The 56,134-nt window shown below is 72.7% G+C and carries 53 protein-coding genes and 1 riboswitch (2 of these 54 cut by a window edge); of the genes, 33 read left to right on the top strand and 20 right to left on the bottom strand.

Translation table 11 applies throughout. The features are described from left to right. On the bottom strand, positions 1 to 102 hold the 5' end (the start) of the coding sequence (gene epsC / locus ACZ7L7_RS17285; protein ID WP_285513414.1) for a serine O-acetyltransferase EpsC. The gene continues 501 nt to the left of window position 1, outside the view; 102 of the gene's 603 nt are visible here — the first part of the coding sequence; it begins with the start codon at positions 100 to 102; the stop codon falls past the left edge of the window. 688 nt (positions 103 to 790) lie between these two features. On the opposite strand from epsC, the gene ACZ7L7_RS17280 reads away from it, so the two are divergent. From ACZ7L7_RS17280 to ACZ7L7_RS17260, 5 genes are all read left to right on the top strand, one after another. Continuing rightward, positions 791 to 1,366: a hemerythrin domain-containing protein gene (locus ACZ7L7_RS17280; protein ID WP_472076330.1), complete on the top strand. Its 576-nt coding sequence runs from the start codon at positions 791 to 793 to the stop codon at positions 1,364 to 1,366. 56 nt (positions 1,367 to 1,422) lie between these two features. Further along, positions 1,423 to 2,109, top strand: coding sequence for a helix-turn-helix transcriptional regulator (locus ACZ7L7_RS17275; RefSeq protein WP_472076328.1), 687 nt, complete (start codon positions 1,423 to 1,425; stop codon positions 2,107 to 2,109). Continuing rightward, the gene (locus ACZ7L7_RS17270) at positions 2,106 to 3,236 is read left to right on the top strand and encodes a hypothetical protein (protein ID WP_472076326.1); all 1,131 of its coding nucleotides are present in this window, start codon (positions 2,106 to 2,108) and stop codon (positions 3,234 to 3,236) included. Before ACZ7L7_RS17275 ends, ACZ7L7_RS17270 begins: the two co-directional genes overlap by 4 nt. Continuing rightward, positions 3,233 to 5,971 carry a multicopper oxidase domain-containing protein gene (locus ACZ7L7_RS17265; protein WP_472076324.1) on the top strand — a complete coding sequence of 913 codons (2,739 nt, stop codon included), beginning with the start codon at positions 3,233 to 3,235 and terminating at the stop codon, positions 5,969 to 5,971. The genes ACZ7L7_RS17270 and ACZ7L7_RS17265 overlap by 4 nt, the downstream gene beginning before the upstream one ends. A gap of 98 nt (positions 5,972 to 6,069) precedes the next feature. Beyond that, positions 6,070 to 6,459, top strand: coding sequence for a putative zinc-binding protein (locus ACZ7L7_RS17260; RefSeq protein WP_285513419.1), 390 nt, complete (start codon positions 6,070 to 6,072; stop codon positions 6,457 to 6,459). 2 nt (positions 6,460 to 6,461) lie between these two features. On the opposite strand, the gene ACZ7L7_RS17255 is transcribed toward ACZ7L7_RS17260, so the two are convergent. From ACZ7L7_RS17255 to ACZ7L7_RS17220, 8 genes are all read right to left on the bottom strand, one after another. After that, a complete protein-coding gene (locus tag ACZ7L7_RS17255; protein ID WP_285513420.1) occupies positions 6,462 to 7,115 on the bottom strand; it encodes a hypothetical protein in 654 nt (217 codons plus the stop codon). A 148-nt stretch (positions 7,116 to 7,263) separates the two neighbouring features. Beyond that, complete coding sequence (locus ACZ7L7_RS17250; RefSeq protein WP_472076322.1) at positions 7,264 to 7,824, bottom strand: DUF7676 family protein; 561 nt, start codon at positions 7,822 to 7,824, stop codon at positions 7,264 to 7,266. Next, positions 7,821 to 8,528 carry a (2Fe-2S)-binding protein gene (locus ACZ7L7_RS17245; RefSeq protein ID WP_472076320.1) on the bottom strand — a complete coding sequence of 236 codons (708 nt, stop codon included), beginning with the start codon at positions 8,526 to 8,528 and terminating at the stop codon, positions 7,821 to 7,823. Before ACZ7L7_RS17245 ends, ACZ7L7_RS17250 begins: the two co-directional genes overlap by 4 nt. Beyond that, positions 8,522 to 9,568: an ABC transporter ATP-binding protein gene (locus tag ACZ7L7_RS17240; protein ID WP_472076318.1), complete on the bottom strand. Its 1,047-nt coding sequence runs from the start codon at positions 9,566 to 9,568 to the stop codon at positions 8,522 to 8,524. Before ACZ7L7_RS17240 ends, ACZ7L7_RS17245 begins: the two co-directional genes overlap by 7 nt. Continuing rightward, positions 9,565 to 10,656, bottom strand: a complete 1,092-nt coding sequence (locus tag ACZ7L7_RS17235) for a FecCD family ABC transporter permease (RefSeq protein ID WP_453602450.1) — start codon at positions 10,654 to 10,656, stop codon at positions 9,565 to 9,567. Before ACZ7L7_RS17235 ends, ACZ7L7_RS17240 begins: the two co-directional genes overlap by 4 nt. Further along, a complete protein-coding gene (locus tag ACZ7L7_RS17230) occupies positions 10,653 to 11,870 on the bottom strand; it encodes an ABC transporter substrate-binding protein (RefSeq protein WP_472076316.1) in 1,218 nt (405 codons plus the stop codon). Before ACZ7L7_RS17230 ends, ACZ7L7_RS17235 begins: the two co-directional genes overlap by 4 nt. Before the next feature lie 248 nt (positions 11,871 to 12,118). Further along, positions 12,119 to 12,303, bottom strand: a riboswitch (cobalamin riboswitch). A gap of 183 nt (positions 12,304 to 12,486) precedes the next feature. Further along, positions 12,487 to 14,130, bottom strand: coding sequence for an MFS transporter (locus ACZ7L7_RS17225; RefSeq protein WP_472076314.1), 1,644 nt, complete (start codon positions 14,128 to 14,130; stop codon positions 12,487 to 12,489). Positions 14,131 to 14,351: 221 nt separating this feature from the next. Further along, positions 14,352 to 15,110 carry an IclR family transcriptional regulator gene (locus ACZ7L7_RS17220; RefSeq protein ID WP_471592102.1) on the bottom strand — a complete coding sequence of 253 codons (759 nt, stop codon included), beginning with the start codon at positions 15,108 to 15,110 and terminating at the stop codon, positions 14,352 to 14,354. Positions 15,111 to 15,280: 170 nt separating this feature from the next. Between ACZ7L7_RS17220 and ACZ7L7_RS17215 the strand changes: the two genes are divergently transcribed. The 8 genes from ACZ7L7_RS17215 (at position 15,281) to ACZ7L7_RS17180 (ending at position 22,447) form a co-directional block, all read left to right on the top strand. Then, the gene (locus ACZ7L7_RS17215) at positions 15,281 to 16,441 is read left to right on the top strand and encodes a cupin domain-containing protein (protein WP_472076311.1); all 1,161 of its coding nucleotides are present in this window, start codon (positions 15,281 to 15,283) and stop codon (positions 16,439 to 16,441) included. Between the two features lie 2 nt (positions 16,442 to 16,443). Then, entirely contained in the window at positions 16,444 to 17,271 is an 828-nt protein-coding gene (locus ACZ7L7_RS17210; protein WP_285513429.1) for a fumarylacetoacetate hydrolase family protein, read from the top strand. Positions 17,272 to 17,294: 23 nt separating this feature from the next. Further along, positions 17,295 to 17,930, top strand: coding sequence for a maleylpyruvate isomerase N-terminal domain-containing protein (locus tag ACZ7L7_RS17205; protein ID WP_472076309.1), 636 nt, complete (start codon positions 17,295 to 17,297; stop codon positions 17,928 to 17,930). A gap of 27 nt (positions 17,931 to 17,957) precedes the next feature. Further along, positions 17,958 to 19,211, top strand: coding sequence for an FAD-dependent oxidoreductase (locus tag ACZ7L7_RS17200; RefSeq protein ID WP_472076394.1), 1,254 nt, complete (start codon positions 17,958 to 17,960; stop codon positions 19,209 to 19,211). Continuing rightward, positions 19,208 to 20,401 (top strand): thiolase family protein, encoded by a 1,194-nt coding sequence (locus tag ACZ7L7_RS17195; protein WP_472076307.1) that lies wholly within the window; start codon positions 19,208 to 19,210, stop codon positions 20,399 to 20,401. The genes ACZ7L7_RS17200 and ACZ7L7_RS17195 overlap by 4 nt, the downstream gene beginning before the upstream one ends. Beyond that, positions 20,398 to 21,090, top strand: coding sequence for a 3-oxoacid CoA-transferase subunit A (locus ACZ7L7_RS17190; protein WP_471592104.1), 693 nt, complete (start codon positions 20,398 to 20,400; stop codon positions 21,088 to 21,090). Before ACZ7L7_RS17195 ends, ACZ7L7_RS17190 begins: the two co-directional genes overlap by 4 nt. Next, the gene (locus ACZ7L7_RS17185; RefSeq protein WP_285513433.1) at positions 21,090 to 21,767 is read left to right on the top strand and encodes a 3-oxoacid CoA-transferase subunit B; all 678 of its coding nucleotides are present in this window, start codon (positions 21,090 to 21,092) and stop codon (positions 21,765 to 21,767) included. The genes ACZ7L7_RS17190 and ACZ7L7_RS17185 overlap by 1 nt, the downstream gene beginning before the upstream one ends. Before the next feature lie 71 nt (positions 21,768 to 21,838). Beyond that, the gene (locus tag ACZ7L7_RS17180; RefSeq protein ID WP_285513434.1) at positions 21,839 to 22,447 is read left to right on the top strand and encodes a TetR/AcrR family transcriptional regulator; all 609 of its coding nucleotides are present in this window, start codon (positions 21,839 to 21,841) and stop codon (positions 22,445 to 22,447) included. A 40-nt stretch (positions 22,448 to 22,487) separates the two neighbouring features. Here ACZ7L7_RS17180 and ACZ7L7_RS17175 read toward each other — a convergent pair whose 3' ends face one another. From ACZ7L7_RS17175 to ACZ7L7_RS17160, 4 genes are read right to left on the bottom strand one after another with little or no spacing between them, the layout of a single operon-like run. Then, complete coding sequence (locus ACZ7L7_RS17175; protein ID WP_471429553.1) at positions 22,488 to 23,420, bottom strand: LysR family transcriptional regulator; 933 nt, start codon at positions 23,418 to 23,420, stop codon at positions 22,488 to 22,490. 26 nt (positions 23,421 to 23,446) lie between these two features. Beyond that, positions 23,447 to 24,595, bottom strand: a complete 1,149-nt coding sequence (locus tag ACZ7L7_RS17170) for an NAD(P)/FAD-dependent oxidoreductase (RefSeq protein WP_472076304.1) — start codon at positions 24,593 to 24,595, stop codon at positions 23,447 to 23,449. Then, entirely contained in the window at positions 24,592 to 24,780 is a 189-nt protein-coding gene (locus tag ACZ7L7_RS17165; RefSeq protein WP_453602420.1) for a ferredoxin, read from the bottom strand. Before ACZ7L7_RS17165 ends, ACZ7L7_RS17170 begins: the two co-directional genes overlap by 4 nt. Continuing rightward, positions 24,777 to 25,949 carry a cytochrome P450 gene (locus ACZ7L7_RS17160; protein WP_472076302.1) on the bottom strand — a complete coding sequence of 391 codons (1,173 nt, stop codon included), beginning with the start codon at positions 25,947 to 25,949 and terminating at the stop codon, positions 24,777 to 24,779. The genes ACZ7L7_RS17165 and ACZ7L7_RS17160 overlap by 4 nt, the downstream gene beginning before the upstream one ends. Before the next feature lie 244 nt (positions 25,950 to 26,193). Here ACZ7L7_RS17160 and ACZ7L7_RS17155 point away from each other — a divergent pair, with 244 nt between their 5' ends. From ACZ7L7_RS17155 to ACZ7L7_RS17130, 6 genes are all read left to right on the top strand, one after another. Further along, complete coding sequence (locus ACZ7L7_RS17155) at positions 26,194 to 27,168, top strand: phosphotriesterase family protein (protein ID WP_285513439.1); 975 nt, start codon at positions 26,194 to 26,196, stop codon at positions 27,166 to 27,168. Positions 27,169 to 27,261: 93 nt separating this feature from the next. Next, on the top strand, positions 27,262 to 28,218 hold the full coding sequence (locus tag ACZ7L7_RS17150) for a phosphotriesterase family protein (protein ID WP_285513440.1): 957 nt from the start codon (positions 27,262 to 27,264) through the stop codon (positions 28,216 to 28,218). A 256-nt stretch (positions 28,219 to 28,474) separates the two neighbouring features. Continuing rightward, on the top strand, positions 28,475 to 29,593 hold the full coding sequence (locus ACZ7L7_RS17145; protein ID WP_472076299.1) for an FAD-dependent oxidoreductase: 1,119 nt from the start codon (positions 28,475 to 28,477) through the stop codon (positions 29,591 to 29,593). A 7-nt stretch (positions 29,594 to 29,600) separates the two neighbouring features. Next, on the top strand, positions 29,601 to 30,524 hold the full coding sequence (locus tag ACZ7L7_RS17140; protein ID WP_285513442.1) for an alpha/beta hydrolase: 924 nt from the start codon (positions 29,601 to 29,603) through the stop codon (positions 30,522 to 30,524). A gap of 30 nt (positions 30,525 to 30,554) precedes the next feature. Continuing rightward, positions 30,555 to 31,493: an MBL fold metallo-hydrolase gene (locus ACZ7L7_RS17135; protein ID WP_453602408.1), complete on the top strand. Its 939-nt coding sequence runs from the start codon at positions 30,555 to 30,557 to the stop codon at positions 31,491 to 31,493. Between the two features lie 18 nt (positions 31,494 to 31,511). Next, positions 31,512 to 33,239, top strand: a complete 1,728-nt coding sequence (locus ACZ7L7_RS17130; protein ID WP_453602405.1) for a CocE/NonD family hydrolase — start codon at positions 31,512 to 31,514, stop codon at positions 33,237 to 33,239. Between the two features lie 60 nt (positions 33,240 to 33,299). On the opposite strand, the gene ACZ7L7_RS17125 is transcribed toward ACZ7L7_RS17130, so the two are convergent. Continuing rightward, positions 33,300 to 33,494: a hypothetical protein gene (locus tag ACZ7L7_RS17125; protein WP_285513446.1), complete on the bottom strand. Its 195-nt coding sequence runs from the start codon at positions 33,492 to 33,494 to the stop codon at positions 33,300 to 33,302. Positions 33,495 to 33,984: 490 nt separating this feature from the next. Between ACZ7L7_RS17125 and ACZ7L7_RS17120 the strand changes: the two genes are divergently transcribed. The 5 genes from ACZ7L7_RS17120 (at position 33,985) to ACZ7L7_RS17100 (ending at position 41,360) form a co-directional block, all read left to right on the top strand. Beyond that, positions 33,985 to 36,171, top strand: coding sequence for an MMPL family transporter (locus ACZ7L7_RS17120; RefSeq protein WP_285513447.1), 2,187 nt, complete (start codon positions 33,985 to 33,987; stop codon positions 36,169 to 36,171). A gap of 20 nt (positions 36,172 to 36,191) precedes the next feature. Beyond that, positions 36,192 to 37,541: a streptophobe family protein gene (locus tag ACZ7L7_RS17115; RefSeq protein ID WP_472076295.1), complete on the top strand. Its 1,350-nt coding sequence runs from the start codon at positions 36,192 to 36,194 to the stop codon at positions 37,539 to 37,541. A 5-nt stretch (positions 37,542 to 37,546) separates the two neighbouring features. Then, on the top strand, positions 37,547 to 38,278 hold the full coding sequence (locus tag ACZ7L7_RS17110) for a response regulator transcription factor (RefSeq protein ID WP_285513449.1): 732 nt from the start codon (positions 37,547 to 37,549) through the stop codon (positions 38,276 to 38,278). Continuing rightward, positions 38,275 to 39,777 (top strand): sensor histidine kinase, encoded by a 1,503-nt coding sequence (locus tag ACZ7L7_RS17105; protein ID WP_285513450.1) that lies wholly within the window; start codon positions 38,275 to 38,277, stop codon positions 39,775 to 39,777. Before ACZ7L7_RS17110 ends, ACZ7L7_RS17105 begins: the two co-directional genes overlap by 4 nt. A 116-nt stretch (positions 39,778 to 39,893) precedes the next feature. Then, the gene (locus ACZ7L7_RS17100) at positions 39,894 to 41,360 is read left to right on the top strand and encodes a WGR domain-containing protein (RefSeq protein ID WP_453608608.1); all 1,467 of its coding nucleotides are present in this window, start codon (positions 39,894 to 39,896) and stop codon (positions 41,358 to 41,360) included. Between the two features lie 15 nt (positions 41,361 to 41,375). On the opposite strand, the gene ACZ7L7_RS17095 is transcribed toward ACZ7L7_RS17100, so the two are convergent. Next, positions 41,376 to 42,320 carry an aromatase/cyclase gene (locus ACZ7L7_RS17095; protein WP_285513452.1) on the bottom strand — a complete coding sequence of 315 codons (945 nt, stop codon included), beginning with the start codon at positions 42,318 to 42,320 and terminating at the stop codon, positions 41,376 to 41,378. 35 nt (positions 42,321 to 42,355) lie between these two features. Beyond that, entirely contained in the window at positions 42,356 to 43,141 is a 786-nt protein-coding gene (locus ACZ7L7_RS17090) for a 3-oxoacyl-ACP reductase (RefSeq protein WP_285513453.1), read from the bottom strand. A 148-nt stretch (positions 43,142 to 43,289) separates the two neighbouring features. On the opposite strand from ACZ7L7_RS17090, the gene ACZ7L7_RS17085 reads away from it, so the two are divergent. Next, complete coding sequence (locus tag ACZ7L7_RS17085; RefSeq protein WP_472076292.1) at positions 43,290 to 43,703, top strand: nuclear transport factor 2 family protein; 414 nt, start codon at positions 43,290 to 43,292, stop codon at positions 43,701 to 43,703. A gap of 26 nt (positions 43,704 to 43,729) precedes the next feature. After that, positions 43,730 to 44,458 (top strand): SDR family NAD(P)-dependent oxidoreductase, encoded by a 729-nt coding sequence (locus ACZ7L7_RS17080; RefSeq protein WP_453608601.1) that lies wholly within the window; start codon positions 43,730 to 43,732, stop codon positions 44,456 to 44,458. Positions 44,459 to 44,597: 139 nt separating this feature from the next. On the opposite strand, the gene ACZ7L7_RS17075 is transcribed toward ACZ7L7_RS17080, so the two are convergent. After that, positions 44,598 to 45,692, bottom strand: a complete 1,095-nt coding sequence (locus tag ACZ7L7_RS17075) for an acyl-CoA dehydrogenase family protein (RefSeq protein ID WP_453608598.1) — start codon at positions 45,690 to 45,692, stop codon at positions 44,598 to 44,600. Positions 45,693 to 46,151: 459 nt separating this feature from the next. On the opposite strand from ACZ7L7_RS17075, the gene ACZ7L7_RS17070 reads away from it, so the two are divergent. From ACZ7L7_RS17070 to ACZ7L7_RS17040, 7 genes are all read left to right on the top strand, one after another. After that, positions 46,152 to 47,864 (top strand): fatty acyl-AMP ligase, encoded by a 1,713-nt coding sequence (locus tag ACZ7L7_RS17070; RefSeq protein WP_285513457.1) that lies wholly within the window; start codon positions 46,152 to 46,154, stop codon positions 47,862 to 47,864. A 109-nt stretch (positions 47,865 to 47,973) separates the two neighbouring features. Next, a complete protein-coding gene (locus ACZ7L7_RS17065; protein ID WP_453608592.1) occupies positions 47,974 to 48,804 on the top strand; it encodes an AfsR/SARP family transcriptional regulator in 831 nt (276 codons plus the stop codon). A gap of 6 nt (positions 48,805 to 48,810) precedes the next feature. Further along, positions 48,811 to 49,818, top strand: a complete 1,008-nt coding sequence (locus ACZ7L7_RS17060; RefSeq protein WP_285513458.1) for an acyltransferase domain-containing protein — start codon at positions 48,811 to 48,813, stop codon at positions 49,816 to 49,818. A gap of 959 nt (positions 49,819 to 50,777) precedes the next feature. After that, entirely contained in the window at positions 50,778 to 52,454 is a 1,677-nt protein-coding gene (locus ACZ7L7_RS17055) for an acyl-CoA dehydrogenase family protein (protein WP_453607488.1), read from the top strand. Between the two features lie 4 nt (positions 52,455 to 52,458). Next, positions 52,459 to 52,755, top strand: coding sequence for an acyl carrier protein (locus tag ACZ7L7_RS17050; protein ID WP_285513460.1), 297 nt, complete (start codon positions 52,459 to 52,461; stop codon positions 52,753 to 52,755). Then, positions 52,755 to 53,573: a 4'-phosphopantetheinyl transferase family protein gene (locus ACZ7L7_RS17045; RefSeq protein WP_472076288.1), complete on the top strand. Its 819-nt coding sequence runs from the start codon at positions 52,755 to 52,757 to the stop codon at positions 53,571 to 53,573. The genes ACZ7L7_RS17050 and ACZ7L7_RS17045 overlap by 1 nt, the downstream gene beginning before the upstream one ends. Positions 53,574 to 53,641: 68 nt before the next feature. Next, positions 53,642 to 53,917, top strand: coding sequence for an acyl carrier protein (locus tag ACZ7L7_RS17040; RefSeq protein ID WP_285513462.1), 276 nt, complete (start codon positions 53,642 to 53,644; stop codon positions 53,915 to 53,917). Positions 53,918 to 54,046: 129 nt separating this feature from the next. On the opposite strand, the gene ACZ7L7_RS17035 is transcribed toward ACZ7L7_RS17040, so the two are convergent. The 3 genes from ACZ7L7_RS17035 to ACZ7L7_RS17025 all read right to left on the bottom strand — a co-directional run. Continuing rightward, positions 54,047 to 55,390, bottom strand: coding sequence for an NAD(P)/FAD-dependent oxidoreductase (locus ACZ7L7_RS17035; protein ID WP_453607492.1), 1,344 nt, complete (start codon positions 55,388 to 55,390; stop codon positions 54,047 to 54,049). Between the two features lie 25 nt (positions 55,391 to 55,415). Continuing rightward, positions 55,416 to 55,691 (bottom strand): hypothetical protein, encoded by a 276-nt coding sequence (locus tag ACZ7L7_RS17030; RefSeq protein ID WP_093719755.1) that lies wholly within the window; start codon positions 55,689 to 55,691, stop codon positions 55,416 to 55,418. A 79-nt stretch (positions 55,692 to 55,770) separates the two neighbouring features. Next, positions 55,771 to 56,134, bottom strand: the 3' portion of a protein-coding gene (locus ACZ7L7_RS17025) for a thioesterase II family protein (protein WP_285513464.1). Its footprint extends 398 nt past the window's final position; 364 of the gene's 762 nt are visible here — the last part of the coding sequence; its start codon lies off the right edge, out of view; the stop codon is at positions 55,771 to 55,773.

Raw genomic sequence — 56,134 nt, 5'->3', positions numbered from 1 at the left:
CCAGATCGCCCACAGCCCCGGGTAGAGCAGGACCTCGACGGTGTGCACGCCGTGCAGCGCCGGGTCCTTGCGGCAGGCCGTGCGGAGGTCTTCGAGGATCATGGCGCGTCTTTCGTGAGGCGTGGCCGGCGGGGCGGACCGGAGCGGGGAGGGGCGGCTGTGCGCGCGCCACGGTTCGCGCCCCGAGCGGGCGTTCGCCGTACCGGACGACGGGGGGAAGACGTGGCTCACGCCTCGTGGCCCGTCAGCACGCCTGACATCGACGCACCGGCCGTCCGGCGGGGGCCGGGCGGTTGTGCCGGGTGCGGAGGTGCGCGTGGTCCGAGTGCGGGCCGTTGTCCATGAGGCCGGACGGTAGACGGGTGAGGGCCTGCGCCGAGTGGGCCGGTCTTCCTCTTCCGGTACGGCCGTTCGGCCCTGTTCGGCGCGCGGAAGAGCACCAGGCGGGCCCGATCGGTGGACCGTCCGGCCCAGGTGCCGGAGGCAGCGGCGCGTGAATGCTGGACCGCGACCGGTCGGGAGCTCCACGGACCGTCGAAACCCACGGCAGTGTCACGGCCTCGTGTGATCCACCGGCGCTGTGGTGGGCGCGACGCGCTCCCGGTCCGGTCGCCATCCGGTCGTCCCATGTCTTCCCGCCGGATGGTCGGCTGTCCGCCATGTCCCGGCGCCGGAGCCCCGCTTAAAAGCTGGCGGGCGGTGCGCCGACGCGTACGGGACGTGGCGGACGAGTCGGCTCCTGCCCGCTCCGGTCGGTCCGACCGGCCGTGAACCGCTGGAGGCACCCCGCATGAGCGCTGTCACTTCCGCGTCGGCCCCCGAGGACGCCGCCGCCCTCGAAGCCGCCGAGGCGCACCTGGTCCGGCTGGCCGGGGACATGGCCCGGCACGTGGCGGCGCTGCTCGACGCGGCGGAGCGGGACCCCGGGGCCGCGGAGGGGATCCGCGCCGGGCTCGTCGCCTTCTGCGAGCGCGAGATCCTGCCGTACGCGGCGGCCGAGGAGGCCGTGGTCTACCCGGCGGCGCGCCGGCTGCCCGACAGCCGTCTGCTGATCGAGAGCCTGGTCGCCGAGCACAGCAGTCTGACGGCGCTCGTCGACGCCCTGGCCGCCGCTCCCACACTGCTCGGCGCGGTGGCCGAGGCGCGGGCGCTGCAGGTGCTGTTCGAGGAGCACGTGGCCAAGGAGAACGGGCTGGTACTGCCGCTGCTCGCGCTGGCGCCGGGGATCCGGCCGGCGGAGCTGTTCGCCCAGGTCCGCGAGCGGGCCGGGCACCAGGCGTCCTGCGTGTCCGAGCGGGCCGGACATCAGGCGTCCTGCGTGGGCGAGGGTGCCGGGCACCAGGCGTCCTACGTCTGCGAGTGGTGACCGCCGTGAGACGGGCGAGGCCGGGAGCGCTGCGGTGTCGGCGATATAGTACGGGCATGTCCGTGGAAATTAACGGCCCGCTTCCCGGCACCGGCTCGAACCGGCTGCCCCTGTCCCGGCAGCGGCGCGGCGTGCTCCAGCACCTGCGCGGCCAGGCCGCCCCGGTGAGCGCCTCGGTGCTCGCCCAGGTGTGCGCCCTGCACGTCAACACCGTCCGCGAGCACCTGGACGCCCTGGTGGTCGACGGGCTCGCCGCGCGGGAGCGGTCCGCTCCGTCGGGACGCGGCCGTCCCGCCTGGCGCTACCGGGCGCGTGCGCCGCAGGAGTCCCCGGCACGGGAGTACGCGGGCCTCGCCGCCGTACTCGCCGCCCAGATCGCCCGCTCCAGCGGCGACCCGCGCGCGGACGCGCTGGCCGCGGGCGAGAGTTGGGGACGCGTGCTGACCGCCGGACAGGAGCGGGCGGCGGACCCGAGGGCGGCGCGGACCCGGCTGCTGGACCTGCTCGCCGAGATCGGCTTCGCGCCCGAGGCGGAGGACGACCGGGCGCTGCGGGTACGGCTGCGGCGGTGCCCCTTCGTGGAGACGGCCCGTGAGTACCCCGGTGTCGTCTGCGGTGTGCACGAAGGGCTCGCCCGAGCCGCGCTCGGCGCCCTCAGCGAGGCGGAACAGGACGTGGAGCTGCTGCCGTTCGCGGAGCCCGACGCCTGCCGGCTCCACCTGTCCACGGCGGCCGAACCGTGACCGCCGCCGCCCGCCGGGCCGGTGCCCGAAGAGCACCCCTGATGCTGGCCGCGGGCCTCTGTCTGCTCGCCGGCCTCGATGCCGCGCTCGTCCTCCTCGAACTCCCCGCCCCCGTCACCGCCGACCGGCTGCCCAAGGTCCACGGCATCCTGCTGGTCCTCGGCTTCGCGGGCACACTGGTCGCCCTGGAACGGGCCGTGGCCCTGGGCGGCCGCCTGCCGTACGCCGCCCCCGCCTGCCTGGGCGCCGGGGGCCTGCTCCTGCTCGCACCGGTCGACCCGGTCGTGCCCCGCCTGCTGCTCGTCGCCGGGTGCACCGCCCTCTGCCTCCTGTACGTCCGCTTCTGGCGGCGGCAGCCGGGCGCGGCGCTGCTCGCCCAGGGCGCCGGTGCGGTGTGTGCCGTGGGCGCGGCACTGCTGTGGCTCGGCGGTCTGGACGTGCCGCGCCTGCTGCCGTGGCTGGCGGCGTTCCTCGTGCTGACGATCGCGGGGGAGCGGCTGGAGCTGGCGCGGGTGGGGGCGTTGGCGCCGTCGGCGGAGCCGAGTTTCCTGGCGTGCGTCGGCGCGGTCGTCACGGGTGTCGTCGGCACCCTGATGTGGCCGACGGCGGGCACGCTGATCCTGGGCCTCGCCCTGCTCGCCCTGGTGGGCTGGCTCGTCGCCCACGACGTCGCCCGCCGCCTGCTGCGCTCCACGGGCCTGCCCCGCTTCACCGCGGCCTGCCTGCTCGCCGGGTACGCGTGGCTGGGGCTGGCCGGTGCGCTGTGGCTGCTGGGCGGTCCGGTCACCGACGGCACCCGCTACGACGCGGTGGTCCACGCCGTCTTCCTCGGCTTCGTGATGCCGATGATCATGGCCCACGCGCCGGTGATCCTGCCCGCGGTCCTGCGCCGCCCGCTGCCGTACCACCCGTCCTTCGCGGTGGCGGCGTGGCTGCTGCACCTGTCCCTGGCCCTGCGGGTGCTGGTCGGCGACCTGAGGGAGGTCAGGGGGGCCTGGCAGACGGGCGGGGTGCTCAACATCGCCGCCGTGCTGGTGTTCCTGCTGACGGCGGTGACCGTGTCGGCGCGGGCGACGCACCGAGCCTCCACCCCCGCCGAGCCCGACCGTTCGAGGACCCCCCGGTGACCACGGATCTGTCCCCCGCCACCACCAGTGGCCCCGCGCCGAAGCCCCCGGGCCGCTCCCCCCGCGCCCTGTGGCACCTCGGCGTGAACGCGATCGTGTTCGCCTGGCTCGGCCTGTTCGCCGCGGTCGCGACCGCCCATCACTTCCTGCCGCACGCCTCCTGGTTGCTCGTCCACGCCCTGCTGCTCGGCGCGGTCACCAACGCCGTCGTCATCTGGTCGGGCCACTTCGCCGCCTCCGTGCTCCGCCTGCCGGAGGCCAACCGGGGCACCCCGGCGGCGCTGCGGCTGGTGTGCCTGAACCTCGGCGCCGTCGGCGTGATCGGCGGCATGTTCTTCGAGCGCTGGTACGCCGTACTCGCCGGCGGATGCCTGGTCGCCGCCGCCGTCACCGCCCACGCCGTATGGCTGGTACGGCTGTTGCGGCGGGCCCTGCCCGGCCGGTTCTCCATGACCGTGCGCTACTACGTCGCCGCCTCCGCCCTGCTCCCTGTGGGCGCGGCGCTCGGTGTGCTCATGGCCCGCGGCGCTCTCCCCGGCGACCTGTCCGACCGGCTGCTGATCGCGCACGAGATGATCAACCTGCTGGGCTGGGTCGGCCTCACCGTGGCGGGCACCCTCATCACCCTGTGGCCGACGATGCTGCGCACCCGGGTCGCGGACGGCGCCGAACGGGCGGGACGCGCGGCCCTGCCCGTCCTGCTGGCCGGGCTCGCCGCCGCCGTGGCCGCCGCGCTGCTCGCCCCGCCGCCCTTCGCCGCCGCCGGTGTTGTCGCGTACGCGGCCGGGCTGGTCGTCGCCGGGCGGCCCTGGCTGCGCGAGGCCCGCGCGAAGGCGCCCCGCTCCTTCGCCGCCTGGTCGGTGGCGGCGGGCTGCGGCTGGCTCGCCGGTTCCCTCACCGCCCTGGCCGGCATCCTCCTCACCACCACGTCCTGGCCGACGGTCTCGGAACGCGTCTCCCTGCTGACCGCGCCGCTCGCGGCCGGATGGATCGCCCAAGTGCTGCTCGGCGCCCTCAGCTTCCTCGTCCCCGTGGTCCTGGGCGGCGGCCCCGCCGCCGTACGCGCCGCCACCGCCGGACTCGAACGGGCCTGGCCCGCCCGCCTCGCCGTCACCAACGCCGCGCTGCTGCTGTGCGTGCTCCCGGTGCCGTCCCTGGTGCGGGTGGTGTGCTCGGTGCTGCTGCTGGCGATGCTGCTCTGCTTCCTCGTCCTGCTCATACTCACCGTCGTACGCGGCATCCGGCGCCGCCGCGGCACGGGACCGGCGCCCGCCGAGGTCCCGGCCGCGCCCCGGCACCGGATGCTCGGCGGCGTCGCCCTCGGGCTCGCGGTCGTGGTGCTGGCCGTCGCGGGCGGCGGCGCGGCGGACGTACGGTCGCTGCCCGTCGTGGGCGGGTCCGCCGCCACGAGCGCGGACGGCGGGCGCGAGGTGACACCGACAGGCCGTACCACCAAGGTCGATGTGACGATCCGCGGCATGCGGTTCTCGCCCGCCTCGGTCGACGTACCCGCCGGGGACCGGCTGGTGATCCGGCTGCACAACACCGGCACCGACACCCACGACCTGGTCCTGGAGACCGGCGCCCGCACCGACCGGATCGGCCCCGGGAAGCGGGACACACTGGACGTGGGAGTCGTCGGCCGGGACCTGTCGGGCTGGTGCTCGGTGGTCGGCCACCGGCAGATGGGCATGGTGTTCGCGGTACGCGTCACCGGCGCCGAGAAGCCGTCGGGTACCGCCGCCGACCACGGCGGAGCCGCGCACGACCCCACCACGGGCACCGGGAAGCCATCGAGCCCGGCCGCCGACCCTGACGGAACGGCCCACGACCACACCACCGGCACCGGCGAATCCGCCGCGAAGGCCTTCGACCCGATGGCCGAACCGCCCGAGGGCTTCACCGCCCGCGACGCCCAACTCCCGCCCGCCACCGGCACCCTGCACAAGCGCACCCTCACCGTGAAGGAGACGAAGGCGGAAGTCGCCCCCGGCGTACGCCAGACCCTGTGGACCTTCGACGGCACCGCCCCCGGCCCCGTCCTGCGCGGCAAGGTCGGCGATACCTTCGAGATCACCCTCGTCAACGACGGAAGCATCGGCCACTCCGTCGACTTCCACGCCGGAGCCCTCGCCCCGGACCGCCCGATGCGCACCATCCAGCCGGGCGAGTCCCTGACGTACCGATTCACGGCCACCCGCAGCGGCGTGTGGATGTACCACTGCTCGACCATGCCGATGTCCCTGCACATCGCCAACGGCATGTTCGGCGCCGTCGTCATCGACCCGCCGAACCTGCCGGCGGTGGACCGCGAATACCTGCTGGTCCAGTCGGAGTTCTACCTGGGCCCGCAGAACGGCACGGCCGACGCCGACAAGGTGAATGCCAAGCGGCACGACATGGTCGCCTTCAACGGCTACGCCAACCAGTACGACCACGACCCGCTGACCGCGAAAACCGGTGAACGCGTCCGGATCTGGGTGCTGGCGGCCGGGCCGAACGTCTCCAGCGCCTTCCACGTCGTGGGCGGCCAGTTCGACACCGTCTTCCGCGAGGGCGCCTACGACCTGCGCCCGCAAGGCGCCGAACACGGAGGCGCACAGGTCCTCGATCTCGCCCCCGCGTCGGGCGGTTTCGTCGAGCTGACCTTCCCCGAGGCGGGCACCTACCCCTTCGTCACCCACGCCATGACGGACGCCGAACGGGGCGCGCACGGAGTGATCCAGGTGCGCTGAACGCCACACCGGCCCACCCACCGCTGGGGCCGAACGGCCCTGGTCACAGCCCCGAAGGCCCCATGCTCCGGGCCGCCCGCCCTGCCTAGCATCACCGTGTGAAACGTCGCAGCGACCTGCCCCTCGTCTACTCCTGCTCCGGTTGTTCGAGCGCGGCCCAGATGACCAACTGGATCGCCGTCCAGCTCGACCGGCGCGGCATCGCCGAGATGTCGTGCATCGCCGGTGTCGGAGGTGACGTACCGAGCCTCGTCCGCAAGGCCCGCAGCGACCGCCCGGTCATCGCCGTCGACGGCTGCGTCCTGCAGTGCGCCCGCAACTGCCTCGCCCGGCACGGCGTGACCCCCACCGTGCACCACCTCCTCAGCGACGACGGCGTGCGCAAGCGGCTGGGCGAGGACTTCGACCCGGAGCAGGCGGAGCAGGTCCTCGACGGGCTGATCGCCAGGATCGCCCTGGCCGTCGGGGAGACCGCCCCGCCCTCCTGAGATCAGTTGGCCAGCGCCATCCGCTCCACCCACGCGACCTTCACTGAGTCGATGTCGGACAGCTCGCGGCCCTCCTCCAGAGTCGTGTACTCGTCGAACTCGCTCTTCTCGGTCTCGGTCTTGCCGGCCGCCACATGGGAGGCGCCGATGTAGGTCTGGCCGACGTAGTCGCCGTCCTCGTCGAAGGCGTTGACGATCACCGAGTAATTGGCGGGTCCGTCTCCCTTGTTGGTGATCTTGTACTTGAACTCGTAGACGGCGTCCGCGGACTCCTCGCAGTCGTTGTAGGCGTACTCGTCGGTGTCGTCGCACTCCCCGCCGTAGGCGTCGGTGGTGTCCTTGACCAGCTTGCCGCCGGAGAGCTCGACGTGGTCGATCGCGTCGCCGTCGCGGGTCAGCGCCCACCAGGTGACACCGCCACCGGCGAGGAGTATGACCGCCGCGACGGCGCCGATCACCAGCCCGCGTCTGCGCCGGGGGGCCGGCGGGGCCCCGTACCAGCCGGCGGGTTGTGTGGGCGGGGCCGACGGGGCGCCGTACCAGCCCCCGGGCTGCGTGGGCGGGGCCGGGGGAAGCGGGGGCTGCGAGGAGCCCACGAGTTCCGGCTCGGAAATGGCGGACTGGGACTCCGGGTGCTGGGGTGCCTGGTCGTTCACTGGCTCTGCCTTCTCATGAGGGTCGGACGGGGTCGTCCACGAACATGCCCGCGGCGACCGGGGCGGGGAACACACCGGAAGTCTGCCAGCCGATTCCCGACGGCAGTTGGCCGGGAGTACGGCGGCGAGGGTTCTGCGATCCCTGTCGTCAGCCGCCGTGCCGGAAGCCGCTCCCCGTGCGGTCCAGGGGATCGGGGCCGAGGCCGAGGAACCGGGCGCGGAGGGCGTCCCAGGCGGTGAGGCGGCCGAAATCGGGGGTGTCGAGGATCTCCTGGCGGTCGGTGAGGAACGGGTTGGGCAGCAGGACCGTCATCATCTGCTCGTCGCGGCCGTTGAACAGGCGGATCCCCCAGGTGACGGGCGCCCCGTCGGAGCCCAGGCCGCGGTACAGCTCGGCGCGCGAACAGCGGCGGACGCGGCCCAGCTCGGGGCCGGAGGCGGTGTGCTCCCCGATGCACAGGTGGAAGTGCCAGACGCCGAAGTCGACCGTGACGTACCCGTCGTTCAGGGTGATCGCGGCCGGGGCGCCGGGCGCGCCGACCTCCCAGGCGGCGCCCTCGATGATCGGGCCGAAGTGGATGTGCTGCCAGTGGTCGGTGAAGACGGTCGTGATCAGGTCGAGGAGCGTCTTCTCGTCGACCGGGAGCGGCCAGACGTGCTGGGTGCCGCCCGAGGGCGTCTCGACGACGGTGGGTTCGGTGACGGTCATGGGGTCTTCTCCCGGTGGGTGGTCAGGACGCAGTCGCCGCACGTGCCCGCGCCCGGCACGCGGTAGTACAGGCAGCAACTGCGGCGTCGGAAGGTCAGCGGCCGGTCCGGGGCCGCGTCGTACGTGCCGGCTCCCGCCAGCGGAGGGTGGTCCAGCAGTTCGCGGACCAGGGGGACGACGGGGAACCGGGTGCGCGGCGCTCTGGTGAGCAGGACGCGGTGGGCGCCGATCAGCGCGGAGGCGGCGTTGCCCCGCAGGGTGTGCGGGGAGAGGCCGTACGTGCGGCGGACGGCGTCCGCCCAGGGGGTGAGGTTGCCGACGACGACCGTGCGGTGCAGGGCCGTTCGCGGGTCCTCCTCGTCCAGGGTGCCCGGTGCGGTCAGCCACAGGTCGAGGGGGCCCGAGGCGGGCAGGCGCCACCACAGGCGGCCGGGGTGCAGGTCGGGGACGCGTCCGGTGTACGCGGCACAGGCCAGGGCCAGCGACCAGAGGCGGGAGGCCGTGCCCAGGTGCAGGGTGGAGGCGGCGACCCTGGGCCGGTCGGTGCCGAGGCGGTCGGCGACCGCCCGGACGCAGGTGTCCAGCGCGGCCCCGTCCTCGTACAGCTCGGTCAGTGGGCGGAAGCCGTCCGGCCGGGGCCCGGTGCCCACGGCGAAGTACGGGCCGATCGTGGCGATGCGCGCCAGGACCTCGGGGGTCACCATGTGCGCGCCGTCCGGGTCAGCTCGTGGAAGCCGTGCGCCCGCGTCGTACGGGCGTCCGGTCCCACGAGGGCGAAGCTGTTCTCTCCTGTCCAGTTCACCCGCGCGTCGGCCCTCGCCCCGGGGCCCGCGACGGACAGGCCCTCGCGTGCCAACGCCCGTTCCACCAGGGGCAGTACGTCCGCCGGGGCGTCCACCGCCACGACGGCGCGCGTGGCCCGGCGCAGGCCGAAGGTGCCGGTGAGCGGGTCGAAGGCGAGGTGGTCGGCGTCGAAGGCGGACGCCACGGCGCCACCGCGGATCAGGTCCTCGGGCGCCCCGGCGTGGACGCGGGACGTGCGGTCGACGAGCCAGACCGCGTCGGCCACGCGCAGCGCCAGCTCCAGATCGTGGGTGCTGACCACGACCGTCAGGCCCCTGTCCCGGGCCAGGTCGCGCAGCAGCACGGTGAGCGCCACCCGCGAGGGCACGTCCAGGAACGCGGTCGGCTCGTCGAGGAGGACGACCTCGGGCTCCTGGGCGAGCGCGCGGGCGGTCAGCACGCGTTGCCGCTCACCGTCCGAGAGTTCCGCCGCCGGCCGGTCCGCCAGGTGGTCGGCGCCCACCGCCTTCAGCGACCACTCGACGGCCGCGTGGTCCGCGGCCGTGAGGCGGCCGGTGAACCCGGTGTGCGGATGGCGCCCGAGCCCGGCCAGCTCCCGTACGGACAGCAGCCCGGCGTCCACCCGGTCGGTGAGTACGACCGCCAGCCGACGGGCGAGCGCGGCCGGTGAGGTCCGCGCCAGATCCGCGCCGCCGATCCGGACACGGCCCTCCAGGGGCGGCTGGAGCCCGCACAGGGTGCGCAACAGGGTGGACTTCCCGGCGCCGTTCGGACCGAGCAGGACGGTCAGTTCACCGGGGGCGGCGCGCAGGGCCAGGCCCGACAGCACGGCACGGGACGACCGTGAGCGGGCGCGGTAGCCGACGGTCAGCTCCTCGGTCTCCAGACCACCGGTCCGTATCCCCGGCTGGGCCGCTGTCTCGGTCAGCGTCTCGGTCACGAGGCCACTCCTTGTACGCCGCGGCGGCTGCGGATCAGGAACGTGATGACGACGGGTGCGCCGAACAGGGAGGTGATGGCGTTCAGCGGCAGCACGGAGTCGGTGCCCGGCGGCTGGCTCAGCAGCGCGCAGGCCAGGGCCAGGAAGGCTCCGGCGAGCATGGACGCGGGGATCAGCGCCCGGTGGTCCGAGGTGCCGAGGGCCACCCGGGTCAGGTGCGGAACGGCCAGGCCCAGGAAGGCGATCGGGCCGCAGAAGGCGGTGGCCGCGCCCGCCAGCACCGAGGTGCCGAGCAGGGCGAGGTCGCGGCTGCGCCGTACGTTCAGGCCCATGGTGCGGGCGTAGTCCTCGCCGAGCAGCAGGGCGTTGAGGCGCTTGGCGGTCAGCGCGGCCAGCAGCAGCCCGGCGCCGACGACCGGCAGCATCACCTTCAGGTCGGGCCAGGTGGTGGCGCCGAAGCTGCCCAAACCCCACATCACGAACTGCTGGGCCCGCTCGGGCCGGGCGTACACGAGCATCACGCCCACCACGGCGGTGGCCGCCGAGCCGATCATCACGCCGATGACCAGCAGGGTGACGGCCGAGCGCACCCAGCGCGACAGCAGCAGCACGAGCGCCAGTACGGCGGCGGCGCCGATCGAGGCGGCGAGGACGACACCCACCCGCCCAAGACCGGCCAGGTCCCCGGTGAAGCTCCCGGCGACCCCGCCGGTGCCGACGACCACGGCGGCGACGCCCATGCTCGCGCCCGAACTCACGCCCAGGGAGTACGGATCGGCCAGCGCGTTGCGGAACAGCGTCTGCATCTGCACGCCCGCCACCGCGAGGGCGGCGCCCACGGCGGTGGCCGTCAGCGCGCGGGGCAGCCGCACCTCCTCGACGATCACGGTCCAGCGCGGGTCCTTCGCGGCGCCGCCCAGCAGGACCCGTACCACCTCCGCGACCGGCACCCGGTGGGAGCCGGTCGCGACGGTGAGGACGAACAGCGCGGCGGTACCGGCCGCGAGGGCCAGGACGACGGCAGCGCGCCGCCGCCCCGGTCGCGTCGCTGCCGGCTTCTCGGGCTCGATGGCCAGGGCCGTCGTCATGCCTTGGGCACCTGCCGGTAGAAGGTGAAGGTGTGGCCCTTCGCCTGCTCCGGGTGGAGCAGCGCGAACAGGTCGGCGAGGACCAGGTCGGGGCGCAGGACGCCGCGTTCGTAGTACTCGTTGCCGCCGCCGGGGCCGAGCGCCTTGGTGTTCGTCCAGACCTCGCCGTCGCTGACGGCCTTCAGCTTCCCGTACCGGGGGTCCGCCTTCTCCGCGTCGGCGGTGGACTTCCACCGCTGGTCGGCGAGCCAGACCGGGGCGTCGCCGCCCTTGGCGTACACGGCCTCGAAGTTGAGCTGGAGATTCCCGGAACCACCCTTGCCCGACCAGGGGTAGGTGCCGCCGGCGTCCTTGATGAGCCGGGCCGCGTAACTGCCCCCGGCGGGCATGTACCAGGTCCCCTGATACATCGTGCCGGGCAGCACCTGTACGGGTTCGGACACCTTGGCCGCCTTCTCGGCGACCTCGCGGTAGTCGGCCTCGACGGTGTCGAACAGCTCGTCGGCCCGCTTCTCCGCGCCGGTGAGCGCGGCCATCGCCTTCACCCACTCGGCACGGCCGAGCGGACTGGGCTCCAGCCACTCGGCGTTGGCGACCACCGCGATTCCCGCCTGACGCAGCTTCGGGTACTGCGGGTCGTCGGTGCCCTGGGTCATCAGGACGTCCGGCTGCTCGCCGATGACCGTCTCGGCGTTGATGGCGCGGTCCTTGGCGTACTCGGTGACCTTGCCCTCCTCCACCCGCTCGATCACCTCGGCGGAGGAGATGTTCGCCTTGCTCGCGACACCGGTCAGCACGTCCAGGGTGCCGGTCTCGGTGAGCAGCGGCAGATGGGTGGTGGAGGCGGAGTACAGGCTCTTGATCGGCACGGTGATCTGCTGCGCCTTGGCCAGCGCCCCCGTCAACTCCGGCTTCGGAGCACCGCACTTGACCAGGACGTACGACTCCGGCCTGCCCTTCGGGTAGGGCTCCTTGACGGTGAGGACCTGGTAGCTCTTCTCGTAGCGGAGGGTGAAGTTCTTGGCGTGCTTCACCTGCGACTTGACCGGGAAGTAGTCCGTGCCCGGGTCGAAGTCCTTGATGCAACCAGCCTGCGGCGCCTGCGCTTTGGCGCCGGCGGGGGCATCGGGGTCACCGCACGCGGTGAGCGTGAGGGCGAGGACGGTGGTGAGGACGGCGGCGGCCGAGGGCAGGAGGGAACGACGTACGGACACAGGCAGCTCCGGATGGCATGCGTGACAGACGCACCGGCAGCGCGCGGCACGCGGTGGCGGTGCGGTGAAGGGGCGTACGGGGAAGGCCCGTTGAGAAAGGGGAGGGAGGCTCGCTAGAACCGGAAGCGGAGCAAGGGCACGTCACTCGTCACGCGACGGCTCCGACGGAACACGGGCAGCCCACGGCCGCCGACACACCTGCACAGGCACACGAGTGCCACCGCCTCTCTCGGGGAAATCCGCCCCGTACTTCGAGGTGCGACGGCGTGAGTCTCCTGACTCGGGATCACAGCTTCTCCGGCCTTCCCACCCCTTGCGGGACGGTGGCCATGGGCGGAGTCGCTCCCCCTACACAGTGGCGGTACCGTGCCGGATTCCCACCGGCTTCCTCGTTCCGCCGTCGCTTGTCGGAACGAAGCATCGCAGAACGGGGGTTGGGCACGCCAGGGCGCCTTTTGTGCGATCAGCCACAGGAACCGGCAGCGCAGTGCGCCGGAGCGGTCAACTCATGCTCCGGCGCGCGGGTTTGCCGCCGGGCATCCGTCCGGCGGCAAAGGCGGACGCGCCCGCCGGACACGGTCTCCGGCGGGCGCGGGTTCGGGTGTGGACGTGGTGGTCAGGGGCGGGCGGCGTCGGCCGTCGGCTCCGCCCATTCGGTCGGGGGAACCGTGGCCGAGGTCTTCGCCTCGTTCGCCGCGTCCGAGCGGATGCCGATCATGCCGAGGGCGGCGAGGGCCGCGGCGACCAGGGCCGCTACCGCGCAGACCAGGTACGCCGTGCTGAAGCCGGTGCCGAGGGCGTCCAGGGCCAGGCCGTGGGCGGCGGCGCCCGGGGCTTCGGCGGGCAGGCTGTTGACGGCGATGGGGCCGCCCGCCTCGGCTATCTGACGGGCCGCCATCGCGTCGCCGCTGGACAGGGTGGTGGCCCCGGACAGGCTGGACGTGAAGGCCGAGCCGGCGTTGCTGAGGGCGACCGCGCCGACGACCACCGGGCCGAGGGCGAAGCCCAGGTCGCGCAGCATGTTGGTGGTGGCGCTGGCCATGCCGGACAGATGCGCGGGCACGCTGCTGAGCGCCACGGCCGTCACGGAGCTGACGCTCAGGGCGAAGCCGATGCCGATCAGCAGGGCGGGCAGCAGGAACGGGCCGAGGTCGGTGTTCGTGACGTCCAACTGCGTGCACATCAGGGCGCCGATCGCGATTAGCACGAAACCGGAGGTCAGCAGCCAGGCCGGGGCGACCCGGTGGAGCAGCCGGGAGACGACCGGGATGAGGACGAACGCCGGTCCCTGCAGGAGCAGGAAGGGCAGTGCCACCCGGATCGGGTCCTGGTGCTGCACCGGGCCCAGCCACATGCTGGAGGCGAAGCAGGCGCCGAGGAAGGCCAGCATGCCGATGACCGCGGCGAGGGAGGAGACGGCGAAGGCGCGGTTGCGGAACAGCCGGAGGTCGAAGATGGGGGACTCCGCGCCCAGTTCGACCACCACGAAGGCCAGGAGGATCACCACGCCGAGGGCGAGGGAGAGCATGACCGGCAGGGTCGTCCAGCCGGACTCGGGGCCCTCGACGGCGGCGAACAGCACCAGGATGAGGCCGATCGCGAAGGTGATCTGACCGGCCACGTCGAGCTTGCGGCCCTCGGGCGCCCTGGACTCCGTGGCCAGCGTGGCGGTGAGCGCCATGCTGACCAGGGCCAGGCCGACGAGCACCCAGAACGAGCCGCGCCAGGAACCGACCTTGGCGAACATGCCGCCGATCAGCGGCGACACGGCGGCACCGGCGGACAGGAACCCGGCCCACACGGCGACAGCGTGGGACCGCTGGCGCGAGTCACGGGTGACGGCGGTCAGCGCGGTGAGCGAACCGGGGAACATGGCACCGGCGCCGAGGCCGTTCAAGGCGGCGCCGATCCACAGCACCTGCACGGAAGGGGCGAGGGCGGCGACCGTGCTGCCCGCGGCGACCAGCGCGGTACCCGCCAGGACGAGCCTGCGGCGGCCGAACAGGTCGCCGAGGACGCCGAAGGTGAACTCGAAGCACACCACCGCGAGCATGAACGCCGCGGTGATCCAGGTCAGTTGTGAGCCGTGGGTGTTGAGGTCCTGCTGGAACAGTCCGTTCAGCGAGGCCGGCAGCGCGTTCGCGGTCTGTGCCACGAAGACCGCGCCGCAGGCGGCAGCCAGTGTTCCCGCGTAGCCCGGCGTCCGGGCGGCCCCCGCGGTTGGGCCCTGGGACGTCGTCGTCCCGTTGTTGAACGTCATTGCTGTTGTTCTCCCTGACTGGGACTTCGGGTCTCCGGGGGCGGGACTCCGAAGTGTGGAAGCGCTCGGCTCCGCGCACGCGGTGGGGGAGAGGGGCACGGCGCGCGTCCGGCGTGGTGCCGTGGAGAATGGCATTTCGCTTTACGTCGCGTCAATGAAACGGACGGAAGATAATGCAACTGTTCTCTATGTAAGACAGTTGGGGTGTGCCTGGGGACGCGCTACCTCTCCTCCGCCAGGTCCCGTTCCACCGCCCGCGCCGCCGCCTCCAGCGTCGCCACCAGGGCGGGGAGCAGCTGCGCGTCGTAGCGGACGCTCGGCAGCGACACCGACAGGCCCGCCAGCGCCGTACCGTCCCGGTCGCGCACCAGGACGCCGACGGCGACGAGGCCGCGCTCGGACCGCTCCCGGTTCACCGCGAAGCCGTTGCGGCGCAGGCGGCGCAGCTCCGTCCGCAGCCGCCCCAGGTCGATGTCGTCGGCGTCGCCGTACAGCTCCACCAGCTCCTCGTCGTCCAGCTCGGCGAGCAGCAGCAGGCCCGCCGTGGTGCGGTGGGCCGGGAAGACCATCCCCTCCCGGGAGCCGACCCGCAGTGCCTGCCGGCACTCCACGCTGGCGATGAACCGCACCGTGTCCCCGGTGCGGACGATCAGGTTCGTCGTCTCGTCCAGGAGACCGACGACCCGGTGCAGATGGGGGAGCGCCACCGCGCGCAGCCGGGAGACCAGGGACTGCGAGTGCGCGGCCAGCTCCAGCACCGGGCCCGCGCGGTAGACGCGGTCCTCGCCCTGCACCGCGAAGTCCCGGTAGACGAGCATCGCCAGGATCCGGTGGGCCGTGGAGCGGGCGACCCCCAGCCGCTCCGCGAGCTGCGCCACCGTCGCCCCGCCCTCCAGCTGCAGGATCGTCGCCGCGCGCAGCGCGTGGTCCACGCTGGCGATGGGGTAGGGCGGGGGAGTCTTCAGCGGCTTGTCGTCCATGGCGATCTCTCGGATTCTGCGGCGGCGGGGCCGCGGCAGTACTCGGATTCTGCGGCGGCGGGGCCACGGCGGTACTCGGATTCTGCGGCGGTCGGCCCCAGCGAGGTGCTCGGATTCTGCTGTGCAGAATTTCCATGTTCTCTCAGCAGACAGCTTGCACGCTGAACCCTGTGACTGAGTCCTCCCTCACCCCAGACATGGCCCACGGCTCCCCGGTCCGGCTGCAGGCAGTTGACGCCGAGGGACAGCCCGACGTCACCCCGGCGCTCGAAGAGCTCTACCGGGGCTTCGAACAGGAACTCCTCGTCCCGCTGTGGACCGAGATCGGCGACCTGATGCCCGCCCACCCGCGCTCGCGCGCCGTGCCGCACCTGTGGCGCTGGCGGAAGCTGCGGGAGCTGGCCGCCCAGGCCGGCGACCTGGTCCCGGTCGGCCGGGGCGGCGAGCGCCGAGCCATCGCGCTGGCCAACCCCTCCCTCGGCGGGCGCCCCTTCGCCACGCCGACCCTGTGGGCCGCCATCCAGTACCTGATGCCCGGCGAGGACGCCCCCGAGCACCGCCACACCCAGCACGCCTTCCGCTTCGTCGTCGAGGGCTCCGGCGTGTGGACGGTCGTCGGCGGCGACCCGGTGCCGATGAACCGCGGCGACTTCCTGCCGCAGGCCGGCTGGAACTGGCACGCCCACCACAACGCCACCAGCGAGCCCATGGCCTGGATCGACGGCCTGGACATCCCCTTCCAGTACGTCACCGAGGCGCAGTTCTTCGAGTTCGGCCGGGACGAGATCACCGACGCCGAGCGGATCACCCCCGAGCGGTCCCGCTCCGAGCGGCTGTGGGGCCACCCCGGCCTGCGCCCCCTGTCGGCCGCGCCCGCCTCCCCGGGCAGCCCGCTGCTGTCGTACAAGTGGGAGTACACGGACGCCGCCCTGCGCGACCAGCTCCTGCTGGAGAAGGAGGGCTTCGGCGGCACCGTCGAGCCCGGCCACGCCGCCGTCCGCTACACCAACCCGCACGACGGCTCCGACGTGCTGCCGACCATACGCGCCGAGTTCCACCGCGTCGCCCGGGGCGCCGAGACCGCCCCCGTGCGCGAGACCGGCTCCTCCGTCTACCAGGTCTTCGACGGCTCCGGCACCGTCACCGTCGGCTCCAGGTCGTGGACGGTGACCCGCGGCGACCTGTTCGTGGTCCCGTCCTGGGAGCCGTTCTCCGCGAAGTCCGAGGCCGGGAGCGACGACTCCGACTCCGGCGCACTCGACCTGTTCCGTTTCTCCGACGCGCCCGTCTTCGAGGCGCTGAGGCTCGACCGCACCCAGAAGGACGCCTGACCATGAAGCTCGCCACCCTCCGCACCGCCGACGGCACCCGCGCGGTCCGCCTCGACGGCGACCGGCTCGTCGACCTCGGCCGCGCCGACCTGGGCGAGCTGTTCGCCGAGGACGGCTGGCAGGACCGGGCCGCCGCCGCGACCGGAGTCACGTACCCGGTCGAGGGCGCCGACTTCGCGCCGGTCGTCCCCAACCCCTCCAAGGTCGTCTGCGTCGGCCACAACTACACCAACCACATCAAGGAGATGGGCCGGGAGCTGCCCGCCTACCCGACCCTCTTCCCGAAGTTCGCCGACACCCTCCTCGGCGCCCACGACGACATCGTCAAGCCCGACGAGACCGACGCCCTGGACTGGGAGGTCGAGCTCGCCGTCGTCATCGGCAAGCAGGTCCGCCGCGCCGACGAGCAGCAGGCCGCCGACGCCATCGCCGGCTTCACCGTCATGAACGACATCTCCGTGCGCGACTGGCAGTTCCGCACCATCGAGTGGACCCAGGGCAAGATCTGGGAGGCCTCCACCCCGGTCGGACCGTACGTCGTCACCCCCGACGAGGTCGGCGGCGTCCGCCCCGCGCTCACGGTCACCACGACCGTCGACGGCGAGGTCATGCAGCGGGACGACACGGGCACGCTGCTGTTCGACCCGGTCTTCCTGGTCCAGTACATCTCCACCGTGATCACCCTGCGCCCCGGCGACATCATCGCCACCGGCACCCCGGCCGGCGTCGGCAACGCCCGCGACCCGAAGGTCTTCCTGGTGCCCGGCCAGACCGTGGTCACCGAGATCGGCGGACTCGGCGCCTGCGTCAACAAGGTGGTGAAGGCATGACGACGGCTCAAGGTGGTCAAGGCATGACCACCGCCGCCCGCGGCCTCACCGACGCGCGCGCCTGGGCCCGTACCGGTACCGAGCTGCTGCTGGACGCCGTCGCGGGCCTGGACGAGCAGGCCTTCGCCGGGCCCAGCGTGCTGCCCGGCTGGACCCGCAAGCACCTCGTCGCGCACGTCGCCGCCAACGCCGACGCCCTCGGCAACCTCCTGCACTGGGCCGCCACCGGCGAGGAGACCCCGATGTACGCCTCCGCCCAGGAGCGCGCCGCCGGGATCGCCAAGGGCCCGCTGCTCTCGGCCGGTGAACTGCGCACCTGGCTCACCGACTCCGCGCACAAGCTGGCGGCGGGCCTGGACCGGCTCACCGACGAGCAGTGGCGGAACGAGGTCGTCACCGCCCAGGGCCGTACCGTCCCCGCCACCGAGATCCCCTGGCTGCGCGCCCGCGAGGTGTGCGTGCACGCCGTCGACCTCGGCACGGGTGTCGTCACCTTCGCCGACCTCCCCAAGGGCTTCCTGGCCGCGCTCGTCGCCGAGATCCGCGACAGGCGCGCTCTCGCGGAGCTGCCCGCCGGACCGCTTCCCGAGGTCGCCGCCTGGCTCGCCGGACGCCCGCACACCCTCACCGACGCCCCCGAACTCGGCCCCTGGCTCTGAGAGGTCAGTGACATGTCCCAACCTGATGTGATCGTCGTCGGCGGCGGCATCGGCGGCCTGGGTGCCGCGTACTCCCTGACCCGCCAGGGCCTCGCCGTCCGCCTGCTGGAGAGCGCCCCCGCCTTCGGCGAGGTCGGCGCCGGCATCCAGCTCGCCCCCAACTGCACCCGCATCCTCGACGACTACGGCCTGCTCGACGAGGCCAAGAGCCTCGGCGTGGTCCCGGACGCCATGGTCATGCGCGACGCCGTCGACGGGGCGGAGCTGACCCGGCTCGACCTGCGCCACCTGGAGCAGCGCTACGGCTACCCGTACCTGGTCATCCACCGCAGCGACCTGCACGGCCTGCTGCTGCGCGCCTGCCGGCGCGCCGGGGTGGAGCTGGTCAACAACGCCAAGGTGACCTCGTACGAGAACACCGACGGCGGCGCCCGCGTCACCCTGGCGAACGGGGAGACCCACCAGGCCGGGGTCGTCATCGCCGCCGACGGGCTGCACTCCGTCGCCCGCAAGCTGCTCGTCGACGACCAGCCCGTCTCCTCCGCCTACGTCGCCTACCGGGGCACCGTCCCGGCCGAGCAGCCGCGCGTCCAGGCGGTCGACCTCAGCGAGGTCGTCGTCTACATCGGCCCGCGCTGCCACTTCGTCCACTACGGGCTGCGCGGCGGCGAACTGCTCAACCAGGTCGCCGTGTTCGAGTCCCCGAAGGCCCTGGCCGGCCAGGAGGACTGGGGCACCCCGGACGAGCTGGACGCCGCCTTCGAGGGCACCTGCGACTTCGTCCGCGACGGGCTGCCGTACATGTGGCGCGACAAGTGGTGGCGGATGTTCGACCGCGACCCGGTCATGACCTGGGTGCACGGCAGGATCGCCCTGCTCGGCGACTCCGCGCACCCGCCGCTGCAGTACATCGCCCAGGGCGCGATCATGGCCATCGAGGACGGCTGGGTGCTCGGCGAGCACGTCGCCCGCAACCGCGCCGAGGACGGCACCGTCGACTGGACCACCGCCCTCTCCGCCTACGAGGCCGTCCGCCCCGAGCACTGCCGCCGGGTGCTGACCACCTCCCGCAAGTGGGGCGAGCTGTGGCACCTCGACGGCCTCGCCCGCGAGCAGCGCAACGTCCTGCTGCGCGCCCGCGACACCTACGACTACTCCTTCGTCGACTGGCTGTACGGCCCGACCGCGCTGACGCCCGAGGAGGAGCCCGACCTGTTCACGCCGATCCCGCTGGACTCGGCCGAACTCCCGGAACCCGCGCAGGCGGTGGGCACCCCATGACCGACGCCTACCTGTACGCCGCCGCCCGCACCCCGTTCGGCCGGTTCGGCGGGGCGCTGGCCGGGATACGCCCCGACGACCTCGCCGCCACCGCCCTGACCGGGCTGCTCGACAAGGCCCCCGGCCTGGACCGCGCCGGGATCGGCGACGTGGTGTGGGGCAACGCCAACGGCGCCGGCGAGGACAACCGCAACGTCGGCCGCATGGCCGTCCTGCTCGCCGGGCTGCCGGTGAGCGTGCCCGCCACCACCGTCAACCGGCTGTGCGGCTCCAGCCTGGACGCGGCGATCATCGCCTCGCGCACCCTGGAGTCCGGCGACGCCGACATCGTCGTCGCCGGTGGCGTGGAGTCCATGACCCGCGCGCCCTGGGTGCTGCCCAAGCCGGACCGCGCCTTCCCGGCCCGCGACGTCACCGCCGTTTCCACCACGCTCGGCTGGCGGCTGGTCAACCCCGCGATGCCGAAGGAGTGGACGGTCTCGCTGGGGGAGTGCAACGAACTCCTCCAGCAGAAGTTCGCCATCTCCCGCGAACGGCAGGACGAGTTCGCGGCGCGCTCCCACCGGCTCGCCGCCACCGCCTGGGACGAGGGCTTCTACGACGACCTCGTCCTGCCCGTCGACGGACTCGCCCGCGACGAGGGCATCCGGCCCGGGACCAGCGTGGACAAGCTCGCGGCTCTCAAGCCATCCTTCCGCACCGACGGCACGATCACCGCGGGCAACGCCTCCCCGCTCAGCGACGGGGCGTCGGCGCTGCTGCTGGGCACCGCCGCGGCCGGTGACCGGATCGGGCTGGAGCCCGAGGCGCGGATCGCCGGACGCGGGGTGCACGCCGTCGAACCGCAGCAGTTCGGGTACGCGCCCGTGGAGGCCGCCGAGCGGGCGCTGCGCCGGGCCGGCATCCGCTGGGAGGACGTGGGCGCGGTCGAGCTGAACGAGGCGTTCGCCGTGCAGTCGCTGGCCTGCGTGGACGCCTGGGGCATCGACCCGGGGATCGTCAACACGCGCGGCGGCGCCATCGCCCTCGGGCATCCGCTGGGCGCCTCCGGAGGGCGGCTGCTGGGCACGCTGGCCAAGGTGCTGCGGGAGCGGCGCGAGCGCTGGGGTGTCGCGGCGATCTGCATCGGAGTGGGCCAGGCCCTCGCCGTGGTGCTGGAGAACGTGACCGACGAGGTGAGCCAGGGATGACCGCAATCGTCGCCGTCACGACCGACGACGCCGTGGCCGGGATCCAGGACGGCTCCACCGTCCTGGTCGGCGGCTTCGGCCTGGCCGGTATGCCCTTCGACCTGATCGACGCCCTCATCCGGCAGGGCGCCGGGGACCTGACCGTCGTCTCCAACAACGCCGGGAACGGCGACGTGGGCCTGGCCGCGCTGCTCAAGGCGGGCCGGGTGCGCAAGGTGATCTGCTCCTTCCCGAGGCAGAGCGACTCGTACGTCTTCGACGACCTGTACCGCTCCGGGCGCGTCGAGCTGGAGGTCGTGCCGCAGGGCACGCTCGCCGAGCGGATGCGCGCCGCCGGGGCCGGGATCGGCGCCTTCTACAGCCCCGTCGGGGTCGGCACCCCGCTGGCCGAGGGCAAGGAGACCCGCGAGATCGACGGGCGGGTCCACGTCCTGGAGTACCCGATCAAGGGCGATGTCGCGCTGATCTCCGCCCATCGCGCGGACACCCTGGGCAACCTCGTCTACCGCAAGACCGCCCGCAACTTCGGCCCCGTCATGGCCACGGCCGCCACCACGGTGGTCGCCCAGGTCACCGAGATCGTGCCGGCCGGGGACATCGACCCCGAGACCGTGGTGACGCCCGGCATCTTCGTCGACCGACTGGTACGGGCCGAGGCCCGTCGCCTCACCGTGGAAGGGGCCCGCTGATGACGACATCCCTGGGCACGTCCTCCGTGCTGGAGCGGGCCGACCGCGCCCCGCTCACCACCGACGAGCTGGCGGCCCGTATCGCCCGGGACATCCCCGCCGGTTCCTACGTCAACCTCGGCATCGGCCAGCCGACCCGGATCGCCGAGTACCTGCCCGCCGACGCCGGGATCGTGCTGCACACCGAGAACGGCATGCTCGGCATGGGCCCGGCGGCCGTGGGCGACGAGATCGACCCCGACCTCACCAACGCCGGAAAGGTCCCGGTCACCGAGCTGCCCGGGGCGGCGTACTTCCACCACGCCGACTCCTTCGCCATGATGCGCGGCGGCCACCTCGACGTGTGCGTGCTCGGCGCCTTCCAGGTCTCCTTCCGCGGCGACCTCGCCAACTGGCACACCGGGGACCCGGACGCCATCCCCGCCGTGGGCGGCGCGATGGACCTGGCGGTCGGGGCGCGGCGGGTGCTGGTGATGATGAAGCTCTTCGCCCGCGACGGCTCTCCCAAGCTGGTGCCCGAGTGCACCTACCCGCTCACCGGCACGTCCTGTGTGCACCTGGTCTTCACCGACCACGGCATCTTCGAGCCCGGCCCGGAGGGTCTGCGGGTGCACGAGACGCACGGCATCACGGTCACCGAGCTGGAGCGCCGGCTCGGGGCGGACCTGCTCCACTGACCCTTTACAGCACGGCAGGCGGCCGTCCGTCGTGTACGGACGGCGTGCGGCGGCGCGTTAGGATCCCCGGCATGGCTAACCTCCGGCAGCAGCAGAAGCAGATGACCCGCCGACTGCTGCTGGAGTCGGGGCTCGAACTGTTCACCACCAAGGGCTACGCCGCCACCAAGGTGGACGACATCGCCTCCGCCGCGGGCACCACCCGGGTCACCTTCTACGCCTACTTCCCCTCCCGCAGCGACCTGATGAAGGCGCTCATCGACGAACGCCTCAACGAGGTGCTGCAGCGGGAGCGTTCACCGGAGCACGGCTCCACGGCCCTGGACCTGGTCGCCACCGTCGCCGAGGGCACGTACGAGGCGGTCCTCGCCTGGCTGCGGGACACCGCCGACAACTGGCCGCAGGTCCGGCCCATCATCCGGGTCGGCCGGGACGCCGCCGCCGTCGACCCCGAGCTGCGCGACCTGGTGGACCGCTGGATGGAGGAGGCCATCAGCGACATCGAGGACGGCCTGGCCCGCGCCGGACGCCTCGCACCCCACCAGCGCCGCTTCCGGGGCGTCCTCGCGATGGCCGAGCTGGACTACGTCGCCCAGCACTGGGGCGACGCCGACTGGAAGCTGGACCGGGAGCAGATGCTCGACGAGCTGGCCGCGAGCTGGGTGCGCCTGCTGAACTGAGCCGAGAGCCCGACGCTCCGCGGTGAACCGAGCCGGAGGCTCAGCGCTCGATCGCCGCGTCCCGCAGCAGTTCCCGCAGCCAGTCCGCGAACTGGCGGTCCGCGAGCCTCGGGTTCCACACCATGTCGATGCCGAGACCGGGCAGCGGGAACGGGAACTCCTCGATCCGCAGCTCGGCGAGGGCGCGCATGGTGGCCGCGACCCGGTACCGCAGCAGGGCGACCCCGCCGGCCCGGGCCACGTGGAAGGGCACCAGCAGGAAGTCCGAGACCCGCAGCCCGACGCGGTACGGGATGCCCTCGTCCTCCAGCACCGAGTACGGGAAGACCCGCCGCTCGGTGTCCACGATCACGTGCGGCTGGCCGGTGAGCAGGTCCAGGGCGCTCGCCTCCGGCGGGGTGTCCGGCGAGGCGACCACCACGACGCGGTCGTCGTAGAGCCGTTCGCGCGGGTACGGCGCGTAGTGCCCCTCCGAGATCAGCACCACGTCGACGCCGCCCTCGGTGAAGGTGGGCTCGGTCGGCACGGTGATCGTCCTGATCCGCAGGGTGGCGTGCGGGGCGCGCTCGGTGACCAGGCGGGTCAGCCGGGGGCCGACGACGAAGGCGGTGCTGTTGGTCATCGCGACCGTGATGACGCGGCGGTCGGTGGCCGGGTCGAAGGAGGGGAAGTCGACGATCTGCGCGGTGCGTTGCAGTACGTCGCGCAAGGGGGCGATCAGTTCCAGCGCGCGCGGGGTGAGGGTGACGCCGGCGCCCTGCCGTACGACGAGTTCGTCGCCGAGCAGGCGGCGCATCCGGGTCAGGGCGTGGCTCATCGCGGGCTGCGACAGACCGACCCGCTCGGCGGCCCGGGTCACGGACCGCTCCTCCAGCAGGGCGAGGAGGGGCACCAGCAGATTGAGGTTGACCGACGCGAGCCGGTCCAGTCCCGAAGTGTTCTCGCCGGGGCCGGTGCCCTCCTCGCCGTCCATGCCGCTCACCTTAGGCGGCGCACGGGTCATACGGCGGCGGCAGTGGTCATACGGCGCAACCGGGGGATGGGGATGCGGTAGTCCAGGGCGACGGCCGTGGTGCCGCCGTCCTCCTGGCGCCAGGTCATCAGCGCGGGGCCGTCCGGCCCGCCGTCCACGTACTCCGGCTCCCCGTCGGCGGGCAGGTGGCCGACGGCCTTGAGGGTCCGGCCGAACTGCTCGGTCCAGAAGTACGGCTGGAAGGCGAGCGGCGGGGCGTCGGTGCCGTGCACCAGCGCCCGCGCGGCGGCCTTCGCCTGGTCGATGGCGCTGCTCCACAGCGGCACCCGGCGCCTGCCCCGCGAGGTCGGGAACACCGCGAGGTCACCGACGGCCGCGATACCGGGCCGCGCGAGACCGCGCTCGTCGACCGGGACGGCCCCGCCCACGACCAGTCCGGTGCCGTGCAGCCAATCGGTGTTGGGCACGTCGCCGACGGCGCTGAGCAGGACCTGAGCCCGCAGCTCGGTGCCCTCGGCGAGGACCACGCGCGCGTTGCCGGGCGTCCCCTCGATCCGCGCGGCCCCGGTCTCCACCACGGTCAGCCCCTTCTCGCGGCCCGCGGCGGTGAAGACCCGGGCGAGATACGGGCCGAGCTGCGCGGTCAGCGGCGCGCCCTGGGAGACGAGGGTGACCCGGCAGCCCGAGGCCAGACAGCCCGAGGCGATCTCCATCCCCAGCGGACCGCCGCCGATGACCAGCACGGAGGGCCGGTCCGCCAGTCGGCGGCGCAGTTCCAGGGCGTCGTCGAGGCCGCGCAGGGTCACCTCGTCGGGCAGCGCGGACAGCCGCCGGGCGCGGGAGCCGGTGGCGAGCACGACACCGTCGTACGGCAGTGCCGTGCCGTCGTCCAGCGTGACCAGGCGCCGGTCGGTGTCCAGGCCGGTCGCGCGCACGCCGAGGAGTTCCGTCGCCCCGTGGGTGGCGGGCGGCAGGGTGTGCGCGGTCAGGTCGTCGCCGTCGCCGTCGAGCAGGAGGGCCTTGGACAGGGCGGGGCGGCTGTACGCCGGGTGGCGTTCGTCGCCGACGACGGTCAGCTCGCCGTCGAACCCGGCCTCGCGCAGGGTGTCGGCGGCGGTGATGCCGGCGATGCCGTTGCCGACGACGACGACCCGGCGCAGGGCGGCGGTGCTCATGCGACCCTCAGCGCGGCGACGGGGCAGACGCGGGCGGCGGCCTGGGCGAGCGCGGCGTCCGGCCCGTCGACCTCCTCCCGGTCCAGGACCAGCTCGCCCTCGTCGTCGAGGTGCATCAGCTGCGGCGCGGCCTCCTCGCACAGGCCGTGGCCCTCGCAGCGGGGGCGGTCGAGAACGATCCTCATGCGGGGATCACCTCCAGGACGGGGAGCGAGTCGATGCTCCGGGTGATGTTGGCGGGGACGCGGACCTCGGGTCCGACGACGAGACGGTCCACGCGCCGGGACAGCGCCTGGATCACGGCGTGGGCCTCCAGGCGGGCGAGCCCCTGGCCCGCGCAGCCGTGCGGGCCGTAGCCGAAGGACAGGTGGTCGACCGGGTTGCGGTCGATCAGGAACGTGTCGGGGTCGTCGTAGTGGCGCGGGTCGTGGTTCCCGGCGCCGAACAGCACCGCGATCTGGGCGCCCTTGGGCACGGTGACGCCCTCGATCTCCACGTCCCGGGTGGCGATACGGCCCCACACGTTGACGGGCGGCCAGAAGCGCAGCACCTCGTTGAACGCGGCGGCGGCCAGGGCGGGTTCGTCGCGGACCCGGCGGAACTGCTCGGGGTGCGCGGCGAACAGGGCGACCACGTTGCCGATGGCGGCGATCGTGGTGTCGACGCCCGCGCCCAGGTACTGGTGGATGATGTGCCCGGCCGAGCCCTCGGGGACGGCGCCACGGGCCTCGGCGTCGAAGATGCCGCGCCCGACGGACCCCTCGGCCAAGTCCTCGGCCTTCACCTGGGAGCACCAGGCGTACAGCTCGCCGGCGATCGGGAAGCTCTCGGCGGTGCGCTGGTTCATCGGGCCGAGGACCTGCATGGCGGCCTGGCCCCAGCGCAGCATGTTGGCGCGGACGTGCCCGGTGAAGCCGATCAGGTCGGCGACGACCTGAAGCGGGAAGGCGCGGGCGAGCGCGTCGACGGCCTCGAAGGTGCCCTGCTCGACGAGTCGGGCGACCAACGCGTCCGCCTTCTCCTCGATACGGCCCTTGAGACCGCGCAGGGCGCGCGGGGAGAGGTTCTCGGTGAGGGTGGCGCGCAACTGGGTGTGCACGGGCGGGTCGGAGGCCAGCGAGGTGCCGGTCAGGGCCTGGTTGGCGGCCGGGTTGAAGGCGATCGACGTGGAGGAGAAGGACTCCCAGTCGGCGAGCGCGTCCCGGATGACGTCGTAGCGGGTCAGGGCGTAGGCGTCGATCTTCGGCAGGTGGACGACGGGGGCCGTCTCGCGCAGCTCGGTGTGGAAGGGCAGCGGGTCGAGGAGGACCTCGTCGGCGAAGAGATCGAGGTCGGAGGTGGGTGGGGTGCTCATGCCCTCAGTGAAGGGGCCGCCGCCGCATCCATCAAATGAATGATTCGCATGGGCTGACATGCACGTGATGCATGCACACCGACTGCCCGTGCCCGTACTGCTCTGACCTCCGCCGATTCCACAACTAGCAATCCATTGTTTTTTCGTGGTGTTCGTTTCATTGACGTCATGTAAAGCGAATGGCTACGGTGACGAGTAAGCCACCGGGTGCATCGCCGCACCCCACCGGACACGTGAGGCAGACATGAGCGTGAACAGCACCACCGTGAACACCGTCCTCGGGCCGGTGCCGGCCGACGAGCTGGGCGTCGTCTCGGTCCACGAGGCGCTGCTGTCGGTGCTTCCGGGTGCGGAGCACGCCTTCGACATCACCTTCGACCGCGCCGAGATCTTCGAGACGCTGGCCGCGAGGCTCCGCGACTTCCGCGCCCACGGCGGCGGCACGATCGTCGACAGCACCGGCATGTTCCACGGCCGCGACCTGCCGCTGTACGAGGCGCTGTCCCGCGCGACCGGCGTGCACATCGTCGCCTCCACCGGCCAGGGACCCGAGGAACTGCTCGGCGGCTACTTCCTCACCCCGCAGACCAACCCGCCCACCCCCTGGCCCGCCGAGAAGTTCGCCGACCTGTTCACCCGCGAGATCACCGAGGGCATGGTCGTCCCGCGCGTCGAGCGCCGCCGCCCCGCCGGACTGGTCACCACCGCCGTCAGCCGCGACGGCATGACCGCCACCGACGAGAGCCTGCTGCGCGGCGCCGCCCGCGCCGCCCTCGCCACCGGCACGGCCGTCTCCTTCCGCTACGGCGACGACGCGGCGGGCGAACTCGACATCCTCCGCGACGAGAAGCTGCCCGCCGACCGGATCGCCGTCGGCGGCCTCGACAGCAAGGAGGCCGTCGACGCCGGCGCCCCCGAGAAGATCGCCGCCCGCGGCTCGTACGTCGTCCTCGACCACGTCGGCACCGAGGACGACGAACACCTCACCGACGACGACCGCGCCGACCTCGTCGCCGATCTCGTACGCGCCGGGTACACCGACCGGATCCTGCTCTCGGTCGGCGCGACCGGCGTCGCCAAGGGCCACCCCGCCAACGACCTGCCGTACAGCCTTCTGCTGACCGCCTTCGTGCCGCTGCTGACGGGCCGGGGCGTCGGCGGCGCGGACCTCGACCGCATCCTCCGCGCCAACCCGCGCGACCTGCTCGCGGTGCGCTGACCGTGCCCGGCCCGAGCGACCGGACCCGCGCGCGGCGCGCCGCGCCCGCCCGGCCCGTACGACCGTCAAGAACTTCCCGAAGGTGAGTGTGTTGTGTCGCGAGTGAACACCGTGCTGGGGCCGGTCCCCGCCGAGGAGCTGGGCTTCGTGGCGATCCACGAGCACATCGGCTACGGCATGCCCGGCTCCGAACTGGACACGCGGTGGTGGAAGATCCCCGAGCAGCGCTACGAGGAGACCGTCCCGAAGCTGCGCCGCTACCACGAGCTGGGCGGCGGCACCTTCGTCGACGCCACCGGCATCTGCAACGGCCGCGACGTCGACTACTACAAGTCGCTGTCCGCCAAGACCGGCGTGCACATCGTCGCCTGCACCGGCTTCGTCGGCGGCGACACCGCCCTGCCGTTCTTCGCGCGGGCCGATGTCGACTATCTGACCCGGCAGTTCGTGCACGAGATCACCGTCGGCATCGGTGACACCGGCAGCCTCGCCGGGGTCATCAAGGTCGGGGTGAGCCGGGGCGGGCGGATGACCGACCTGGACAAGCGGATCTACCGGGCCGCCGCCCGCGCCGCCCTCAGCACGGGCGTGCCGATCCTCACCCACCTCGCGATCGACGCCGAGAACGCCGTCACCATCTTCGAGGAAGAGGGACTGCCCCTGGACCGCGTCCTGTTCGGGCACGTCGACGACGGCGTCAACGCCGAGAAGACCCGCGACGTCTGGCTCGCCGAGAAGGGCGGCCGGATCGGCTTCGACACCTTCGGCTACGAGACCGAACTGCCCGACCCGCCGTTTTGGGCCCGCCCCCGCAAGGAGCGCCTGGACCACTTCCTGCGCTTCCTCGACGAGGGACGGCGCCTGAAGCAGGTCCTGGCCTCCGCCGACGCCAACTGCTCACCGCTCGGCTGGCCCGGAGTCAAGGGCCACACCGTCAACTACCTCTTCGACGACCTCGTACCCGACCTGCGCGCCGCCGGTCTGGACGAGGCCGCCATCCGGACGATCTTCGTCGACAACCCGGCCGACTTCCTCACCCTCCGGAAGTGACCACCCCGCCCGGCTTCCCGGCCTTCCGGAAGTGACGACCCGGCCCGGCTTCCCGGCCTTCCGGAAGTGACGACCCGGCCCGGCTTCCCGGCCTTCCGGAAGTGACGACCCGGCCCGGCTTCCCGGCCTTCCCGAAGTGACCACCCGGCCCGGCTTCCCGGCCTTCCCGAAGTGACGACCTCGCCCGGCTTCCCGGCCCACCGGGAGTGACACCCCGCCGCCCCCCGAACCCTCCAGAAGTAAAGCGAGACCCACCATGCAGTCCTCGGAGCTGAAAGACCTGCGCATCGCGATCGTCGGCGCGGGATACGGCGGTGCCGCCGCGGCCAAGGCCCTCAGCCTGCTCGGCGCCCAGGTCACCGCCTACGAACAGGCAGGCACCATCCGCGAGGTCGGCGCCGGTATCGGCCTGCGCCCGGCCACCATGAACCGCTTCCGGCAGTGGGGCATCTTCGACGCCATCGCCAAGGTCACCTCGCCCAGCGAGTACTTCGAGATCCTCACCGCCACCGGCGACCCGATCATGAAGGAGCCCTGGCCGGCCGACGGCGAGCAGACCCACACCCATCTCATCCACCGCGGAGACTTCATCGAGGCCCTGCTCGGGGTGCTCCCCGAGGGCATGGTGCGCCTCGGCCACCGCCTGGAGCGCGTCGAGGACAAGGGCGACACCTCCGTGCTGACCTTCGCGGGCGGCACCACGGTGGAGGCGGACCTGGTCGTCGGCGCCGACGGCATCAAGTCGGTCGTACGGCAGCAGCTGTTCAGCGACAAGGGCCCCGTCTTCTCCGGCGAGCACGCCTACCGCGCCGTCATCTCCCTGGACGACGCGCACGGCATGGTCACCGACGACAACCTGCGCATGTACATCGGGCGCGGCACGAAGATCTACCTGCTGCCGCTGCGCCACCGCGGCCAGGTCTCCTTCGACATCACCGCCCTGTGCCCGGACCCCACTTGGAACCCGCAGGTCACCAAGGAGGACATGCTGCGCACGGTCGAGGGCTTCGACGGGCGGCTGGTGGAGATCACCCGCGGCCTGGACATGGCCGACGTCAACATCCGCGCCGTCTACGACATCGACCCGGTCGACACCTGGCACTCCGACTCCGCGGTCCTGGTCGGCGACGCCGCCCACTCGATGCTCCACCACCAGGGGCAGGGCGCCAACTCCGCCATCGAGGACGCCGGCGCGCTCGCCGACGCCCTGCGCGACGCGGCCTCCGTGAAGGAAGCCCTCGCCCTCTACCAGGCCACCCGCAAGCCGGTCACCGACAAGCTCCAGGCCATCTCCCGGCAGGGCTGGAGCGAGGACGAGATCAACGAGGTCTTCCCCGGCCAGAAGCCCGGCAGCGCCGTGCCGACGGGGGAGTGAGCGCACCATGCCGCTGCACCCCGAGATCGCCAAGGTGCTGGCCGGACTTCCGGCCCCGCCGCCCGGCCCGCTCGACCCGGCCGCCCTGCGCGCCGCCGAGGAGGCCCAGGTGCCCCCGGCCGAGGAGCGCCTGCCGCTGCACGCGGTGGAGGACCTGACCGCCGACACCGACGCCGGTGACGTGCCGGTACGCGTCTACACGCCCACCGACGCCGAACAGCACGGCCTGCTCGTCTACTTCCACGGCGGCGCCTTCTTCCTCGGCAGCCTGGAGACCCACGACCACATCGCCCGCGCGCTGGCCAAGGAGACCGGCCTGAAGGTCGTCTCGGTCGGCTACCGCCGCGCCCCCGAGGCCGCCTTCCCGGCCGGGCTCGACGACTGCTACGCCGTCACCCGATGGGTCACCGGGCAGCGCGAGAAGCTGGGCTGGGACGGCACCACCCTCGCCGCGGCGGGCGACAGCTCCGGCGGGACCTTCGCCGCCGCGGTCGCCGCCCGCGCCCACGACGACGGCTTCGACGGGATCACGCACCAGATCCTCTACTACCCCTCGCTCGACCTGGACTTCGACGAGGACCGCTACCTCTCCCTGCGGGAGAACGCGGTCGGCTACGGCCTGGAGACGGCCGGGCTGAAGCCGTTCAACGCCTTCTACCTCGACAGCGGCGCCGACCCGGACGACCCGCTGGTCTCCCCCATCAAGCGCGCGGATCTCACCGGCCTCCCGCCCGCCCTGATCGTCACCGCCGAGTTCGACCCGCTGCGCGACGAGGGCGAGCTGTACGGGCGGCGGCTGCGGGAGGCCGGGGTGCGCGCCACGGTCAGCCGGTACTCCGGCTGCGGGCACGGGTTCGTCCAGCACTTCTCCTGGCTCCCGGCCTACCAGCGGGTCTACGCCGAGACCCGCGAGTTCCTCGGCCGAAGCTGAACCCCTTTTTCGTCCACGGAAAGCAAGGTCATGACAGACGAGGTCGCCGTCCACCCCCTGGTCTCGCCCTGGGGCAGGTTCGGGCTGTACAGCTTCTACATCGACGCCCCCGCACCGGCGATCGTCGACACCGGGATCGCCTCCTCGCCCGCCGAGGGCATGGCGCCCGCGCTGGAGGCGCTCGGCCGCCGGATCGAGGACGTGCGCTGGATCCTCCTGACGCACGGTCACATCGACCACATCGGCGGGGCGTACGACCTGTGGGAGCGCACCGGACGCCGGGCTCACGTCGTGATCCACGAGGCGGACGCGCCGATGCTGCGCTCCCGGCAGGCACACGTGGAGGAGTACCGCGCCGGGCGCGGCCGGTATCTGCGCGACCCCGAGGGCGAGGCCAAGGTGGCGGCGGCGACCGAGGCCGTCATCTCCGGCGAGATGGAGCCCTCCCTGCTCGTCAAGGGCGGGGAGAGCATCGACCTCGGCGGCGGCACCACCCTGTCCGTGCACGCGATCCCCGGGCACACGCCCGGCTCGGTCGCCTACGTCCTCGACCGGCAGCGCGCTGCTTTCGTCGGGGACGCCGTCCAGGTCCACGGCGCCGCCAACGGCTTCCCCGGCTTCACCGACCCGGCCGCCTACCGGGCGGGCCTGACCCACCTGCGCGACGAGGTCCGCCCGCGCCGCCTCTACCTCGGGCACCCCTACCGGCGGGCCGACGGCACCCCGTACGGCGTCGAACTCGACGAGGCCGAGGCGAAGGAGGCCCTCGACCAGAGCCTCGCCGCCGAGCACCGGGTCGCGGCGGCGGCCTGCCGGTGCCTGGAGGCGGGACTGACGGAGACGGACTCCCCGTACTCGCCGTTCGCCCAGGCCGCCGAAGACCTCGGCTACACCGGCGACCCGACCCTCGAACCGTCACCGTTCTTCACCTCGATGCACGCCTACCGCACGCGCGCCCGCACCGCGTAACACAGGAGCACCCCCACCATGACCGACCAGCACACCCTCCAGGCGGGCACCCAGACCATCGCCGTCCGCAAGGACCTCCGCGTGCCGATGCGCGACGGCGTCACCCTGGCCGCCGACACCTACAGCGCCGTCGACGACACCCCGCGCCCCGCGCTCGTCGCCCTGAGCCCCTACGGCAAGGAACTCCAGGCCCTCGCCCTGACCACGCCCCCGCAGCGCCGGCCGAGCCCCATGTGGGACGGCTGCATCGAGGCGGGCGACATCGCGCGCGTGGTGAAGGAGGGCTACGTCCACGTCATCGGCGACCTGCGCGGCTCCGGCGCATCCGAGGGCGAGCACATCGGCAACTACAACGCCGGGGGAGTGCCGCTCGGGCAGGACGCCTACGACTTCATCGAGTGGGTCGCGGCGCAGCCCTGGTGCGACGGCAACGTCGGCATGATCGGCATCTCCTACTTCGGTTCGATGCAGGTGCTGGCGGCGGCCGAGCGCCCGCCGTCCCTGAAGGCGATCTTCGTCAGCGGCGGGCACTACGACTTCTACGAGACGACGTACCACGGCGGCGTCATGTGGTTCATGCCGCGCGCCGCCCGCGAGGGCCGGGGCGGCGACTCGGGCTGGGCGTTCACGGACGGCGTCAAGTCCCGGATGCTGGAGACCTATTCGCCCGAGGAGATCAGGAAGCGGGTCGAGGAACGGCTGAAGGACCCGGACGTGGCGGCCTGGCCGAACCTGGTCCATGTCCTCAACTACCCGAAGAACCACGAGGCCTGGTTCGACATCGTGATGAACGAGGTCGACGGCGAGTGGTACGAGGAGCGCAACCCGATCACCCTCGCCCCGAACATCGACATCCCCGTCTGGCTCCAGATCGACCAGGGCCGCGGCTGGACGATGGACGGCACGATCGAGCTGTTCAAGGCGCTGAAGGGTCCCAAGAAGCTCGACATCGGCCCGTACCCGCCCATGCAGTCGCGCCCCTTCATCGAGGAGCACGACAAGATGTTCCGCTGGTACGAGTACTGGCTGAAGGGCGTCGACAACGGGGTCATGGACGAACCGGCGGTCACGGTCCACGTCGAGGGCTCGCGGCAGACGGTCACCGGCTCCCAATGGCCGCCGAAGGACGTCGAGTACCGGTCCCTGTACTTCCGCCCGCGCCGCAAACTGTCCTTCGAACCGGAGCTGATGGGCACGGAGTACGCCGCCCCGGACGGCTTCTACCAGGCGCCGCTGACGGTGACGGACAAGGTGGAGATCCTCAGCTGGGCCACCGAACCCTTCGCCGAGGCAACGGAGTTGATCGGCCAGGGCGCGGCCCATCTGTTCGCCGAGATCGACCAGCCGGACACCAACTTCATCCTGCGCCTGTGGGACGAGGCGCCGGGCGGCAAGCGGCAGTTGATCACGACGGCGTACCTGAAGGCCTCGCACCGCGAACTGGACGAGTCCCGTACGACGGAGGGCGACCCGTACCACCCGCACACCCGGGCGGTGCCGGTGGAGCCGGGGAAGGTCGAGGAGTACGTACTGCGGATCTACCCGTTCGCGGCGACGTTCCTCCCCGGGCACAAGCTGGTCGCGGAACTCTCCAACGCCGAGCCCCTGGCCGACGAGCACAACGCCCTGCTGCCCCCGGACGCCTTCCACCTGCCGGTGGGGCGGCCGGTGACCCACAAGATCTTCCGGGACGCCCTGCACCCGTCCCGGTTGGTGCTGCCGTTCACGGCGGCGACGCCGCGGTAGCGGCCCGGACGACGGCCGGTGCGCGCCCCTGGGCCGGGGGCCGCACCGGCCGTTGCCATGTCAGATCCTCGGCCGTGTCTCGGACTTGAGGCGTCGCAGCGTCACCGTCGTCTCGGTCGCCGTGACCTCCGGCAACGTCGACAGGCGGTGGGTCAGGACCCGGACCGCGGCCCGGCCCGGCGCTCGGGTCGTGGACGGGGCGGCGGGCGGTCGCGCGTGTCCGTGCGGCGCGGTGGCGGCGCTGGTGGCGTTCAAGGTCTGTGTTCTCCCCGCGAGGTTTCCGACGCGGGCCGGTAGTTGGGCCCGGGGTTTCCGAGGCGGGCCGGTAGGGGCCCGACTTTCCGACGCGGACCGGTAATTGGGCCCGCGGTTTCCGACGCGGGCCGGTACGGGCCCGAGACATCCGACGCGGGCCGGTACGGGCCCGAGACATCCGACGCGGGCCGGTACCGGCCCGTCACAGCCGCCCACTGTCCGCCGTACCGCCGCCGACGGGCCAGCCAGGCGCCCCTCACGCGGGGATATCCGACGCGGCACCGCCGTCCGGGCGCGGAATCCTCCACGCGGGGCCTGCCGACGGGAACTTCCTGTGAATCCGCCGCACCGACCGGCCGTTACGCCCTCTTTGCGCACCCCCGGGCGGTCCCGGTTCCCAGAAACCTCCCAGGATCTCCCCGGGGCCGGTCAGAGACGGCTGACAGCGTCGGGCGCACCGCGAATCCCGATTGACTTGGAGCCCTCTGCCGTGGCGACGTACCTCTCCCGGCTGGGCCGGTTCTCCTTCCGGAGGCGCCGGCTGGTCGCACTGCTGTGGCTGGTCCTGCTCGCAGGGGCGGGGGTGCTCGCCGCGCGCGCCCCCGCCGCACCGCCGAACGACTTCTCCATGCCCGGCACGGAGGCCCAGCGCACCTACGACCTGCTCGACGAGAACTTCCCCGGACTGCACGCCGACGGCGCCACCGCCCGCGTGGTCTTCCACGCCGAGCACGGCAGGGTCACCGACCCGGCGGCGCGCGAGGCGATCGGCAGGACGGTCCGCGCGCTCGCCGACGATCCCCAGGTCGCGCGGGTCACCGACCCGTTCACCACCCGCACCGTCAGCGAGGACGGCTCCACCGCCTACGCCCAGGTCACCTACACGGCGTCCGCGGCCGAACTCGACGAGGACGCCCGCACGGCGCTGCTGGACACCGTCGAGGCGGCCGGCTCGCCGGAGCTGACCGTGGAGGCGGGCGGCAACGCCGTCCAGGGCCTGACCACCGGCCACTCCTCGGAGGCCATCGGCCTCGCCGTCGCCGCCGTGGTCCTCCTGCTCACCTTCGGCTCACTTCTCGCCGCCGGTCTGCCGCTGCTGACGGCGGTCCTCGGCGTGGGCATCGGCGCGCTGACCATCCGCGTCCTGGCCGAGCCGCTGGGCCTCGGCGCCACCACGACCAGCCTCGCCGTGATGATCGGCCTGGCCGTGGGCATCGACTACGCCCTGTTCGTCGTCTCCCGCTACCGCTCCGAACTCGCCCGCGGCCGGGGCCGCGAGGAGGCGGCCGGGCACGCCGCGGGCACCGCCGGGTCGGCCGTCGTCTTCGCCGGGCTCACCGTGGTCATCGCGCTCGCCGGACTGTCCGTGGTGGGCATTCCGATGCTGACGCAGATGGGTCTCGCCGCGGCCGGCACGGTCGTGATCGCCGTCCTCGTCGCCGTCACCCTGATCCCCGCCCTGCTCGGCCTCTGCGGCCGCCGCATCGGACCGGCCCGCGCCCCCCGCCGCGAACGGGCTCAACTCGGCGTGCGCTGGGCCCGGTTCGTCGTACGTCGCCCGGTCGCGATCCTGCTCGGCGGCACCGCGCTGCTCGGCGTGGTCGCGGTACCGGCCGCCGCCCTGGAACTGGGCCTGCCCGGCGACGACAGCCTGCCCGCCTCCACCACCCAGCGCCGGGCCTACGACCTGATCACCGAGGGCTTCGGCCCCGGCCACAACGGCCCCCTCACCGTGGTCGTCCGCACCGACGACGGCTCCGGCGCCGAACCGGCCGCCAAGGACCTCGCCGGGCGCATCGCCGCACGCGAGGACGTCACCTCCGTGGCCCCGCCCCGGCTCAGCCCCACCGGCGACACCGCCGTGCTGACCGTCGTACCCGAGGCGTCCCCCGGCAGCACTGACACCGCCGACCTCGTACACGCCCTGCGCGCACCGGAGTTGGCGCAGGGCGCCGAGGTGCTCGTCGGCGGGACGACCGCCATGAACGTGGACGTCTCGCAGAAGCTGTCGGACGCGCTCGTCCCGTATCTCGCCCTGGTGGTCGGGCTGGCGTTCGTCCTGCTGATCGCCGTCTTCCGCTCGCTGCTCGTCCCGCTCAAGGCGGCGCTCGGCTTCCTGCTGTCGGTCCTGGCCGGACTCGGCGCGGTGGTCGCGGTCTTCCAGTGGGGGTGGCTCGGGTCGGCCCTCGGGGTCACGGAACCGGGGCCGGTGGTGTCGATCATGCCGATCTTCATGGTCGGTGTCGTGTTCGGCCTCGCCATGGACTACGAGGTGTTCCTGGTGACCCGGATGCGTGAGGCGTACGTCCACGGGCAGTCACCGAAGGACGCCGTGATCAGCGGGTTCGAGCACAGCGGACGGGTGGTGACGGCCGCCGCGGTGATCATGATCTCGGTGTTCGCCGCGTTCCTGGGCTCCGAGGAGCAGATCCTCAAGACCATCGGCTTCGGGCTCGCCGCCGCCGTCCTGCTGGACGCGTTCGTGGTCCGGATGACGCTCGTCCCCGCCGTCCTCGCCCTCCTGGGCCGCGCCGCCTGGCGGCTGCCCCGACGGCTCGACCGGCTCGTGCCCGACCTCGACGTCGAGGGCGAACGCCTGGCCCAGGACCCGCCGGCGCCGGCGGCCGGGACGAGCGACGCCGACACCGACCCGGTCAGCGCCCCCGCCGCCCAGTGAACTCCCGTAGGAGACCGCCCATGTCCGCACCCGCGCACCCCGTGCGGCGCCATGCCCTCGACGGCGCCCTCGCCGCACTGGCCGCCCTCGCCGTCATGGCCGCCACCGCCTGGGCGGCCCTGGCCCTCCTCGGCGCCGACTCCGTCGCCCCGCTCTCCCGGCTGGTCCCGACGCTGGTGAGCCTGGCCGTCGGCGGCGGTGTCACGCTGGAGTCCAGCGGCGGTGAACTGCCCCTCACACTCACCGGGGAGGCGACGCTGACCCCTCTCGGTCTCACCTTCCTGGGTACCGCTGTCCTCGCGACCGTCTTCTTCCGGCCCCTGCGCCACCGGGCCCGGCCCACTCCGGCGATGCTGTGGGCGCGGTGCGGCGGCGCCCTGGCCGGCGCGGCGGTGACCCTCCCGGTGTGCGCCTCCCTGGCGCGGGGCACGGCCGAACTGCCGGAGAGCGTGCGCGAGAGGATCGGCGACCGGGGCGGCTCGGGCCGGTTCGGCGGCGGGCGCCTGACCGAAGGGCTGGACACGGTGACGTACCGGACCGATGTCCTCGTCACCGCGCTCCTCGGCCTGCTCGGCGTGGCCGCCGTCCTCGCCGTCGGCTGCCTCGCCGCCCGCCGCACCGCACTCCCGCACCCCCTCGCCCTGAGCGGGCTCCGGACCAAGTGGCACCCCGTCCTGTCCACCCTGACCGGCACCGCGACCGTCCTGTGCTGCGCCACCGTGGCCGTCGGCGCCCTGGCCGGGGCCCGGGACGCCCGCGCGGCCGGTGCCCTGCTGCTCGCCGGTCCCAATCTGCTCGCCGCCCTGCTCACCTCGGGCATGGGGACCTCCTGGGAGGCGGGAGTACGGCGGCTGCGACCGGACGGCGGCGGGCTGCTCGGCATGCTCACGTCGAGGCAGGCGGACGGCCCGGCGCGCGAGGACCGGACCGTCGACCTGGGGCACTGGGCGGGCGCGGGCCTGCCCCTGTGGCTGCTCGGAGTCCTGCTCGCCCTGCTCCTGCTCACGGCCGCCGGATACGTCGCCACCGCCCGCACCCCGCGCCGGGACCCCGGCGCCCTCCTCGACCGGCACACGGACACCGCCCTGCGCACGGGCATCGCGGTCGGCATCCTGACGTTCGTGCTCCCGTACCTCGCACGCGGCTCGCTGCACATCGGCGTCAGCCTGATGGGCAACGAGATGGGCGGCGTCGACGCGGGCCTCACCACCGGCCCCCGCCTGTCCGCGCTCACCGCCTTCGTCGCCGCCGCCCTCTCCTCGTACGGAGGAAGCCGCCTGCGCGCCCGGCTCCGCCCCGCGCCCCCGCCCGCCCCCCCGGCGCCGTGCCGCACGTCCGGTCCGGTCCCCCGAGGGGGTGTGATCTCCTGAGAGACATGGCGGCACCGACACCCACCCCGCACACCACGGACCACCTGCTCGTCGTCGACGACGAACCCACCGTCAGGGAACTGCTGCGCACCGCCCTGCGCTACGCCGGATTCGCCGTCGACGCCGCCGCCACCGGCCAGGAGGCCCTCGACCTGGCCGCCCGGCAGACCCCCGACCTCGTCCTGTTGGACGTGATGCTCCCGGACATGGACGGCTTCGAGGTGATCCGGCGGCTGCGTGCCCAGCCCCGCACGGCGCTGCCCGGACGCGGCGGCGACGTGCCGGTCCTCTTCGTCACCGCACGCGAGGACCGCCAGGACCGGGTGCAGGGACTCCGCCTGGGCGGCGACGACTACGTCACCAAACCCTTCGACCTGGAGGAACTGATCGCGCGGATCCACGCCGTGCTGCGCCGCACCCGGGGCGAGCAGCCGGTCCGGCTCACCGTCGGCGACCTCCAGCTCGAACCCGACAGCCACCACGTCACCCGCGCGGGGCGGACCGTACGGCTGTCCCCGACCGAGTTCCGCCTGCTGCACTTCCTGGTCGCCAACGCCGGACGCACCATGACCAAGAACCAGATCCTGGACAGCGTGTGGGAGTACGACTTCGGCGGCGACCCCAGCATCGTCGACACCTACATCAGCTATCTGCGCCGCAAGGTCGACACCGAGGAGCCCAAGCTCATCCACACCGTCCGCGGCATCGGCTACGTCGTCCGCGAGCCCCGGCCGTGAGGCCCCGCCCGTTCGACCGGCTGTCCCTGCGCACCCGGCTGCTGTGCCTGTCCGTCGCCCTGGTCGCCGTCGGACTGATCGGCACCGGCCTGCTCGTCACCACCGCCCTGCACGGCTATCTGCAGGGCCGCGTCGACGACCGGCTCGCCGTCACCGGGCAGATCGCGTCCCGGCTGACCCCGCCCTCCGACACCGACAGCCCACCCCGGGTCCGCGCGCTCAGCGTGCTCGGCGACACGACCGTGACGTACCTGGACGCCGACGGCTCCACCCGCCGCACCTTCGACGCCGACCCCGCCACCCCCGGCAGCGGCCCCGACCTGCCCCGCCTGGACAGCGCGGCCGTGGCCGGCCGGGACGGGCGGCCGTTCACCGTGCCGGACCGCGACGGCGAGCACAGCTGGCGGGTCGTCGCCCTGCCCCGGTCCGCCGAGGTCTTCCCGCCGGACCCCGCCGGGACCGGCGGCTCGGTCGTCGCGGCGACCTCGATGGAAGAGGTCGACCGTACGATCACCAAGACCCGGAACCTCTCCCTGACCGCGGGTGTCGTCCTGCTCGTGGTGCTGGGCGTGGCCGGCTGGTTCGCGGTCCGCTCCGGACTGCGCCCGCTGACCCGGATCGAGGAGACCGCCACCGCCATCACCTCCGGCGACTACTCCCACCGCGTCCCCGAGGTGACCGGCCCGCACACCGAGGTGGGCCGCCTGACCACCTGCCTGAACCAGATGCTCGACCGCATCGACACGGCCTTCCGCGCCCGCACCGAGGCCGAGGCGCGGACCCGTCGCTTCTTCGCCGACGCCAGTCACGAACTGCGCACCCCGCTCGTCGGCATCAAGGGCTACACCGACCTGTACCGGATCGGCGCCACTCCCACCCGCGAGGACGTCGACCGGACGATGACCCGGATCGCCGAGGAGTCCGAACGCCTCACCCGGCTCGTCGAGGAGATGTTCCTGCTCGCCCGGCTCGACGAGAAGGGCGGGAAAGGCGAGCCGGGCGCCGGGCCCGCCTTCGCCCTCGACCTCGCCCCCATGGACCTGCGCACCCTGGCCGCCGATGCCCTACGAGACGTACGCGCCCTGGACGCCACCCGCGAGGTCTCCCTCACCGGCCCCGGGGGCGGCAAGCCCGCCTCCGCCCCCGCGCACGCCGACGAGGCCAGACTCCGCCAGGTCGTCACCAACCTCATCGGCAACGCCGTCGCCCACACCCCGCCCGGCACCCCGATCCGGATCGGCGTCGGCACCGAGGGCGCGTACGCCGTCCTGGAAGTCGCCGACCGGGGCCCGGGCCTGACCGACACCGAGCGCGCCCGCGTCTTCGACCGCTTCTACCGCGCCGACGACTCCCGCACCCGCGCCACCGGCGGCTCCGGCCTCGGCCTCGCCATCGCGCACGCCCTGGTCACCGCGCACGGCGGCCGCATCACCCTGGACACCGCCCCCGGCCGGGGCTGCACCTTCCGCATCCTGCTGCCGCTGCCGCCCGGCGCGTGAGTTGACGCCCGGTCACTGACCCGGTGTTCGCCCGCGTTGTCAGTGGTGCCCGCTACTTTGTGCACCACTGGAGATCGGCCGCACCGGCCGACCGGGCCGTTGGGGAGGGGTGTGCTGTGTCCGCTGCACAGGCACAACAGTCGGGGAACACCACGTATCTGGAGCTGTCGCAGGAGGACGGCGGTGCCCACAAGTTCTACGAGGTGACCGTCGCCGGCACCACCGTCTCCGTGCGCTACGGCCGGATCGGCGCCGACGGACAGCGCCAGACCTCGACCTTCCCGAACCCCGAGAAGGCGAAGGCCGCCGCCGCGAAGAAGATCGCCGAGAAGGTCCGCAAGGGGTACGCGCCCGCGATACAGGGACAGCGCGCGGCCCGCCCCGTGACCCGCCGCCAGGTGACCTCCGCGCCCTCCACGGCACGCGCCAAGGCCCCGGTGCTGTGGCGGTTCCGCACCGGAGCCAGCGCGTTCGGCATCCACGTGGACGACGAGCGCTGCTGGGTCGGCAACCAGAACGGCGACGTCTACAACCTCGGCCACGACGGCGAGGTACTGGCCCGCTACTCCCTGCCCGACGGCGTCAAGTGCCTGGTCGCCGACGACTTCTGGATCTACGCCGGCTGCGACGACGGCAGCGTCTACGACCTGTCCGCCAAGGTGCCCTTCGCCGCCTATGACATCGCCGCCTCGGTGGACATCTTCTGGCTCGACATCCACGCGGGCGTCCTGCACGTCGCCGACCGCGACGGCGGCCTGACCGTCATCGACCACGAGGACGAACTGCAGTGGTCGCGCAACTCCTCCGGCGAGCAGGCCTGGATGGTGCGCGCCGACGACCGCGCCGTCTACCACGGCCACAGCCTCGGCGTCACCGCCTACGCCGCCGACGGCACCACCCAGCTCTGGCACACCGCCACCAGCGGCAACGTCCTGTTCGGCTGGCAGGAGCAGCACGCCGTCTACGCCGGCACCGGGCGCCGCGTCGTCCAGCGGCTCGCCAAGAGCACGGGAGCCGTCGAGGCCACCTACGCCTGCGACTCCGCCGTGTACTCCTGCGCCACCTCCCCGGAAGGCCGGTACGTCTTCGCGGGCGACTCCGCCTCCTCCGTGTACTGCTTCGCCGCCGACGGCACCCGGCTGTGGAAGCTCGGCACGGGCTGCGGCTCGGCGCTGTCCATGCAGTACCACGACGAGCGGCTGTACATCGTCACCACCGATGGCACCCTCGCCTGCATCGACGCCAGTGAGGCCGCGATCAGCGCCGCGCAGTCGGGCACCGTCCCGGTCGCCGCCGACATCAAGCTGGCCGCCGCGATGCCCACGCACACGCCGCTGACCACCGCCTCCTCCGTGGCCACGGTCAGCGCGGTGCCCGCGCCGGGGACCGGGGTCGTCGTGGAGTGCGTCGACCAGGGCGGCCGGGTACGGGTGCGGGTCGTCTCCGACGGCTACGAGCCGAGCTGGAACGTGCAGTTCCCGCGCGCGATACGGGAACCCGGCGCCCGCTACGTCGTGGACTCCCTGCACTCCTCCCGGGGCGGCTTCTACCGGGTGCGCGGCGAGATCAGGCGGCTGGTGTAGCGGCCGGCGGTGGGGTCACCTGCGGGGCCTGGCTTCGGCGTAGGCCCGCGCGTGGCTCAGGGTGGCCCTGCTGTTGGTGCCGAGCGCGTCGCGCAGGAACGCGCGCGCCTCGGCCACGCCCGCGCTCTCGCCGAGGACGGCGCCGATGGCGGCGGTGTTGACGACGACGGTGTGCCGCGAGGTGGCCGTGGTGACACCGCGGTCGTCCTCGGCCAGCTCCCAGCAGCCGGTGTGCAGGGCCATCAGGGCGGGCAGCGTGGTCTGCTTGTAGACGATGCGGTGGTGCGGGAAGCACACCCGGACCGACTCGGTGGTGTGCGCGGAGCCGTCCTTGGCGAGGGTGTCCATCCGCAGCACCTGGAGGCCGGGGGTCTCCTCGGTCAGCCGTACCCCGGCGACATGCGGCAGCCGGTCCGGCCAGCGGTCCGCCTCGGCCAGGAAGTCGTACACGTCCTTGGCCGAGCCGTCGATCTCGACGCTGTCCTCGAAGGTCAGGGCCAACTCCGGTGCCCCGGCGGCTCGTTCCGCGCTGCTCTTCAACGCGGCCAGCTCGGCGCGGCTGTTGCGGTCGACGGCTTCGTCGATCCACTCCAGTGCGGCCGGATCGTCGCCGACGGCACGGTAGTCGTGCCGCAGCCGCAGGCGCGTGCGGTCCGGCGTCACGGGCTCGGCGATCCAGGCGCCGCCCATCGTGGCGACGGGCGGTGCGGAGACCTCCTGGCGGAAGGCGATCCGCAGCCCTTCGGGGTCGAGGACGCGGCGGGAGGTCCAGTTCTTCGCGGTGCCGTTGGCGGTGGCCCAGATCCGGATGCGCTCCTCGTCCCCGGTGTGACCGACACGCTCCACGAGGACGGACGGCGGGAAGACCAGCGGCCAGATCTCCACATCGGCGATGAGCCGGTACACCTCGGCGGCCGGGGCCTCGACCGTGATCTCGTGCTCGACCTCGCGGACGGTCATGATGGGGTGTCCCCTTTTCAAGTCGGCGGCGGATGTCAGAAGGTGCCGAGCCCGCCGCAGACGTTGAGCGCCTGCGCGGTGATGGCGGCGGCGGTGTCGGTGACCAGGTAGCCGACCAGCCCGGCGACCTCCTCGGGGGTGGAGTAGCGGCCGAGCGGGATCTTCGCGCGGAACCTCTCCAGCACCTGCTCCTCACTGGTGCCGTAGGCCGCCGCGTACCCGGAACGCACCCGCTGCGCCATGGGTGTCTCCACATAGCCGGGGCACACCGCGTTGACCGTGATCCCGGTGGGGGCCAGCTCGTTGCCGAGGGACTTGGTGAAGCCGACCACGCCGTGCTTGGAGGCGGAGTAGGGGGCGCCGAGCACCACACCCTGCTTCCCGGCGGTCGAGGCGATGTTGACGATGCGGCCCCAGTCCTTGTGCCGCATCCCGCCCGCGTTCAGCACCTCGCGGGTCATCCGGAACACGCTGTTGAGGTTGGTGTCGATGATGTCCAGCCACAGTTCGTCCGTGAGGTCGGCGGTGACCCCGCCGCCGCTGCGGCCCGCGTTGTTCACCAGCACGTCGACCGTGCCGTACCGCTCGACAGCGGCGGCGACGAAGCGCCGTACGTCGTCGGCGGACCGTACGTCGCACGGTAGTCCGTCCACGTCGAGGCCCTCGTCGCGCAGTTCCTTGACCGTACGCAGCACACTGTCCTCGGTACGGGCGCACAGGAAGACCCGGTGCCCGCGCTCGGCCAGCAGCCGGGTGACGGCCAGACCGATGCCGCTGGTCGCGCCGGTCACCACGGCCGTCCGTGACTCCTGCTCCGACATACGTCCTCCTGACGGTCCTGAGGAAGGCCCGGGCAGCAGGGTCGCCGCAACCGCTGTGCGATCGATCGAGTTCGGCTTGAGAGCCGGCTGCCAGGCTTCGCCGGGACGCGGAGGGCACCGCGCAGCCGAGCGGAGGAGAAGGCACCCCATGACGGCCGGCCTGTTCCAGGAGATCCAGCAGTTCTACGCCCGCCACATGCGGCTGCTCGACCAGGGCGCCGTCGAGGAGTGGGCCGGGATGTTCACCGAGGACGGCACCTTCGCCTACGACACGGGCGAACCGATCACCGGCCGCGCCCATATCGCCGCCGCCGCGCAGAAGCGGGTGGACCAGCTCGCCGCCGAGGGCGTCACCCGCCGCCACTGGCTCGGCATGCTCGAAGTGGACCCGGAGGACGAGCGGGGCGTCGTGCGCACGCGGTACTACGCCGTCTCCCTGGCCACCGAGCGCGGCGGCCGGCCGCAGCTCACCGCGAGCACGTACGCCGAGGACGCCCTGGTCCGCCACGAGGACACCTGGCGCGTGCTGCACCGGCGCGTCACGCACGACGGCACGGCCTGACCCGTACCCCCGAAGGAGGCACAGACGTGGCCACGCAGCGGGTCGCCCTGGTGACCGGTTCGACCTCCGGGATAGGCGAGGCGACCGCGAGAACCCTGGCCGCGGCCGGTTACCGGGTCGCGGTCAACTCCCGCAACTCGCCCCTGGAGGGCAAGGAGCTCGCCGACTCCCTGCCCGGCGCGATCTACGTGCGGGGCGACATCGCGGTGGAGGAACAGGCGACGCGGATCGTCGACACGGTGGTGGAGCGGCTCGGCCGGCTCGACCTCCTCGTCAACAACGCGGGCACCACCCGGCTCATCCCGCACGCCGACCTCGCCGCCGCCTCGCCCGCCGTCTGGCGCGAGATCCTGGACGTGAACGTGATCGGCACCTGGCAGATGAGCGTGGCGGCCCTGCCCCACCTCAAGGCCGACGGCGGCGGCGCCATCGTCACCATCTCCTCGATCGCCGGGGTCAAGCCGACCGGCAGCTCGATCCCGTACGCCGTCAGCAAGGCCGCCCTCAACCACATGACCCGGCTGCTGGCCAACGTCGCCGGTCCGGAGGTCCGGGTCAACGCGGTGGCCCCGGGTCTCATCGACACCCCCTGGACGGCCGGCTTCACGGGCCCCCGCGAGGCGGTCACCGCAGGAGCCCCCCTGCGCAGGATCGGCACCCCGCAGGACGTGGCCCGGTCGGTGCTGACGCTGGCGGAGGCGGAGTACTCGACGGGTGTGGTGCTGCTCGTGGACGGCGGCATCCACAACCTGTGACGGGCGGACGCGACATGACATGTGACGGGCGGCGACGTGCACGATCTGTGACGGACGGCGACGTGCACAACCTGTGACGGACGGCGACGTGCACAACCTGTGACGGGCGGCGACGTGCACAACCTGTGACGGGCGGCGTTCAGCCCGTCCCGCCCTCCAGCAGCCGCGCCCCCTGCGCGCTGCCCGCCCCCTCGAACCTCAGCGCCGCATGGCTCGCCGCGCAGTGCACGTCGCGCCAGACGCGTTGGAGGGGGTCCGTCAGGGTCTGGGCGCCGGTGCCCGCCGAGCGGAAGAGGTGTTCGACCGCGGTCACCAACTGGTCCGCGGCCAGGGCGCAGTCCCTCGGGCCGCGGAGCAGGTCCCCGGCGTCGCGGAAGCCCGCGTCGGCCGTGCGCGCCGCCCGGCGCAGCAGCAGGCCCGCGCTCTCGATCCCGCCCTCGGCGCGGGACAGTACCAGGGGGTCCGCGGCGGGCCTGCCCGACATCCGGGCCGACCAGGTCCGCACCGCGGCGCGGGCGGCGCCCAGCACGGGGGACGCGAAGAGGATGCCGCTGATCGCCCGTAACGGAGCCCTGTGACAAGGGGACGGGGAGCCGACGGCACACCCCTGCCAGATGTCCTCGCGCGGAACGGAGCGGTGTCCGGGGACGAACACCCCTTTCATGACCAGGGTGTTGCTGGCGGTCGCCCGCATCCCGACGTTGCGCCATGTCTCCGCGACCCGGAAGTCACGGCGCGGCACCGCGAAGAAGCGCACGTCCTTCGGAGCCGACGCGCACACCAGCGCCCAGTCGGCGAAGTCCGCGCCGCTGACCAGGGGCCACTCCCCGGCGAGCTGCCAGCCGTCCGCCACCGCGGTCGCCCGCCCGGCGGGGACCAGCGCGCCGGCGACCACAGTGTCCGCGCCGCCCGACCACAACTCCCGCTGCCCCTCTTCCGGAAGACAGGCGCCCATGCGCGCGGCACCGGAGGTGACGGCGGCGATCCAGGCGGCCGAGGTGCAGCCCTCGCCCACCGCGGCCACCGTGTCCAGCAGTTCCTCGAAGCCCCCGGCCCGCCCGCCCCAGCGGGTGGGCACGAAGTGCCGGGCGAACCCCGCCGTGACCAGGGCGTCCACCACCTCACCGGGCAGCCGCCCGGAGAGATCGGCCGACTCGGCGTGCCTGGCCGCCAGTTCGGCGGCCTTGAGTACCTCGTGCGACAGGGCGGTGGGGGTGGACAACGAGCCGGACATGGATGCTGCCTCCTCGCGGGGGACGTACGGCATGCCGTGATCCAAGGTCGGGGACCGGGCTGGAGGACGGGTGGACGCGGCCCCTCGCGAAGGGGTGTTCCGGCGCTCTACCGCCACCCGCTGGAGATCGAAGAGGGGGGTAATCGCGTTCTACTCGTGAGTTTCGAGAATCCGTTCTGATCCGGACGGCAGGACTCCGAGCGATACTTGCCAAGTTCAGCGCGGGTGCGGTGGCTCATCGCGGACAGGATCCGACCGGATCGGTTCCTCAACACGTCATGAATTACCCGTACCGCGACGGCATCTTCCCTCGTTATGATGCGTCTCACGCGCCCGACGCCCGTCCGGGAGTCGAGGAGAGGTCATGCGTTCCTTGAGCATCGGCCGTTAGCTTCGCGCCATTGAGTCGAACGGGGGCGGTTCGAAATGGGTGGTTTTCTTGGCGCATTACGGCGTCGCATGGAGGTCGCGGATCCCAGCCGCGAGGCCTTCATCTTCGTCGGCGCCGAGTCAACCCCTCGCCGTACGGAGGGGGAAGGACCGCGGGTCAGAACCCTCACCTACGGTGAACTCGACCGGCAGGCGAGGCAGTTGGCAGCCTGGCTCCAGTCGCAGGGGGGTGCGGCACAGCGTGTGCTGCTGCCCTACTGCGACGGGCCGCTGCAGATCACCGCGCTGCTCGGCTGCTTCTACGCCGGTGCCACCGCGGTGCCCTGCCCCTCCCCGCTCGACGGCGGGCGCAACGTCCGGCGGCTGACCGCCGTCGCCAAGGACGCCGATGTGTCCCTGGCGCTCGCCGACTCCGCCGTGGCGGCCGAACTGTCCCGGCTCTTCGCGGGCAGTGACCTGGTGTGCCTCGCCGCGGACCGGGCCGCGCTGCCGGACCCGGAGGACTGGCGGCCGACGGTCGCGGTGGACGAGGACATCGCGCTCATCCAGTACACGTCCGGGTCGGTGACCCAGGTGAAGGGCGTTCTGATCAGCCACCGGAACCTGGTGGCGGGACAGGAGGCCATCACGCGGGCGCTCGGCACGGACGAGCACGCGGTGATCGGCGGCTGGCTGCCGCCGTACCACGACATGGGCCTGGTGGGGCAGTTACTGCACCCGCTGCACGTCGGCGCCCTGGGGGTGGTGATGTCCGCCGCCGCCTTCGCGGCCCGGCCGCTGAGCTGGCTGCGGATGATCGACCGGTACGGCATCACCGTCTCCGGCGGCCCGGACTACGCGTACGACATGTGTGTGCGGGCGGCCACCGAGGACGAGGTCGCACGGCTCGACCTGTCGCGCTGGCGGGTCGCCGTCAATGGCGCCGAACTCGTGCGGGAGGCCACCATGGCCGCCTTCGCCGAACGGTTCGCCCCGGCCGGCTTCCGGACCGAGGCGTTCTACCCGGCGTACGGGCTCGCCGAGGCGACCCTGCTGGTCACGGGCGGCCGGCCCGGACAGCCGCCGGTGGAACGCGCGGTGGACTCCACCGCCCTCGCGGGCGGCCGGCTGGCCGAGCCGAGGAAGGGCGTGCTCAGCCGGACCCTGGTCGGCGTGGGGCGGCCGTACGGGGTGGACATACGCATCGTCGATCCGGAGAACCGGCAGGTGCTCCCGCCGGGGAGGGTGGGCGAGATCTGGATCCGGGGCGAGAGTGTGGCACCGGGTTACTGGCGACGCAGGGCCGAGACCGAGGAGACCTTCGGGGCGGTGACGTCCGCCCATGACGGATCGTTCCTGCGCAGCGGCGACCTCGGTGCCGTGGACGAGCACGGCGAGCTGTTCGTGATCGGGCGGCTCAAGGAGGGCGTCGTGGTCAACGGGGTCGATGTCGCGCCGGAGGACATCGAGACCTCGGTACAGGGCCTGAACCCCAAGTTCGGGGTGACGGCGGCGGTCACCACCGGTCCGGAACACGACCGGCTCATCGTGATCCAGGAAGTACGTGAGAACGGCCTCCTCGACGGTGAACTCCCGTCGCTCGCGAAGGCCGTACAGACCCATCTGGACGGGGAGTTCGGAATTCCCGACGCCGTCATCCTGCTCGTCCGGCAGGGCGTGGTGCGGCGTACGACCAGCGGAAAGCTACAGCGCTCGGCCATGCGGGGGCTGCTGCGGAGTGGCGGGATACGGCCGCTGTATCCGCACGTACCCGTGTTCCAGGCCGACTTGAGTCCGAGTTGAGTTCACCTCCACTTGCTCACCGGACCATCACGTGACGATCACGTCACTCAGCGGAACCCGTGCTGCCGAAATTCCAGCAGCGGAGTGCAAGGCAACAGAGAGGATGCCGATGGACATCGAAGTGCTCGGCGCTTGCAGAGTGATGCAGAACGGCAAGTCTGTGGTGCCTTCCGCGGTCAAGCCACGCAAGGTTCTCGCAGTACTGGCCCTCAACCCTGACCGTCCCGTCTCCGTCGGGATGCTGGTGGAGGAGGTCTGGGGCGAGACCCCACCGCCCAGCGTCGCAACGACCCTGCAGACGTACATACTTCAACTTCGGAACCTTATCACTTCTGCCATCGGAGGCCCATCGCCGGACCTGCCACTCGGCGCGAAAAGTGTGCTCGTGACCCAGCCCGGCGGGTACCTGCTGGACACCCAGGGCGGTTCTGTCGATGTGCGCGAGTACGAGCGGCTCTCCGGCGGCGGTCACCGGGCCCTGGAGAAAGGGGACTACGAGGCGGCGGCGGACCTCTTCCGCAAGGCCCTGGCGCTGTGGCGCGGTCCCGCGCTCGCCGATGTGGAGTGCGGACGGGTCCTCGACGTCGAGGTGACCCGGCTGGAGGAGTCCCGGATGGGCATACTGTGCCGCCGCATTGAGGCGGACCTGCTCCTCGGGCGCCACCACGAGATCATCGGTGAGCTGTTCGGGCTGGCGGCCCGGCATCCGCTGCACGAGGGGATCCACCTCCAGCTGATGCTCGCCCTGTACCGGGCCGGGCGACGGACCACGGCACTGGAGGTCTACCAGCGGCTGCGGGACGTGCTCGCCGGGGAACTCGGGCTCGACCCGAGCTATGAACTCCAGTCGCTGCAGGGGGCGTTGCTCGACTCCTCCTCCGAACTCCGGCTCGACCAGCCGCTCTCGCTCTTCAGAGTGCGGGCGCCCGGCCGGTACTGACGGACCGTGCCGTCGGTCGCACTGCTCCTGCCCGGAGCGGGAGCCCAGTATCCCGCCATGGCGTACGGCCTCTACCGGTACGAACCCGCCTTCACCACGGCCATGGACACGGTCCTGGAGCTGCTGGGGCCGGCCGGGGAGAGGCTGTACCGGCTGTGGTCGTCAGGTGCGCGGCTGCGCACCGTGGCCGAGGTGCACCCGCTGCTGTTCGCGGTGTGCCACGCGCTCAGTGAGACGGTCCGGGACCGGGGGCTGCGCCCCGGCGCGGTCCTCGGTCAGAGTGTCGGCGAGCTCGTCGCCGCTGTCCAGACCGGCGTACTGCCCCTGACCGACGCGGTGCGTCTGGTCACGGTGCAGGCCGATGCCCTCGTGAGGGCACCGGCGGGCGGGGCGCTCGCCGTCGCCGCCGCGCCGCCCGCGGTCTCGCCCTTCCTGCGGGGCGGGACCGTGGTGGCGGCGGCCAACGGACCCGGCCAGACCATCGTGTCCGGTTCGGAGTTCGGGCTCGCCGCCACCAGACGCGCGCTGGAGGGGGCGGGACTGACCTGGATGCGGGTCCAGGTGCCCGCGGGGCTGCACGGTCCCCTGGTCGCCGAGGCCTGCCTGGAGACCCTGCCCGCCTTCGAGGCCTCCGAGTACACCGTCCCGCACACCCCTTTGCTGTCGGGGTGCGCGGGCGGCCGTCCGGAGCCCGAGCGGGCGGTCGACCCGGAGTTCTGGGCCCTGCAGCCCGCGCGCCCGGTACTGCTGGACGCGGCACTGGGCCAACTCGCTTCGGTGGGCACCCTGTTGTGCGCCGAGGCGGGCCCCGGACACGGACTCGCGGTACAGGCCCGACGGCACGGACACCGCGCCGTCTCCCTGCTCGACGGCTGCGTCGGCGCACCCCACGAGGAACGCGACCGGCTCCGCCAGGCCCTGGACAGCCTCCTCCTCGGCGACCCCGGGGAACGGACGGACGATCAACCCACAGCGAGGGTGGCCTGGTTACGGCGCCCGGGCGGGGGACCCTAGGGTCTGTCGTCACATTCCCGCCTGCCGCGCGGCGCCTGGCACGCGCGCTCGCCGCGTTGCCGGAGCGCCCACGTGACTCCGCCGCGCGGGCACTCCGGCGCCTTGCGGTCGCACGCACCAAACGCCGCGCGGCCCGCCGTCGGGCGGGCGACGCGACGGCGTCGGCACGCCCCGGGGCCAAGGGCCCGTGCCCACAGGCCCCGAAAGGCGGCCGTGCGGCCGGGCCGAGCGCGTACGCCGGGGTGCTCCCGGACGGCTGGGACCAACCTGCCCGCCCGGACGCGCGGCGGGCAGGCGTGCGGCGCTGGCCCGGTCCGCCGGGCAGGCGTGGCGGTCGCTGGCTCGGTCTGCCGGGTAGGTGTGGCGCTTTCCGGCCGGTCCGCCGGGCTGGTGTGGCTGTCCCCGGGGGCCGTGCGGCGGGCGGACGCGCGGGCCAGGCTCGGTCTGCCGGGCTGGCGTGGTGGTCGCTGGCGCGGTCCGCCGGGCAGGCGTGGCGGTCGCTGGCTCGGTCTGCCGGGTAGGTGTGGCGCTTTCCGGCCGGTCCGTCGGGCTGGTGTGGCCGTCCCTGGGGGTCGTGCGGCGGGCGGACGCGCGGGCCAGGCTCGGTCCGCCGGGCTGGTGTGGTGGTCGCTGGCGCGGTTCGCCGGGCTGGTGCGGCGGTTTCGGGACCGGTCCGTCGGGCTGGTGTGGCCGTCCCCGGGGGCCGTTGCGGTGGACGCGATCGGGCCTGGGACAGGTGTGCCCGCGGCCGTGCCGAGACCGCCTCCCGGGGCCGGACCGGAATCCGGGATACAGGCCCGGCATATTCCGTGCGGAAGTCGCCCCGTGCGGTCCACCAGGGCTTGAGCGGTGCGGCGCAGCCTTGGTTCGTTCTGGTGCGGGTGGCTCGCGGAAGCCGCCCGCGCGGGGACGGACCGGACCCTGCGGACCGCGAGGAGTGACCCCCGGTGGAGCGATCTGTGCGTGCGACCACGGCCGAGGAGCGGCTCCGGAGCCGCACGGACGAGCTGGAGCACGCGCTGGCGCCCTTAGGCACCGGGGCGCTCGGGGGCGACAGCCTGCGACGGGCCGAACGGCTGCTGGACGACCACGGGTTCGGCGCCGAGTTCGTGCCCGCCGAGTACGGCGGACGGCTGGAGCGGATCGACGGGCTGGGCAGGGTGGTCAGGCCCGCCTGCCGCCGCGACCTCTCCCTCGGCTTCGGGTACGGACTCAACTGCTACTTCGCCGCGACCCCCGTGTGGGCGGCGGGGGACACCGCGCAGCGCGAGTGGGTCGCCGCGCTGCTGCTCGGCGGTGGCCGGATCGCCGTCGCCCGGCCCGCCGTCGCGCACGCCAACGACTTCGTGCGCGACGAGTTCGCGCTCGTCCGGAGCGGGGGGCGGCGGCGCCTGGACGGCGCCAAGACCGCCGTGCTCAACTACGCCCGCGCGCGCGGCCTCACCGTCATCGCGGGCACCGAGGACGGCAGCCACGAAGTGCTGCTGATCGACCGGGAGATCCTGCCCGAGGGCACCCTGCGCACCCTGCACCGCTACCGCACCGTGGGCCTGGACGGCTGCGAGTTCGGCGGCCTGGAGTTCACCGGCTGCCCGGTGCCCGAGGAGGCCGTGGTCGGCGAACCGGGCCAGGGCATGGGCCTGGCCGTGCGCTGCTCCGTCGTCACCCGGGCCCTGCTGCCCTCGGTGCTGATCGCCGCCGCCGACACCGTGCTGCGCACCGCCATGCGGTTCGCCGTGGAGACCCGCGGCGAGGACCCCTACGGCCCGCTGAAGTCGACGTACGGCCGCGAGGTGCTCACCGGCGCCCTGCTGGACCTGCTGATCAGCGACAGCGTCGCCCTCGCCGCCGCCCGCGGTATCCATCTGCTGCCCGACCGGGTCAGCGCCTGCGCCGCGGCCGCCGCCTACACCGTGCCCAAGCTGCTCCAGGACTCCGCGCACGACCTGTCGACCGTGCTGGGCGAGGCGTACTTCGACGCCAAGGGCCCCTACGGCGCCTTCGGCCGGATGTCCCGCGACCTGCCGCTGCTGGCCCAGGGCCACGCCGGCACCGCCGCCCGCCAGGCCATGCTGGTCGCCCAACTCCCGCAGCTGGCACGGGAGTCCTGGCTGGTCGACGACGAGCCGCCGGCCGCGCTGCTGCGCCCCTGGGAGGACCTGCCGCCCGCCGACCTCGGGGCGGTGGCCCCCGCCGGGGTGGCCGACCCCGTCGTCCCCGTGCTGACCGCCTGCTCCGGCCTCGGCGGCGAACTGGGCGAACTGGTCGGCGCGTTCCTCGGCGAACTGCGCCAACTGCGCGGCCGCTTCGCCCGGATCACCCCCGGCGACGGCCTGTCCACCCCCGACACCCTCGCCCTCACCGACCGCTACGCCCTGGTCTGCGCCGCCGCGGCCGGCCTCGGCGTCTGGCGCGAGCACCAGGCCGCCCGGCCCGGCACCTTCCTCGCCGACCCCGCCTGGATCACCGGAGCGCTGCACCGGCTGGGCGCGCTGCTGGGCCTGGAGGGCATCCCCAAGGCCCCGCAGGACGCCGTCGAGCGACGTCTCTTCGACGCGGTCCTCGAACGCTACGAACAGCAGCGCTCCTACGACCTGTACGAGACGACGCTCCACAGTCCCGATCGGAAGGAATAGCCCCATGAGCGCGCGCGCCGACGACACACACGCCGACAACGCGTCCGGCGATCTGATCTCCGCGGTGGTCCAGGCGGTGCGACGGGTCATCGACGACCCGGTGGCCGAGGTGGGCACGGACTCGCTGCTCCGTGAGGACCTGGGCTTCGACTCGGTCCTCATCATGCAGCTGAAGTACCGCGTCGAGCAGGCCGTGCCGGAGCTGGGCGAGCTGTCCCTGCCCGACATGGTCGACAGCATGACGTCCGTGGGGTCCCTGGTCGCCTACCTGCGCGACCGTCTGGTGAAGGCGGCTGTCTGATGGTCACCCCCACCGCCGGGGCCCCCGTGCGCGTGTGCGGTCCCGAGGGACCCTGGGACGCCGTCCTCGGCCCGCTGTCCGAGCGCGGCACCGTGGTGACCTACGGGAGGGTCGCGGACTGGCTCCCGGAGGACACAGGAGAAAGGGTTCTGCGCCCTCTGCTCGGCCCCCGCGACTGGGGCCGTTTCCAGCGTCTGACCCACCGCCGGGTGCGCGACGGCTTCCTCGCCTCCCGGTTGCTGCTCAAGCACACCGCGGCCCGGGTGCTCTCCAGCACCCCCGAGGCCGTGGACCTCGCCTACAAGCCGGGCGGACGGCCGTACCTGCGCGGCTGCGACCAGATCGACATCAGCCTCAGCCACACCGAGGAGGTCATGGTCGTCGGGGTCACCCGGCGCGGACTGCTCGGCGTGGACGTGGAGCGCGCCGAGCGCCCCATGGTCGGTACCGGTGTGGAGTTCCAGGCGTGCACCCCGCACGAGCGCGCGCTGCTGGAGTCGCTTCCCGAGCAGACCCGCAACAGCGCCCTGGTGCGCCTGTGGACGCTGAAGGAGGCGTACAGCAAGGCCATCGGCCAGGGACTGCGCTTCCGGTTCACAGAGTTCGGCTTCACGCTGGACGACGCGCGCGTCCGCCTCCAGCGCCCCGACGGCTCCCCGGGCACCGGCCCGGAGTGGAGCTTCGGCACCTTCGCCCTGGAGTCCGACTACGTGGTCAGCGCCGCCCTGCGCGACGAGGGCTTCGGCGGCACCGAGGACACCGCCGCCGACACCACCCTGGACCAGGGCCTGCTCGGCGTGCTGCTCGGCCGGCTGTGAACGCCAGGCCCTTCCCAGACCCTGTACCGAAGTCCGCCACACACCCGATCCCTCGCCAGGAGGCATCCATGACCCTGTCCGAAAACCCCTCCTCCGGGTTCACCCTCGCCGATCTGCTCCGGCTGCTCAGCGAGAGCGCCGGTGTCCCCGAAGGCATCGACCTGGAGGCCGACGACGTCGTCGACACGCCCTTCTACCGGCTCGGCTACGACTCGCTCGCGCTGCTCCAGGTGACCGGCCGGCTCAAGCGCGAGTACGGCCTGCTGCTGCCCGACACGATCGTCGCCGACGCCCCCACCCCCCGGGCCCTGCTCACGGTCATCGCACACGCGCGTGCCGCCTGATCCGCCGCGCGGCGGGCGCCCACAAAGGAGCCGGCCGCGTACCTTCCCGGAAGTTCCGGAGAAGGTACGCGGCCGGCTTGTTGCGCTCCAGCTCCGCCGCTCTCCCGGCCGGGGGAGGGCCGGGGTCGATCAGAAGCTGGGCGCGGCGGTGGGCGACCTCAGTGAGCCCAGGTAGGGGTGCCACAGGTGGGTCGGGTCGTTCTCCACGGCCTCGATGATCTCCCACATCGCGGACAGCGCCTTCGGCTCCTCGTCGTCGTAGACGTCGCCCTGGAGCATCTTGAGGATGTCCAGCCGGTAGCGGTCGTCCTGGACGAAGGCGGTGAACAGGATGTTGAGGCGGTAGTAGGCCTCGATGAAGCGGTGCCAGTAGCCGACCGCCTTGCGGAGCTTGTTCTCGTAGGCGGCGAAGCGCTCGTGCTTGAAGTCGCCGGCCTCGGCCGCGGCGATGATGTCCTTGGCCGCGAGCTTGGCGCTGTTGAGCGCGACCGAGACACCCGAGGAGAAGATCGGGTCCACGAAGCGGGCGGCGTCACCGATGAGGACGTAGTTGTCACCGGCGATCTGCTTCATGCCGTAGCTGTAGTCGCCCTCGGTCTTGAAGGGCTTGACCTGCTTGCAGTTCTTCAGCACGTCGAGCAGCTCGGGACGGGAGGCCACCGTCTCCCAGAAGTACTTCTCGCGGTCGCCGCCGTACTCCTGGAACCGCTTCTTCTGGCTGACCACACCGATGGAGGTGATGGTGTCCGTGATCGGGATCTGCCACACCCAGGTGTCGATCACCGGGAGGAAGTGGATGAAGATGTAGTCGGCCTGGTCCTTGTTGACGGCGAGCGCCTTGCGGTCGAGACCGTCGAACCAGGTGTGCACCGCGTACTGGTTGAAGACCGGGTCCGGGATCTTGGTTTTGAGCTGGTTGCCCAGACGGGTCTGGCGGCCACTGGCGTCGACCACCATCTTCACCGGGATGTGCGTCGTGGCGGAGCCGATCTTGACCTCCACGACCGGCAGTTCGCCGTCGAAGTCCACCTTGCCGACCCGGACGCCCTGGAAGACCTTGGCGCCCAGTTCCTCGGCGTGCTTGAGGAGGATGTGGTCGAACTTGCTGCGGTCGACGTGGAAGGTGTGGTCGCGGTCCACCCCCGCCTGGTCGCGCTCGCTGAACAGCACCTCGGCGGCGCGGAAGTCGTGGTTCAGGCCGCGGAAGCCGTTGTGGTTGATGTCCCGGTCCTCGGCGGAGGTCCAGGCGGCACCGAACTTCTTCGGGAAGCCGGCCGCCTCGATCTTGTCCATGGCCCCGATCTCCAGGAGCACCGGGGTGGTGGCCGGGACCAGGGACTCGCCGACGTGCTCCCGGGGAAAGTTCTCCGCCTCGAACACGGCCACGGAAATCCCGGCCTTGGCCAGGTACGAGGCCATGGTCGATCCCGCGGGGCCGCCGCCGATGACTGCGACGTCGTATTGTGCGTCCACGATGCTCTCTCTTCCTTCGGTCGGTTCAGGCAGCGGGCTGCGGGGCCAGGGAGTGGACCATGTCCGTGATGGCCGCCAGGTTCGCGAAGTTCCGGCCGGTGATGTGGGTGGGGGGCACCACGACCCCCAGTTCGGTGCGGATGAACGAGAGCAGCAGGGAGGTGTTCATGGAGGTGAGAACGCTCCACTCCAGCAGCGGGGTGTCGTCCGTCAGCTCCGAAACCTCGCTCTCGCCGAGGAACTGCTGCTCGATGTACTCGCTGATCCTGCGACGGATCTCTTCATGGGACAGCGCCGCCACTGGGGCCTCCTGTTGGTCTCGGACTGGGCGTGGGGGGAGAGCCGTACTGGGCGAGATGCTGGGTGCTCGCGGTTGAGGTTCACTCGGCAACGGCTCGGGCGACCGGGCCGCGGACCGCGTCGTCGCGGCTCGCGGTGGCCGCGTACCTGGTCAGCCGGGCGCCCAGGGCGGCCCTGAACTCCGGTTCCTGGAGGAAGAAATGGCCGCCGGAGACCAGGGTCAGGTCGAAGACCCCGGTGGTGATCCTGGACCACGCGGCCATCGACGCGGCGTCGGTCAGTACGTCCTTGCTGCCGGCGAACGCGGCCACCGGAACCGTCAGCCGCGGGCCCGGGGTGTGCGTGTAGGTCTCCACCACCCTCAAGTCGGCGCGGATGGCGGGCAGATAGAACTTCAGCAGCTCCGGCTCGGCCAGCAGCGCCTCGGGCAGCCCGCCGATGCGC

It is taken from the genome of Streptomyces sp. NPDC110618, assembly GCF_055657065.1.
This window is presented reverse-complemented; position numbering and strand designations above follow the sequence as displayed.

Bases quoted from the DNA above. Each gene is read 5' to 3' on its own strand.
- ACZ7L7_RS17280 (WP_472076330.1), top strand. From the start codon at position 791: ATGAGCGCTGTCACTTCCGCGTCGGCCCCCGAGGACGCCGCCGCCCTC.
- ACZ7L7_RS17275 (WP_472076328.1), top strand. From the start codon at position 1,423: ATGTCCGTGGAAATTAACGGCCCGCTTCCCGGCACCGGCTCGAACCGG.
- ACZ7L7_RS17250 (WP_472076322.1), bottom strand. From the start codon at position 7,824: ATGACCGTCACCGAACCCACCGTCGTCGAGACGCCCTCGGGCGGCACC.
- ACZ7L7_RS17245 (WP_472076320.1), bottom strand. From the start codon at position 8,528: ATGGTGACCCCCGAGGTCCTGGCGCGCATCGCCACGATCGGCCCGTAC.
- ACZ7L7_RS17235 (WP_453602450.1), bottom strand. From the start codon at position 10,656: ATGACGACGGCCCTGGCCATCGAGCCCGAGAAGCCGGCAGCGACGCGA.
- ACZ7L7_RS17225 (WP_472076314.1), bottom strand. From the start codon at position 14,130: ATGACGTTCAACAACGGGACGACGACGTCCCAGGGCCCAACCGCGGGG.
- ACZ7L7_RS17220 (WP_471592102.1), bottom strand. From the start codon at position 15,110: ATGGACGACAAGCCGCTGAAGACTCCCCCGCCCTACCCCATCGCCAGC.
- ACZ7L7_RS17210 (WP_285513429.1), top strand. From the start codon at position 16,444: ATGAAGCTCGCCACCCTCCGCACCGCCGACGGCACCCGCGCGGTCCGC.
- ACZ7L7_RS17205 (WP_472076309.1), top strand. From the start codon at position 17,295: ATGACCACCGCCGCCCGCGGCCTCACCGACGCGCGCGCCTGGGCCCGT.
- ACZ7L7_RS17195 (WP_472076307.1), top strand. From the start codon at position 19,208: ATGACCGACGCCTACCTGTACGCCGCCGCCCGCACCCCGTTCGGCCGG.
- ACZ7L7_RS17190 (WP_471592104.1), top strand. From the start codon at position 20,398: ATGACCGCAATCGTCGCCGTCACGACCGACGACGCCGTGGCCGGGATC.
- ACZ7L7_RS17185 (WP_285513433.1), top strand. From the start codon at position 21,090: ATGACGACATCCCTGGGCACGTCCTCCGTGCTGGAGCGGGCCGACCGC.
- ACZ7L7_RS17180 (WP_285513434.1), top strand. From the start codon at position 21,839: ATGGCTAACCTCCGGCAGCAGCAGAAGCAGATGACCCGCCGACTGCTG.
- ACZ7L7_RS17175 (WP_471429553.1), bottom strand. From the start codon at position 23,420: ATGGACGGCGAGGAGGGCACCGGCCCCGGCGAGAACACTTCGGGACTG.
- ACZ7L7_RS17170 (WP_472076304.1), bottom strand. From the start codon at position 24,595: ATGAGCACCGCCGCCCTGCGCCGGGTCGTCGTCGTCGGCAACGGCATC.
- ACZ7L7_RS17165 (WP_453602420.1), bottom strand. From the start codon at position 24,780: ATGAGGATCGTTCTCGACCGCCCCCGCTGCGAGGGCCACGGCCTGTGC.
- ACZ7L7_RS17160 (WP_472076302.1), bottom strand. From the start codon at position 25,949: ATGAGCACCCCACCCACCTCCGACCTCGATCTCTTCGCCGACGAGGTC.
- ACZ7L7_RS17155 (WP_285513439.1), top strand. From the start codon at position 26,194: ATGAGCGTGAACAGCACCACCGTGAACACCGTCCTCGGGCCGGTGCCG.
- ACZ7L7_RS17145 (WP_472076299.1), top strand. From the start codon at position 28,475: ATGCAGTCCTCGGAGCTGAAAGACCTGCGCATCGCGATCGTCGGCGCG.
- ACZ7L7_RS17140 (WP_285513442.1), top strand. From the start codon at position 29,601: ATGCCGCTGCACCCCGAGATCGCCAAGGTGCTGGCCGGACTTCCGGCC.
- ACZ7L7_RS17135 (WP_453602408.1), top strand. From the start codon at position 30,555: ATGACAGACGAGGTCGCCGTCCACCCCCTGGTCTCGCCCTGGGGCAGG.
- ACZ7L7_RS17130 (WP_453602405.1), top strand. From the start codon at position 31,512: ATGACCGACCAGCACACCCTCCAGGCGGGCACCCAGACCATCGCCGTC.
- ACZ7L7_RS17115 (WP_472076295.1), top strand. From the start codon at position 36,192: ATGTCCGCACCCGCGCACCCCGTGCGGCGCCATGCCCTCGACGGCGCC.
- ACZ7L7_RS17110 (WP_285513449.1), top strand. From the start codon at position 37,547: ATGGCGGCACCGACACCCACCCCGCACACCACGGACCACCTGCTCGTC.
- ACZ7L7_RS17095 (WP_285513452.1), bottom strand. From the start codon at position 42,320: ATGACCGTCCGCGAGGTCGAGCACGAGATCACGGTCGAGGCCCCGGCC.
- ACZ7L7_RS17090 (WP_285513453.1), bottom strand. From the start codon at position 43,141: ATGTCGGAGCAGGAGTCACGGACGGCCGTGGTGACCGGCGCGACCAGC.
- ACZ7L7_RS17085 (WP_472076292.1), top strand. From the start codon at position 43,290: ATGACGGCCGGCCTGTTCCAGGAGATCCAGCAGTTCTACGCCCGCCAC.
- ACZ7L7_RS17075 (WP_453608598.1), bottom strand. From the start codon at position 45,692: ATGTCCGGCTCGTTGTCCACCCCCACCGCCCTGTCGCACGAGGTACTC.
- ACZ7L7_RS17070 (WP_285513457.1), top strand. From the start codon at position 46,152: ATGGAGGTCGCGGATCCCAGCCGCGAGGCCTTCATCTTCGTCGGCGCC.
- ACZ7L7_RS17065 (WP_453608592.1), top strand. From the start codon at position 47,974: ATGGACATCGAAGTGCTCGGCGCTTGCAGAGTGATGCAGAACGGCAAG.
- ACZ7L7_RS17050 (WP_285513460.1), top strand. From the start codon at position 52,459: ATGAGCGCGCGCGCCGACGACACACACGCCGACAACGCGTCCGGCGAT.
- ACZ7L7_RS17045 (WP_472076288.1), top strand. From the start codon at position 52,755: ATGGTCACCCCCACCGCCGGGGCCCCCGTGCGCGTGTGCGGTCCCGAG.
- ACZ7L7_RS17040 (WP_285513462.1), top strand. From the start codon at position 53,642: ATGACCCTGTCCGAAAACCCCTCCTCCGGGTTCACCCTCGCCGATCTG.